The 41,318-nt window shown below is 69.7% G+C and carries 41 protein-coding genes and 1 tRNA gene; 28 read left to right on the top strand and 14 right to left on the bottom strand.

The window, feature by feature from the left end; genetic code table 11:
• Positions 1–265: 265 nt before the first annotated feature.
• The gene (locus AB0E14_RS30940) at positions 266–871 is read left to right on the top strand and encodes a DUF485 domain-containing protein (RefSeq protein ID WP_362425584.1); all 606 of its coding nucleotides are present in this window, start codon (positions 266–268) and stop codon (positions 869–871) included.
• Positions 868–2,487: a cation acetate symporter gene (locus AB0E14_RS30935; protein ID WP_362425581.1), complete on the top strand. Its 1,620-nt coding sequence runs from the start codon at positions 868–870 to the stop codon at positions 2,485–2,487. Before AB0E14_RS30940 ends, AB0E14_RS30935 begins: the two co-directional genes overlap by 4 nt.
• A 91-nt stretch (positions 2,488–2,578) precedes the next feature.
• Here the strand turns inward: AB0E14_RS30935 and AB0E14_RS30930 are convergent, their stop codons facing one another.
• Positions 2,579–3,451: a tyrosine-protein phosphatase gene (locus tag AB0E14_RS30930; protein WP_362425578.1), complete on the bottom strand. Its 873-nt coding sequence runs from the start codon at positions 3,449–3,451 to the stop codon at positions 2,579–2,581.
• A 381-nt stretch (positions 3,452–3,832) separates the two neighbouring features.
• Between AB0E14_RS30930 and AB0E14_RS30925 the strand changes: the two genes are divergently transcribed.
• On the top strand, positions 3,833–4,951 hold the full coding sequence (locus AB0E14_RS30925; RefSeq protein ID WP_362425575.1) for an ADP-ribosylglycohydrolase family protein: 1,119 nt from the start codon (positions 3,833–3,835) through the stop codon (positions 4,949–4,951).
• A gap of 68 nt (positions 4,952–5,019) precedes the next feature.
• On the opposite strand, the gene AB0E14_RS30920 is transcribed toward AB0E14_RS30925, so the two are convergent.
• Together AB0E14_RS30920 and AB0E14_RS30915 are read right to left on the bottom strand one after the other, a co-directional pair.
• Positions 5,020–6,570 carry a sodium:solute symporter family protein gene (locus AB0E14_RS30920; protein ID WP_362425572.1) on the bottom strand — a complete coding sequence of 517 codons (1,551 nt, stop codon included), beginning with the start codon at positions 6,568–6,570 and terminating at the stop codon, positions 5,020–5,022.
• Positions 6,571–6,789: 219 nt separating this feature from the next.
• Positions 6,790–7,572: an SDR family oxidoreductase gene (locus tag AB0E14_RS30915; protein ID WP_362425569.1), complete on the bottom strand. Its 783-nt coding sequence runs from the start codon at positions 7,570–7,572 to the stop codon at positions 6,790–6,792.
• A gap of 82 nt (positions 7,573–7,654) precedes the next feature.
• Here AB0E14_RS30915 and AB0E14_RS30910 point away from each other — a divergent pair, with 82 nt between their 5' ends.
• Positions 7,655–8,500 carry a hypothetical protein gene (locus AB0E14_RS30910; RefSeq protein WP_362425566.1) on the top strand — a complete coding sequence of 282 codons (846 nt, stop codon included), beginning with the start codon at positions 7,655–7,657 and terminating at the stop codon, positions 8,498–8,500.
• Positions 8,501–8,588: 88 nt separating this feature from the next.
• Here AB0E14_RS30910 and AB0E14_RS30905 read toward each other — a convergent pair whose 3' ends face one another.
• The 3 genes from AB0E14_RS30905 to AB0E14_RS30895 form a co-directional block, all read right to left on the bottom strand.
• Positions 8,589–8,789 carry a DUF397 domain-containing protein gene (locus tag AB0E14_RS30905; RefSeq protein WP_362425563.1) on the bottom strand — a complete coding sequence of 67 codons (201 nt, stop codon included), beginning with the start codon at positions 8,787–8,789 and terminating at the stop codon, positions 8,589–8,591.
• 231 nt (positions 8,790–9,020) lie between these two features.
• Positions 9,021–9,881, bottom strand: a complete 861-nt coding sequence (locus AB0E14_RS30900; protein WP_362425560.1) for a helix-turn-helix transcriptional regulator — start codon at positions 9,879–9,881, stop codon at positions 9,021–9,023.
• A 213-nt stretch (positions 9,882–10,094) separates the two neighbouring features.
• Complete coding sequence (locus tag AB0E14_RS30895) at positions 10,095–10,805, bottom strand: GPP34 family phosphoprotein (RefSeq protein WP_362425557.1); 711 nt, start codon at positions 10,803–10,805, stop codon at positions 10,095–10,097.
• A 162-nt stretch (positions 10,806–10,967) separates the two neighbouring features.
• Between AB0E14_RS30895 and AB0E14_RS30890 the strand changes: the two genes are divergently transcribed.
• The 3 genes from AB0E14_RS30890 (at position 10,968) to AB0E14_RS30880 (ending at position 16,577) form a co-directional block, all read left to right on the top strand.
• The gene (locus AB0E14_RS30890; protein ID WP_362425554.1) at positions 10,968–13,373 is read left to right on the top strand and encodes a serine hydrolase; all 2,406 of its coding nucleotides are present in this window, start codon (positions 10,968–10,970) and stop codon (positions 13,371–13,373) included.
• A 264-nt stretch (positions 13,374–13,637) separates the two neighbouring features.
• Complete coding sequence (locus AB0E14_RS30885; protein WP_362425551.1) at positions 13,638–15,326, top strand: MFS transporter; 1,689 nt, start codon at positions 13,638–13,640, stop codon at positions 15,324–15,326.
• Between the two features lie 144 nt (positions 15,327–15,470).
• Positions 15,471–16,577: a kelch repeat-containing protein gene (locus AB0E14_RS30880; RefSeq protein ID WP_362425548.1), complete on the top strand. Its 1,107-nt coding sequence runs from the start codon at positions 15,471–15,473 to the stop codon at positions 16,575–16,577.
• A 166-nt stretch (positions 16,578–16,743) separates the two neighbouring features.
• Here AB0E14_RS30880 and AB0E14_RS30875 read toward each other — a convergent pair whose 3' ends face one another.
• The 3 genes from AB0E14_RS30875 to AB0E14_RS30865 all read right to left on the bottom strand — a co-directional run bounded on the left by AB0E14_RS30875 (position 16,744) and on the right by AB0E14_RS30865 (position 19,266).
• On the bottom strand, positions 16,744–17,499 hold the full coding sequence (locus AB0E14_RS30875; protein WP_362425545.1) for a hypothetical protein: 756 nt from the start codon (positions 17,497–17,499) through the stop codon (positions 16,744–16,746).
• Positions 17,500–18,072: 573 nt separating this feature from the next.
• Positions 18,073–18,333 (bottom strand): hypothetical protein, encoded by a 261-nt coding sequence (locus AB0E14_RS30870; RefSeq protein WP_362425542.1) that lies wholly within the window; start codon positions 18,331–18,333, stop codon positions 18,073–18,075.
• Positions 18,334–18,513: 180 nt separating this feature from the next.
• Positions 18,514–19,266 carry a GntR family transcriptional regulator gene (locus tag AB0E14_RS30865; protein ID WP_362425539.1) on the bottom strand — a complete coding sequence of 251 codons (753 nt, stop codon included), beginning with the start codon at positions 19,264–19,266 and terminating at the stop codon, positions 18,514–18,516.
• 78 nt (positions 19,267–19,344) lie between these two features.
• Here AB0E14_RS30865 and AB0E14_RS30860 point away from each other — a divergent pair, with 78 nt between their 5' ends.
• From AB0E14_RS30860 to AB0E14_RS30830, 7 genes are all read left to right on the top strand, one after another.
• Complete coding sequence (locus AB0E14_RS30860) at positions 19,345–19,623, top strand: hypothetical protein (RefSeq protein ID WP_362425536.1); 279 nt, start codon at positions 19,345–19,347, stop codon at positions 19,621–19,623.
• Positions 19,624–20,059: 436 nt separating this feature from the next.
• A complete protein-coding gene (locus tag AB0E14_RS30855) occupies positions 20,060–20,284 on the top strand; it encodes a hypothetical protein (RefSeq protein WP_362425533.1) in 225 nt (74 codons plus the stop codon).
• A gap of 8 nt (positions 20,285–20,292) precedes the next feature.
• Positions 20,293–20,988 carry a GntR family transcriptional regulator gene (locus AB0E14_RS30850; protein WP_362425529.1) on the top strand — a complete coding sequence of 232 codons (696 nt, stop codon included), beginning with the start codon at positions 20,293–20,295 and terminating at the stop codon, positions 20,986–20,988.
• Positions 20,985–21,329 (top strand): hypothetical protein, encoded by a 345-nt coding sequence (locus AB0E14_RS30845; protein WP_362425526.1) that lies wholly within the window; start codon positions 20,985–20,987, stop codon positions 21,327–21,329. The genes AB0E14_RS30850 and AB0E14_RS30845 overlap by 4 nt, the downstream gene beginning before the upstream one ends.
• 467 nt (positions 21,330–21,796) lie before the next feature.
• On the top strand, positions 21,797–22,264 hold the full coding sequence (locus tag AB0E14_RS30840) for a lamin tail domain-containing protein (RefSeq protein ID WP_362425523.1): 468 nt from the start codon (positions 21,797–21,799) through the stop codon (positions 22,262–22,264).
• Between the two features lie 758 nt (positions 22,265–23,022).
• Positions 23,023–24,174, top strand: coding sequence for an HNH endonuclease (locus tag AB0E14_RS30835; protein ID WP_362425520.1), 1,152 nt, complete (start codon positions 23,023–23,025; stop codon positions 24,172–24,174).
• A complete protein-coding gene (locus AB0E14_RS30830) occupies positions 24,171–25,505 on the top strand; it encodes a cyclic GMP-AMP synthase DncV-like nucleotidyltransferase (protein WP_362425517.1) in 1,335 nt (444 codons plus the stop codon). Before AB0E14_RS30835 ends, AB0E14_RS30830 begins: the two co-directional genes overlap by 4 nt.
• Before the next feature lie 543 nt (positions 25,506–26,048).
• On the opposite strand, the gene AB0E14_RS30825 is transcribed toward AB0E14_RS30830, so the two are convergent.
• Both AB0E14_RS30825 and AB0E14_RS30820 read right to left on the bottom strand, forming a co-directional pair.
• Complete coding sequence (locus AB0E14_RS30825; RefSeq protein WP_362425513.1) at positions 26,049–26,405, bottom strand: hypothetical protein; 357 nt, start codon at positions 26,403–26,405, stop codon at positions 26,049–26,051.
• The gene (locus AB0E14_RS30820; RefSeq protein ID WP_362425510.1) at positions 26,402–26,872 is read right to left on the bottom strand and encodes an NUDIX domain-containing protein; all 471 of its coding nucleotides are present in this window, start codon (positions 26,870–26,872) and stop codon (positions 26,402–26,404) included. Before AB0E14_RS30820 ends, AB0E14_RS30825 begins: the two co-directional genes overlap by 4 nt.
• A gap of 18 nt (positions 26,873–26,890) precedes the next feature.
• On the opposite strand from AB0E14_RS30820, the gene AB0E14_RS30815 reads away from it, so the two are divergent.
• The 10 genes from AB0E14_RS30815 to AB0E14_RS30770 all read left to right on the top strand — a co-directional run bounded on the left by AB0E14_RS30815 (position 26,891) and on the right by AB0E14_RS30770 (position 33,748).
• Positions 26,891–27,670 carry a GntR family transcriptional regulator gene (locus AB0E14_RS30815; RefSeq protein WP_362425507.1) on the top strand — a complete coding sequence of 260 codons (780 nt, stop codon included), beginning with the start codon at positions 26,891–26,893 and terminating at the stop codon, positions 27,668–27,670.
• 138 nt (positions 27,671–27,808) lie between these two features.
• Positions 27,809–28,165 carry a hypothetical protein gene (locus tag AB0E14_RS30810; protein ID WP_362425504.1) on the top strand — a complete coding sequence of 119 codons (357 nt, stop codon included), beginning with the start codon at positions 27,809–27,811 and terminating at the stop codon, positions 28,163–28,165.
• Positions 28,166–28,179: 14 nt separating this feature from the next.
• On the top strand, positions 28,180–29,514 hold the full coding sequence (locus AB0E14_RS30805; protein WP_362425587.1) for an FtsK/SpoIIIE domain-containing protein: 1,335 nt from the start codon (positions 28,180–28,182) through the stop codon (positions 29,512–29,514).
• Between the two features lie 87 nt (positions 29,515–29,601).
• Positions 29,602–30,222, top strand: coding sequence for a DUF2637 domain-containing protein (locus AB0E14_RS30800; RefSeq protein ID WP_362425501.1), 621 nt, complete (start codon positions 29,602–29,604; stop codon positions 30,220–30,222).
• A 17-nt stretch (positions 30,223–30,239) separates the two neighbouring features.
• Positions 30,240–30,434 carry a mobile element transfer protein gene (locus AB0E14_RS30795; protein WP_362425498.1) on the top strand — a complete coding sequence of 65 codons (195 nt, stop codon included), beginning with the start codon at positions 30,240–30,242 and terminating at the stop codon, positions 30,432–30,434.
• A 13-nt stretch (positions 30,435–30,447) separates the two neighbouring features.
• Positions 30,448–30,606: a hypothetical protein gene (locus AB0E14_RS30790; RefSeq protein WP_362425495.1), complete on the top strand. Its 159-nt coding sequence runs from the start codon at positions 30,448–30,450 to the stop codon at positions 30,604–30,606.
• Between the two features lie 27 nt (positions 30,607–30,633).
• Positions 30,634–30,942, top strand: coding sequence for a SpdD-like protein (locus AB0E14_RS30785; RefSeq protein ID WP_362425491.1), 309 nt, complete (start codon positions 30,634–30,636; stop codon positions 30,940–30,942).
• 90 nt (positions 30,943–31,032) lie between these two features.
• Entirely contained in the window at positions 31,033–32,412 is a 1,380-nt protein-coding gene (gene repSA / locus AB0E14_RS30780) for a replication initiator protein RepSA (RefSeq protein WP_362425488.1), read from the top strand.
• On the top strand, positions 32,409–32,597 hold the full coding sequence (locus tag AB0E14_RS30775; protein WP_362425485.1) for a helix-turn-helix domain-containing protein: 189 nt from the start codon (positions 32,409–32,411) through the stop codon (positions 32,595–32,597). Before repSA ends, AB0E14_RS30775 begins: the two co-directional genes overlap by 4 nt.
• Entirely contained in the window at positions 32,597–33,748 is a 1,152-nt protein-coding gene (locus AB0E14_RS30770) for a site-specific integrase (protein ID WP_362425482.1), read from the top strand. Before AB0E14_RS30775 ends, AB0E14_RS30770 begins: the two co-directional genes overlap by 1 nt.
• A gap of 71 nt (positions 33,749–33,819) precedes the next feature.
• Here the strand turns inward: AB0E14_RS30770 and AB0E14_RS30765 are convergent.
• Positions 33,820–33,892 (bottom strand) — tRNA-Arg (locus AB0E14_RS30765).
• Positions 33,893–34,083: 191 nt separating this feature from the next.
• Here AB0E14_RS30765 and AB0E14_RS30760 point away from each other — a divergent pair.
• Complete coding sequence (locus tag AB0E14_RS30760) at positions 34,084–35,796, top strand: class I adenylate-forming enzyme family protein (protein ID WP_362425479.1); 1,713 nt, start codon at positions 34,084–34,086, stop codon at positions 35,794–35,796.
• Here AB0E14_RS30760 and AB0E14_RS30755 read toward each other — a convergent pair.
• Positions 35,783–37,057 carry a M6 family metalloprotease domain-containing protein gene (locus AB0E14_RS30755; protein ID WP_362425476.1) on the bottom strand — a complete coding sequence of 425 codons (1,275 nt, stop codon included), beginning with the start codon at positions 37,055–37,057 and terminating at the stop codon, positions 35,783–35,785. The genes AB0E14_RS30760 and AB0E14_RS30755 overlap by 14 nt on opposite strands.
• Before the next feature lie 300 nt (positions 37,058–37,357).
• On the opposite strand from AB0E14_RS30755, the gene AB0E14_RS30750 reads away from it, so the two are divergent.
• Both AB0E14_RS30750 and AB0E14_RS30745 read left to right on the top strand, forming a co-directional pair.
• Positions 37,358–38,032 carry a TetR/AcrR family transcriptional regulator gene (locus tag AB0E14_RS30750; protein WP_362425474.1) on the top strand — a complete coding sequence of 225 codons (675 nt, stop codon included), beginning with the start codon at positions 37,358–37,360 and terminating at the stop codon, positions 38,030–38,032.
• Positions 38,033–38,154: 122 nt separating this feature from the next.
• Entirely contained in the window at positions 38,155–39,678 is a 1,524-nt protein-coding gene (locus tag AB0E14_RS30745; protein ID WP_362425472.1) for an MFS transporter, read from the top strand.
• 58 nt (positions 39,679–39,736) lie between these two features.
• Here AB0E14_RS30745 and AB0E14_RS30740 read toward each other — a convergent pair whose 3' ends face one another.
• Positions 39,737–40,249, bottom strand: coding sequence for a MarR family transcriptional regulator (locus AB0E14_RS30740; protein WP_362425469.1), 513 nt, complete (start codon positions 40,247–40,249; stop codon positions 39,737–39,739).
• Positions 40,250–40,372: 123 nt separating this feature from the next.
• Here AB0E14_RS30740 and AB0E14_RS30735 point away from each other — a divergent pair, with 123 nt between their 5' ends.
• Positions 40,373–41,161: a class III extradiol ring-cleavage dioxygenase gene (locus AB0E14_RS30735; protein ID WP_362425467.1), complete on the top strand. Its 789-nt coding sequence runs from the start codon at positions 40,373–40,375 to the stop codon at positions 41,159–41,161.
• The last annotated feature ends 157 nt before the right edge of the window (positions 41,162–41,318 follow it).

The raw sequence follows: 41,318 nt of genomic DNA, 5'->3' as shown, positions 1-41,318 counted from the left end.
GCGGCCCGACCGGCCCCGGCGGCCCGGCGGTCGCCCGTGGGCCGAGCGGCCTGCTCCGCCCCGGCGGCCCGGCGGTCGCCCGTGACCTGCGGAAAGATCCACTACTGGGGTTACCGCGGGTTCCTTCGCCACGCGCACAGGATCGTCACCGAACCGACATACCGAGCGGTCGGAAACCTCTTACGCAAGGGCTATACCCATGAGTAACGTACGCGGACCACCAGCGCCACCCGCCCGTTCCCCGGGGCGGCAAGGAGCGAGATCGATGTCGTACCACCAGCCTTTCCCCGGCCCACCGCCCGTGCCCCGGCATCAGAACGCCGGGCGGCACCGCCACGAGGCGGCGTCGCAGTCCTGGGAGGGTGGATCGTCGCCGTCCTGGGACGCCGATCCTCAGGCGGCCTGGAACGCGTCCCCACGAGCGTGGGACTCCTCGCCGCAGGGCTGGGACTCCGCGCAGCACCCCTGGGACGCGTCCCCGCAGCCCCAGCCGCCCGCCCCCGCCGAAGACCGTGCTGATCTGCACCGGCTCGGATCGGCCTACCGCAGGCTGCGCCGCGTCGCCACCTTCACCGCGCTCGGCTACTTCGTCGTCTTCCTCTTCCTGTCCGGCTACGCCCCCTCGATGATGACCGGCAGCATCACCGGCGGTCTCACCACCGGTCTGGTCCTGGGGCTCCTCCAGCTGCCCGTGGCGCTGGCCGCGATCGCGCTGTACGAGCGGATCGCGCGCAACCGCGTCGACCCGCTCGCCGCGGCGATCCGCGCACGCGCCGAGCAGGCGGCCGCGGCCGCCGCGCCCCGGCCGGAACGCCAGAACCGCTCCGGACGTCCCGGGTGGCAGCAGCCCACCGGAGGTGCGCGCGCATGACCAGCTTCAGCTCCGAAGCCCAGACCATGTCGCTGATGGCGTTCATCGCGGTCATCACCGTCACGCTGCTGCTGTGCGTGATGACCGGCCCCGACCGTGACGACCTGGGCGACTTCTACACCGGCTACCGCTCGCTCTCCCCCGTGCAGAGCGGCCTCGCGATCGCCGGCGACTACATCTCCGCCGGTACCGTGCTCGGCACCATCGGCATCATCGCGCTCGTCGGCTACGACGGCATCACGCTCGCCCTGAGCACCGTGCTCTCCCTGGTCCTGATGATGTTCCTGCTCGCCGAACCGCTCCGCAACGCAGGCCGGTTCACGATCGGCGACGTCTTCACCCGGCGTCTTCCCGGCCCGGCCGTGCGGATCACCACGGCCGCGGTCACCCTGACCGCACTGCTGCCGCTGGTGATCTTCCAGCTCGCGGGCGCCGGAGATCTCCTCTCCGTCGTCCTCGGCTTCGACGCCGACGGCTTCAAGACCGGGGCGATCGTGTTCCTGGGCCTGCTGATGATCGCCTACGCGGCGATCGGCGGGATGAAGGGCACCGCCTTCATCCAGATCGTCAAGACCGTCGCCCTGCTCGGCGCGTCCCTCGCGATCGCCACGCTCATCCTCAACCGCTTCGACTTCAGCCTGCCCTCCCTGCTGGACGCCGCCAAGCGCGGCAGCGGGGCGGGAGACGCCTATCTCGCCTCCGGGCTGCAGTTCGGCGGCAACGAACTCGACATGATCAGCACGCAGTTGACGGTCGTGCTCGGCGCCGCGGTGCTGCCGCAGATCACCATGCGCATGTTCACCGCGCGCAGTGCGGCAGCCGTGCGGCGCTCGATGTCCTGGGCCGTGTCGACCGTCGTCGTGACCTGTCTGCTGATCGCCGTCATCGGCTTCGGCGCGGCGGCGATCGTCGGCCACCAGGGGATCGTCGCGGGCGACCCGCAGGGCAAGACGGCGTTCCTCATGGTCAGCCAGGCCGTCATGGGCACGGACCAGACGGCCGTCGAGACACTGCTGTTCACGGCCGTGACGACAGCCATCTTCCTCACCCTGCTGGCCTCGGTCGCCGGGATCACCCTCGCCTGCGCCAATACCCTGGCGCACGACCTCATCACGCACGGGCTGCGCCGCAAGGCGCGACTGAAGGGCTCCACGGAGATGGCCATCGCCCGGACCGCCGCGGCGGGCGTCGGGCTCGTGGCGATCGCGATCGCCGCCGGGGCACGGCATCTGAACCTTCAGGCCCTGGTCACCCTGTCGTTCTGCATCGGCGCGTCCGCGGTCGCACCGGCCCTCATCTACAGCCTCTTCTGGCGCCGCTACTCCCGCACCGGGCTGCTCTGCACCCTCATCGTGGGCAGCGCCTCCGCGTTCCTCCTGATGACCGGCAGCAACCTGGTGTCCGGATCGCCCCAGGCGATCTTCCCGGACCAGGACTTCAACTGGTTCCCGTTCACCACGTCGGGCATCCTCTCGGCCCCGCTGGGCTTCCTCGCGGGCTGGCTCGGCACGGTGCTCCGCGAACGCGACCCGGCCGGCGAGCGCATGCGGTACGAAGCGGTGGAGGAGACGATCCTGGCCGGCACCCCCGCGGCGAACAGCGCCTCCGTGTCCTGACGCGCAGGCCACGACGGTCCGTCGAAAGGGGCGCCGACCCAGGGGCGTATGTCAGGGCGGGGACGGTCGCCCTGACCGTGGCGGGCGTGGGTCAGCCGACCAGCAGCTCCCGCTCGAGCTCCTTCAGCTCACGGGCGTCGATGCCGAGGCCCTGCTTCAGGTACGAGCGGAACGAGCCGTACTCCTCGTTCACCTCGGCGAAGCTCGCGTTGAGGTACTCGGGGCGCACGTCGAGCAGCGGCTTGTAGACCGCGGCCTGCTGCGGGGGAAGGTGGGACAGGATCGCCTCGTTGGCGGCCGCCCGGTAGGTGTTGCTGGCCAGGTAGTCGGCCATCACCGTCTCCTCGGGGACCCCGAGGGCGGTGAGCAGGGCCGCGTTGTTCCAGCCCGTGCGGTCCTTGCCGGCCGTGCAGTGGAAGAGGACGCCGTGCCGGCGCTCGTCCGCGATGCCCTCGAAGACCGTGGTGTACGCGGCCCTGGCCGTGGAGCCGCTCACCATGAAGCGGTTGCCCTCGACCATCATCGCCTCGGCCTCGGCCGGGGTCTTGGGCATGGCGCTGAACGTCGGCGTGCCCGCGAGCACGTCGGCGACGACGTACGTGGCGCCGGCCGGGACGCGGTCGGGGTCCTTGTCGCGCTCGCTCTGCATGCGCAGGTCGAAGACGGTCCTGATGCCCAGGCGCTTCAGCTTGGCGAGGTCGTCCGCGGTGAGCCGGTCGAGGGCGTCGGACCGGTAGATCTCGCCCATCTTGACCCAGTGGCCGTCGACGGTGCGGTAGCCGCCGGCGTCACGGAAGTTGACCGCGCCCTGGAGCTTGATCAGGCGGTCGGCCAGGCGCAGCGAGGTGCCTCGGTCGGGGACCAGGTCGAACCAGCGGCGGTCGACGGGGCGCAGCCCCTTGACCGTGACGGTGCCGGTGGCGCCGCCGCGGGCGACCGTGCGGCCCTCGGTGCGGATCGTCACGCCGTGCGCGGAGCGGGCGGACCAGGAGACGGTGAAGCTGCCGTCGGCGTTCTCGGTGACGGTGGCGGAGGTGAAGGGGACGGAGGACTGCTCCCGGTGGGAGGAGTGCCCGCCGGGCAGGTGTCGCGTGTCGCGGGCGACGGCGGCCGGGGCGGTGACGCCCAGGACGAGCGCGGCGGCGACGACTGCTTAGGTGGAGGTCTTGAAACGTGTCACGCGGCGGATCGTTCAAGTCGCGACGAAACTTCCGGTGAACTGCGGTCGAAGATGGACAGAAAGGCATCCGATCGCAAAACGTTCTGCCTCGCGAAGGTGCGAACCCGGTCCATTACAGTGCTGCGAGACCTGTGCGACCGAGGGCTTTCCGGGGGAGGGCACACCGTGACCACCAGCGCCGCGGCCGTGTGGGGCCGCGCCGAACAGCAGGACTTCCGCGCACGGGTACGGGGCTGTCTCCTCGGCGGGGCGATCGGCGACGCCTTCGGCGCGGGCGTCGCGCCGCTCCCGCTGGACGCGATCAGGGCCGCCCACGGACCGGAGGGGCTGACCGAGCCCGTCCCCGCCCACGGCAGGCGCGGCGCGGTCACCGCCGCCACCCAGATGACCCTGTTCACCGTCGACGGCCTGATCCGCGCCCAGGTCCGCCGCGACACCGGCGCCTGGCATCCGCCCACCGACGTGCACCGCGCCCATCTGCGCTGGGCGGCCACCCAGCGCGACTGGGGCCCGGACGAGCGCCGCAAGGACAACGGCTGGCTCGCCCGCGAGGAGTGGCTCTACGCCCGCCGCGACCCCGCCCGTGCCTGCCTCACCGGCCTCGGCGACGAGCATCTCGGCACCCTGGACAAGCCCAAGAACCCGGGCGCGACCGACTCCGGGGCGCTCGTCCGCTCGGCGCCCTTCGGACTGCTCGTCGGCTGGGAGCCCCAGCTGGTGTGCCAGTTGGCCGTCGAGTGCGCGGCGCAGACCCACGGCGACCCGGTCGCCTACCTCGCGGCGGGCGCGCTCGCCGTCGTCGTGCACGGTCTCGCCCGCGGCGAGAGCGTGGACGGCTCGGTCCAGCGGGCCCTGGCCCAGCTCTCCCCGCGCCCCGGCCACCAGCCCGTCACCGACGCCCTGCAGCGGGCGCTGGGGGCCGTACGCCAGGGGATGCCGAACGCGGGCCGGGTCACCGACCTCGGCGCCGACGAGGACCGGGCGGAGGGCCAGCTCGCCGCGGCCGTCTACTGCGCGCTCGTCGGCGAGGACATCCGCCACGGTCTGCGCCTCGCGGTGAACCACGACGGCCCCTCGGCCGTCACGGGGGCCGTCACCGGCGCCCTCCTCGGCGCCCTGCACGGCGAGACGGCCCTCCCGCCGGCCTGGCTGGCCGAACTGGAGGGCCGCTCCACGGTGCTGGAGATCGCGGACGACTTCGCGATGGAGATGACCCAGGGCGCCGCCCTGCACAGCCCCGCCGACTCGCACCCGGGCTGGCTGGCCCGCTACCCCCGGGGCTGAGGCCGCTACCCGAGGGGCTGAGGCCGCCAACCTCGGGGCTGAGGCCGCTACCCCCGGGGCTGAGGCCGCTACCCGAGGGGCTGGGAGGCGGGCTCGCCCGAGGCCTGCGGTGGTACGGACGCGCCACCGCCGTCCCCGTCGGGGTCCCGGTCGAGCTGATCGAGGATCGCGTCGCGCTCGGGGGTGTCCTCGGGCTTGACGAAGCCGATGAGGATGTAGAGGACGAGCGAGGTCGCGAGCGGCGAGACGATCTGGATCTGGAGCTCGATGCCGTCCAGGCCGTAGTTGGTGAGCCAGAAGGCGAAGAGGCCGGCCGCCCAGGAGACGAGCGCCGCCGTCGGGCCGGACTTCCGGAAGGTCTTGAGCAGACCGAGCATGAACGGGATCGCGATCGGGCCCATCAGACCGGCCACCCACTTGATGACGACGGTGATGATGTCCTTGAAGGTGGGCGAGTTGACCTGGGTGGCGACCGCCATCGACAGCGCGAGGAAGGCGATCGTCGACCAGCGCGCCGCGAGCAGCCCGGCCGCCTGCGTCCAGCGCCGCGCCGCCTTGCTCATCACCGGGGCGATGTCCCGGGTGAAGACGGCCGCGATGGCGTTGGCGTCGGAGGAGCACATGGCCATGGTGTGGGAGAAGAAGCCGACGATGACCAGGCCGAGGAGGCCGTGCGGCAGCAGCTGCTCGGTCATCAGGGCGTAACTGTCGGACGCGTCGGGCTTCTTCGGGTCGACCAGGAGCGGCGCGACCCACATGGGGAAGAACAGGACGAGCGGCCAGACGAACCACAGGACGGCGGAGAGCCGGCCGGAGCGGGTGGCCTCACGGGCGTTGGGCGTGGCCATGTAGCGCTGGGCCTGGTTCCACATGCCGCCGCTGTACTCGAAGGTCTTGATGAAGAGGTAGGCGAGCAGGAAGGTCAGGGTGTACGGGCCCGCGGTCGGCGCCGTGTGGCCCTGCAGCTCGGGCCGGTCCCACACCTCCCACAGCGCGCTGACACCGCCGAGCTTCGCGAGCACGGCGACGAGCATCGCGATGCCGGCGAAGAACTGGATGATGAACTGGCCCAGCTCGGTGAGCGCGTCGGCCCAGAGCCCGCCGACCGTGCAGTAGATGCCGGTGATGACACCGGTGATGAGGATGCCCTGGTTGAGGGAGATCCCGGTGAAGACGGAGAGCAGCGTCGCGATGGCGGCCCACTTGGCGCCCACGTCGACGATCTTCAGGAGCACGCCCGACCAGGCGAGCGCCTGCTGGGTGGGCAGGTTGTAGCGGTTCTTCAGGTACTCCAGCGGGGAGGCCACATGGAGCCGCGAGCGGAGCCGGTTGAGGCGGGGCGCGAAGAGGTGCGCGCCGATCGCGATGCCGATCGCGATCGGGAAGGACCAGGTGACGTACGAGGTGACGCCGTAGGTGTACGCGATGCCCGCGTACCCGGTGAACATCACCGCGCTGTAGCCGGACATGTGGTGGGAGATGCCTGAGAGCCACCAGGGCATCTTGCCGCCGGCGGTGAAGAAGTCGGAGACGTTGTCCACGCGCTTGTGGGACCAGACGCCGATCGCGACCATCACGCCGAAATAGCCGATGAGCACGGCCCAGTCGAGACTGTTCATTGAGCCCCCTCCAGGGGTCCGGTCCGCCTTGTGAACGCCGTTCATGGTGTGGGGAGTTGCGGGCGGACGACAACGCGCGGGAGGGTCAAGAGAAAGCAAAATCGTTCTTCTTGCTGACCTGTGTTCACATCTCTGAATCCAGACGGGGTCAAAAAGGGCCGCACGGTACGCCCTCGCGTACCGTGCGGCCCTCGACCGCCTCCCGGGACCTCGCGCGCGCTACCGCATCAGCTCGCCCGCGTTGACCAGCAGCGACTGGCCCGTGATCGCCCGCGCCCGGTCGGAGGCGAGGAAGGCCGCCGCCTCCGCCACGTCCCCGTCCGTCGCCAGCTCCGGCAGTGCCATCCGCTCGGTGAGCCGCCCGAGCACCTCGTCCTCCGGCACGCCCTCGGTGTGCGCCGTGAACGTCACGTACGCCTGGACCGGCGGGCCCCACATCCAGCCCGGCAGCACGGTGTTGACCCGGATCCGGTGCGGGCCGAGTTCGCGCGCCATCGAGTACATCGCCGAGGTCAGCGCCCCCTTCGAGGCCGCGTACGCCGCCTGCCGGACCTGCGAGGGCGCGGCCACCGCCGACTGCGTGCCGATGAGGACCACCGAGCCCCCGCGCTCCTTCAGGGCCGGCAGGCAGGCCCGGGTCATCCGCAGGGTGCCGAGCAGGTTGACGTCGAGGACGCCCTGCCAGGTGGCGAAGTCGGCGTCCTCGATCCCGCCGAAGTAGCTGTCCCAGGCGGCCACATGGACGACCGCGTCGATCCCGCCGAACCGCTCCACCGCGAGCGCGGCGAGCGCCTCGCACTGCGCCTCGTCGGTGATGTCGGTGGCGCGCAGGGCGGTGTGTTCGCCCTTCGGGTCGATCTCGGCCGCCGACTTGGCGAGGTTGGCCTCGGTGCGGGCGCCGAGGACCGCGTTGCCCCCGTCCCGTACGACGGTCTCGGCGACCCGGTGCCCGAGTCCGGCGCCGACCCCCGACACGATCACGGTCTTCCCCTGGAGCAGCATCCGGGTGCCTCCCGACTCTGGCGATCGATCTGACGACCCGTCAGAGTAGGCACCCCCAGAGGACAAGGGAAGGGGTACGGGCATGGACAGTGAGACGGGCACCGCCGGCGGTGCCGAGACGTACGCGGAGCTGGCGGCGGTCGGGCCGTACGGGATACGCCCCGGCCACGCGCTGATCACGATGGTGGAGCCGCACCCGGGCCACGAGTACGCCTACAACCGCTGGTACGAGGACGACCACTACTACGCCGGCGCGATGGCGATGCCCTGGATGTTCGCGGGCCGCCGCTGGGTCGCCACCCGGGCGCTCCAGGAACTGCGCGGACCGGAGAAGTCCGCGGTCGCCCAGCCCGTCACGGCAGGCTGCTACCTCTCCACGTACTGGGTCACGGAAGGCCGCTACGACGAGCACATGAAGTGGACCGTCGCCATCAACAAACGCCTCAACCGCGACGCCCGGGTCTACCGCGACCGTACCCACGTCTTCACGTCGTTCCAGGACCACGAGGCGACCGTGTACCGCGACGGGGCGGCCGGGCCGCGCGACTTCCACGCCCTCGACCACCCCTACCAGGGCCTGGTCCTCCAGGTCGTCGACACGGACGGGCCCGAGGCGCGGGCGGAGCTGCTCGAACACCTCGTCGCGCGCGAGCTGCCGAGGCGGCTCGCGGGCTCCCCGGCCGCGATGGTCACGGTCTTCCGCCCGACACCGCTGCCGGGGGACCGGATGACCTATGTGAAGCAGGTCGAGGGGGTCGACACCCGGCTGACCCTGCTGTGGTTCCTGGAGCGGGACCCGCGCGCCTGCTGGGCGGAGCACTTCGCCGACCTGGAGACGGTGGGCGGGGGCGCGGGCCGGGTGGAGCTGGTGGCGCCGTTCATCCCGACGGTGCCGGGAACGGACCGGTACGTGGACGAACTCCGCTGAGGACATAGGCCGAGCCCCCTCGGCCAGGACGGCGGACCGGTCGAGAGGGCTCTTTCCTCGGGGGGGTGCGCGGTGTTCATCCCCGGGCTCAGAGAGCCCCGTTGCTCACTTCGCCGACGAAGGCGTTCCACGACGCCGAGCCGAAAGCGATGGACGGACCCTCGGGGGCCTTGGAGTCCCGGACCGCGATCGCCGCGACGAGGGGCGACTTGACTTCGACGCAGGCCCCGTTGCCGCCGGAATAGGAGGACTTCGTCCAGGTGTCCGTAGCGCCCTGAATAATGGCCATGTTCTTCACTCCGGTTCTGCCAGTGGTGTGTCGCGCCAACCTTCGTGCTGGCGTGATCGACGCTACTCGCCGGTCCCGGCGCGTGGGGCCGGCGTTCACCCGACCGGATGGCATATTCCAAGTGAGCTTCCATTGGAGCGAGTCGGCGGTGTACCGTGCCGTCCTCTTCCTCGGGGGGCCCGGCCGAATGGCCGCATTCACCCCCGAATCGGAGAATCGGGATATGCCGGATCAGCCCGCCGCGTAGGACTTGGCGATGTCCGAAATGAACTCCCGGGTCTGCTCGACATTCAGCGCCTGCGCCCGCAGGTGCTCGTACATCACGCTGTACTTGGCGACGTCCTGGGCCTTCTCCAGATACAGGTCGCTCGTGACGCCCTCGATGTAGACGACGCTCGAGTCGGACGTGTCCGGGAATTCCAGAATCGCGTAGTGCCCGCTGATGCCCGGGTGCGCCCCCATGTCGAACGGCAGCACCTGCACGGTGACGTGCGGCAGCTGCGACTGCTCGACCAGGTGCTCCAACTGCTGGATCATCAGCTGCTTGTTGCCGACCACGCGACGGAGCGCGCCCTCGTCGATGACCGCCCAGAGCCGCAGCGGACGCTCCTCGTCCTTGATCCGGTCCTGGCGGCGGGTGCGGACGGTGACCCGCTTGTCGATGTCCGTCGGCGTCGACTCCGGGAGCGCGCCGCTGATCACGGCCTCCGCGTAGCCATGGGTCTGCAGCAGGCCGGGGATGATCTGCGGCTCGTACACCCGCAGGCTCTCCGCGTCCGTCTCCAGACCGATGTAGACGCTGTACGGGATGTCGCCGAAGGCGTGCCACCAGCCCTGCTGGCGCGAGTCCTTGGCCATTTGCATCAGCGACTCGACGACGCGCTCGTCCTCGACCTCGTACACCCCGCAGAGGTCGCGGACATCGCGCTGGCTGATCGACCGGCGGCCGTTCTCCAGGCGGCTGATCTTCGACTGCGACACCAGAAGACGCTCGGCGACCTGCTCGGCCGTCATGTTCTTCTGCTCCCGGAGCCGGCGCAACTCCTGGCCCAAACGGCGTCGCCTGACGGTGGGGTTGACGTTGGACGCCACGGAAACTGCACCTCCGGCTGTCTGCTGCGTAGCTGTGAGTATCTACTGCTTGGCAGACTGCCACCAAAGGTGTGGTGTGCGCTGGGAAATGACCACAACGTGCGCGGGCGCACGTGTGTGTGGGGTGGTGGCGCGTGCGCGTCGGGGCGGTCGCGCGTGTGTGGGGCGGTCGCGACGACCGCCCCACACACGACTTGCGGCTCCCGGAACGGGTCAGTGCACGGCGGCGCGGACCATGCTGCCGCGACGCGGCTGCTGGGGAACGCCACCCGTGCTCGGCGCGCTACGGCGTGGCTGGGCGGCCACACCGTTCTGGACGTCCATCACGGCATGCGCCACGAGGCCGCCCATGGGGTCGTGCCGGATCAGATCGCGCAGCCGGGACCGCGACGACCGTCCTTCGTTCCCCGGGTACAGGTGCTTGCCGAGACCGACCGCGTGGGCCAGCGCGGCGAGCGCCGCGGTCCGCGGGTCCGGCGGTACGCCGGTGCGGATCGCACTGTCCAGCCGGGCCCTGATGTCCCGGCTGATGGCCGTGTCCGTCGCCTGGTAGCGAGTCGTCGGCAGCACCCCGCACATCTGACCCTCCACGGCATGCACCATGCCGCAGCGCTCCAGATGAGCGAGATAGATCTGGCGCAGCCCCAGTCGGGGCCCGCCGATCCAGTGGACGGCCCGAACCGGGCTGCCGCGTCGGCGCAGCAGCTCCAGTGCGGAGTCCAGTGTCGGATCTCCGGTCGGCCGTGGCATCACCACGGCTATACGATCCCCGTCAGGGGCTATCCGTCCTGCCAGAGCCAGCTCCACTAGCTGTGCTCCGGCCAGGCCGAGGTCGAGCGACTGCGGCTGCGCTGTGGTACCCGTGGCCGGGTCCAGAGCGAGCAGCAGAAGCTCCTCCGGAATTGTTCTGCGGCTCCTGCCCATCCATGCCTCCCCGCGTGGATGAGTCACAGGGTGACCCCTCTCACATTCATCTGTCGAGAGCGCCTGGGTGCTTCGTACGGGAACCAGTAGGTATGTCGTTCTCGTCTAGCACGGGGGCCAAGGGGTTCACACAGGACACTGGTACACGGTTCGGACGTACGCATGACGCATGGAGGAGGCACGGTGGCGGGCGAGTCCCCCGACAAGGCGGAGCAGCAGGAGTCCTCGAAGGAGACGACTCCGGGCGGCGGCGGCCGGGATCCCCGGCTGTCGGTACTCCGCGAGCCCGCGCCGTCGCCGGTCCAGGTCGACCAGCCGACGGCCGTCTTCAAGACCCTCGCGCCGAGGACCCCGGAGGACGACGCTCCGGCGGAGGAGCGGGTCGAACCGGTCGAGTCGCGGGTCGAGTCGCCGGTCGAGTCGCGGGTCGAGTCGCCGGTCGAGGAGCGGGTCGGGGAGCGGGTCGAGGAGTCGGAGACGGAGCCGGAGGCGCCGTCCGAGGAGGCGTCCGAGGCGGACGCGTCGGAGGGCGGCGACCGCCTGAAGGCGGCGGTGGCCGCCTGGGTCGCCTCCGGCGACGAGGAGCGGGCCTCCGAGCCCGCCGACGAGCCGTCGGAGCCCTCCGAGCCCGCGGAGGCCGCGGAGCCCGCCGACGTCTCCACGGACGAGCGCGAGGCCGAGGACGAGCCCCAGGCCGCCGAGTCCGCCCCGGTGGCCCCGGAGGCCGTCGAGGCCGTCGAGGCCGTCGAGGAGGCCGAGGAGGCCGAGGAGGCGCCTGTCGACGCCGCTCCCGCCCGGGACTCCGCCGACTCCTGGTTCGCCGCGCGGAAGCCCGCCGCGGCGACGGAGGAGGAGTCGCAGGAGGAGCCCGCGCCGACGTCCGAGCCGGAGGCCGAGGCAGCGGTAGAGGCAGAGGCCGACGAGGCGAAGCCCGCGCCCGCCCCCGAGCCGGTCGACCAGCCGACCACCGTGTTCAAGGCGGTCCGCCCGCCGGTCGTGGACCAGCCGACGACCGCCCTGAAGCTCCCGCCGACCCCGCCGACCCCGAAGACTCCGTCGGCTCCGTCGGCTCCGTCGGCCCCGTCCGGGACCGCCCCCGCGCCGGAGCGCCCGAGCACGTTCGTACCGCTGCGGCCCGACACGCCGATGACCCCTGGGACGCCGGCGAAGGCGTCCCCGGCCCAGGGCCCGGCCCCGGCCGCCGCCTCCGCCGCGCCCGCCCCCGTACCCCCGTCGGCGTCGCTCGCCGAGGCCGAGCGGACCAGACAGCAGCCGATGCCGCCGCTGCCCCCGCTCGACCTGCTCGCCGAGCTCACCAACACCCCGCCCCCGGCGCCGACGCCGATGCGCACGACCCTCCGGCGGGTGCGCATCTGGACGCCCCTCGTCGTCCTTCTGCTGATCGTCTTTGCGGTCGTACAGTTCGTGCGGCCGCTCCCGCCGCCCAAGCTCTCCCTCACCGCCGCGCCCACGTTCACCTTCGAGGGCGGCGAGCTGCAGATGCCGTGGCCCACCGAGGGCCAGGGCGCGGCCGAGGTCGAGGGCGTCGGTTCGCTGGGCACGTACGGTGCTCAGAAGCCCGCCCCGCTCGCGAGCGTCGCGAAGACGATGACGGCGTACGTGATCCTCCGCGACCACCCCATCAAGGGGAAGGAGACCGGCCCCGAGATCACGATCGACAAGAAGGCGGCCGACGAGGCGGGCGCCGAGTTCGAGTCGACGGCGGCGGTCAGGGAAGGCCAGACGTACACGCAGAAGGAGCTGCTCCAGCTCCTCATGATCCCGTCCGCGAACAACGTGGCGCGGCTCCTGGGCCGCTGGGACGCCGGTTCCGAGGCCGCGTTCGTCGAGAAGATGAACGCCGCCGCCAAGGACCTCGGGATGACGCAGTCGACGTACACGGACCCGTCCGGTCTGAACGCGACCACGGTCTCCACCCCGCAGGACCAGCTGAAGCTGGCGAAGGCGGTCATGCAGTACGACGTGTTCCGCGGGATCGTGGACATGCCGAACCTGACCGTCGACGGCATCCCCGGCCGGATCGAGAACAACAACAACATCCTGCTCGAGCCCGGTGTCTCCGGCATCAAGACCGGCTCGTCGACCCCGGCCGGCGGCAACCTGCTCTGGTCCGCGAAGACGATCGTCGACGGCAAGGAGCGCCGGATCCTCGGCATCGTCATGGGGGCCAAGGACGCGGCCGTGCTGCACGAGAAGCTGCAGCTCTCGATCGACTACAGCCTCAAGCTCATCCAGCAGGCCCAGAAGGACGTGACCTCGGCCTCCGTGATCCGTAAGGGCCAGGTCGTCGGCCACATCGACGACGGGCTCGGCGGTCTCACGCCGGTCGTCGCGGACAAGGAGCTCAAGGCCGTCGGCTGGCCGGGCCTGAAGGTCGACCTGGAGCTGACCGACGGCGGCAAGGCCGTCCCGCACACCGGCAAGAAGGGCGACGTCGTCGGCCAGGTGTCGATCGGCACCGGCGCAGGCAAGGTCAGCTCCCCGGTCTCCCTCCAGACGGACCTCGTCGAGCCCGGCATCGACAAGAAGCTGACCCGTCTGGGCTGACCTGTCAGGGCGTCCCGGTTTGCCCGGGGCGCCCGACTGTTAGCGTTCCGGAGTCCGAGACATGTGCGAAAGGCCGTTCGGGAGCAGCACGGGAGAGGGACGCGAGTGACCACCGCCGAGCCGACACGCGCCGAAGAAGGCGCGCCGAAGCCCCTGTCCTCGCCGTCCTCGTCCCCGCCGCGAATAGACCTTCCGACGCCGAGACGGCACACGGAGCAGTCACCGGACCGGCGTCCGCGCCGTCGCCGTCGCCGCTACCCGGTCATGATCGCGACGGGTGTCGCGGCGCTCACCCACGTCCTGTGGTTCTTCGTGTTCGCGAACAGTGGCGGGGACCTGGCGGCACAGGACGCCTGGGCCGAGTTCGTCGGCCGGCACCCGGACTCCGCGTACAACCTCGCCTGGTACGGCGGGATGCACCCGGTCTCGTACAGCGTCGTCTCGCCGTACGTGATGTCGGTGCTCGGCGTCCGTACGACGATGATGATCGCGGGCACGCTGTCGGCGGGTCTGACGGCGCTGATCCTGGTGCGGGTGCGGGCGGTGCGCAATCCGCTGGCGTGCTCGCTGGCGGGGGTCTTCGCGTTCCTGTGCAACGCGCTGTCCGGTCGGGTGACGTTCGGGCTCGGCATGATGTTCGCGCTGGGCGCGGTCGCGGCGGTCTTCTGCTGGCCGCACCGCTGGCGGCGCAAGCGCTGGGCGAAGGCGGCGGTCGCCGCGCCGCTCGCGGGCATCGCGACCGCGTGCAGCCCGGTCGCCGGGCTGTTCCTCGGTGTCGCGGCGGCGGCGCTCTTCCTCAACCGGCGCCGGCCGGGCGCGTACGCCCTGGGTCTCGCCCCGGTCCTGGTGGTGGCGCTCTCCTCCTGGCTGTTCCCGTTCTCCGGTACGCAGCCGATGTCGTGGGCGTCGACGGCGCTGCCGTTCCTCTTCGGGGTGCTCTGCTTCGCGCTCGTACCGCGCGCGTGGCGCACGGTACGGACGGGCGCGGCGGTGTACGCGGCGGGCACGCTGCTGACCTGGCTGATCGACTCGCAGATCGGCTCGAACGTCTCGCGCCTGGTGATGCTCTTCGCGGGCGTGGTCCTGCTGGCCGCCCTCCCCTACACCGTCCCGCGCTCGCGCAAGTGGTACGCGATCGTGCTGGCCTTCGCGGGTCTGAACTTCTGGATCGGTTTCAAGGGCGTCGACGACGTCATCCGTACGGCCCCGGACGCGTCGTGGGCCCGGGAGGTCGCGCCGCTGATCAACCAGCTGCAGGTGCGGGGCGCCGAGCGGGCGCGGGTCGAGGTCGTCCCGGCGTCGAGCCACCGCGAGTCCTCGGCGCTCAGCCCGTACATCAACCTGGCCCGGGGCTGGAACCGCCAGGCGGACATGGAGCGCAACCCGCTCTTCTACGACGACACCCTGAACGCCACGAACTACCAGGACTGGCTGGACCGCTGGGCGGTGCACTACGTGGTGCTGCCGACGGGGGCGCCGGACTCGGGTGCCGAGCTGGAGGCGAAGCTCGTCGGGAACGGCCTGCCGTACTTGAAGCAGGTCTGGTCGGACGCGAACTGGCGCCTGTACGAGGTCGACGACCCGACCCCGCTGGCGGACCCGCCGGCGAAGGTGCGCAGGGCGGGCGCGAACGAGGTCGTGATCGAGGTCGACACCCCGGGCCGGGTCCTGATCCGCGTCCCGTACTCGCCGTGGCTTGCGCTCCTCGACGAGAACGGCGGCAAGATCGAGCCGCCGGAGGAGACGGAGGCGTCGAAGAAGGCCCGGGAGGAGTCACCGGAGGAGCTGGAGAAGGTCTTCCTCAACGAGTCGGGCTGCCTGCTGAGGACGGAGGCGGACGCGGACGGCGACGAGTGGACGGAGCTCGTGGCCCCGAAGGCGGGCGTGTACCGGCTGTCGGCTCCGTACAAGTTCTTCCCGAGGGGCACGGCGTGCCCGGAAGAGCTCCGCTGATTCCTTTCCCGCTCTCCTGGACCGTCCGGGAAGGCCTGTGGGCCACCCGATGGTTTCTCGCGGGTATCCGGCTGCTCGCGCCGTCGGGCCCGGGAACGCTCCAAGGGCATTCCCATGCCCGACGAGCGAACGAGAGGACCCCACGTGCGAGGCATATCCACGGAACCGCCGACCGGCCGGAAGGGCCGAAGCCTGCGGAGCCGCGTCGGACTCACGACGCTGCTGGCGGCCGCAGGGCTGATCGCGGCGGCACTGCCGGCGTCGGCCAACAACGGGACGATCTGGACGACACTGGCCGACATGCCCACGGCCCGCTACGGCGCGGCCTCGGCGACGGCGGCCTGTCCCCCCGCCCAGGGCGGCAATTGCGTCTACACGGTCGGCGGCACGAACGGCGCCAACGCCACCGGTGCGACCGAGTCGTACAACCGCCTCTCCGGATCCTGGTCGACACTGCCGCCCATGCCCACGCCCCGGAGCCAGCTGGGCGCGGCGACCGCGCCCTGCCCGAAGGGCCAGCGGGGGTACTGCGTGTACGCGGTCGGCGGCATCACCGCCGCGAGCGGCCTCACCAGGGTGGAGTCGTACAACCCGGCCACCAACGCCTGGAGCACGGTCGCCTCGCTGAGCGTCCCCCGCTACAACACGGCGGCCACTGCCGCGCCGTGCCCGGTGGGCCAGACCGGCACCTGCGTGTATGCCATGGGCGGCAGCACGAGCGGCGGCAACACGGCCTCGGTCGAGGCGTACAACCCGGTGACCAACGCCTGGAGCCCGGTGGCCTCGCTCCCGCTCGCGCGGGCCGGCCTGGCCGCGGCCGCGTCCACCTGCCCGGGCGGTCAGCGCGGCACGTGCGTCTACGCGGTGGGCGGAACCTCCGGCGGGCCCGTCGGCACGGTGGAGTCGTACAACCCGGCCGCCAATGTCTGGACGCCGGTGGCGTCCCTCCCGACGCCCCGCTACTCGCTGGCCACGGCGGCGGCGCCCTGCCCGCCGGGCCAGACCGGCACCTGCGTCTACGCGGTGGGCGGCCTGACCGGCGGCCTCAGCGGCAAGGTCGAGTCGTACCAGCCGTCGTCCAGAACCTGGACGACGCTGCCCTCGCTGCCCACCCCTCGCGCCTTCCTCGCGGCGGCGGCCACCCACTGCCCGCCGGGCATCACAGGAGCCTGCGTCTACGTCTCGGGCGGCGCCACAGCCACGGCCCCCTCCGCAACCCTGGAAGCCCTGGACCCCCCCACCCTCAAGTGACCTGACCGACGGCCCCCACCCGTCAGGGAGGGGGCCGTCGGGCGTCGAGACCACCCGCCCGAGCCACCGCGCCGGAGCCGGCCCCACAGGCCGGGCGCGACGGCCACTCCGCCCGCGGTGCGGGCTCATGGTGAGGGCGCAGAGGCAACGTCTGTCGGCCTTCGTGTCATGGCGTGGGCCAGGTGCCGAGTGCTCGGGCCAGTCGGTCGTTCTGCTCGCGGGTGATTCCTTGGGCGAGACGGATTCCGCACCGTGGGCTGCTGAGTTCGTCGCAGTGCAGGATGCCGGGGAAGTGCTGCTGGGTGCCGGAGAGCGGGGACGGCGAGGGCAGGGCCCATTCAGCCGGTTCCCACAGGGGGTGGTCCCGCAGGAGTGCGTCTGCCACTACCGGGGCCATGTCCTCGCCGACTCCGACCCGGACGAGCGCGTCGCTGATCAGCGTGGCCGCGTCGTCGGGCAGGTCGCTGTCGCCGAGGGTCGGAAGCAGGAGCAGCAGGCGGACATGTGGCGCGTGGATCCCGGGAGCCTCGGGGTCGGGCGTGCCGGCGATGTGCGTGAGTTCCCGCCAGGACAGCCCGGGGCCGGCTTGGTGGCCGTCGACGGTGGCCAGGTGGCCGTGCCGATCCCACTCGGGGTGGGTGACGACATACTCGGTCCCCTGGTCATCGGTGATGTTGCGGCCCACGATGACCACGCTGTGCCGGTCGGCGAACGGGATGCGGAAGACCGGCCAGCGATCCTCGTCGGTCAGCGCCTCGTACGCCGCGTCCGTGTCGGCCTCGTCAGCACCGAACCACAGCGGAACCGGGTCGTTCTCCTCGGTCTGGCACATCCACAGCAGGTAGGCGGCCCAGAACCCCGGCAGGGCCGGCAGGTCCTCCGCGGCAACGAGGGGTTCATTCTCGTATCCATCGATCAGCACGCGCCCAGAGTGCCACCCGACTCTGACAGGCCGGCCCGCACTGATCGCGCCTGCCCGTGAGGGGCGTTCCCGCTCGCTCACCGGCGTCGGAGCGCGTGACGCGGTCACCGTCAACCGATGCACGAGAACGGCCCGGAGCATGATCGCTCCGGGCCGTTCTCCCATGTGCCCCCGGCAGGATTCGAACCTGCGACACCCGCTTTAGGAGTTCGATCTAGGAGGCGTCCGGTGGACTCCAACCTCACGCGCACAGGCCTTTCGACGGCTGCTGAACGTTGCGGCTGTCCATGCCCGTTGATGTCAGCGTTGGATGTCAGCGAAACAGCTCCGGCGTCGGACAGATTTCCAACGGCTCGTCCGGCCGATCGGCCCAGTGCCACCAGACATGGCGGCCAGCGCACTCCCACAGCAAGCGGCACGTCCGCTTGCCATCGTCCTCCCGCCCACAGAGCACGAATCCGCCGAACGCCATGGGCTTGCTGCACTCGGGACAGGTAGGAGGAGCGTAGGGGTTCCCCGCCTCGCCACCATGGCGGCCATGTCGACGCCGCCCGTCCCTTTGTCGATCAACTGTCATTCGAGCGTGGCGATGGCGAGGCCTGCGAGCGCGATCACGGGCGAGCCGAGAAAGACGATGCCACCGACGAGCCGAAAGAACCAGGCACCGAATCGCGACGGCTCCGTGAGCCCCATATCCAGTGTCCGCGCTGCGGTCACAGCCCTGACGGCGTTGCGCCGCGCGACTGCCTTGTCTGCCGCGCCCCGCACATTGAAGAGGAACATCGCCCCCCACGCCACGCCCGCCAGTCCCAATACGAACAGCGCGATACCCACAACCACAGCCGATCCCCTCCCTTGAGCACCGCCGTGACCAGCGGTCGTCCGAGGATGATGCCAGCCAGCCCGTGGGCGAGTACGGGCGGTCCCTGGTCGGGGCTCCAGACCCCGGGGAAGGCGCACTGCGACACCCAAGTCAGCTCTCGAGTCCAAGGCGCAGGGGCCGTGAGTCCGCGACTACTTGATGGGGACCTCGTAGACGATCTCGCACAGCGCCGCAGGCACGACGATGTCCGCCGTCTCCACGGGCTGCCCCTGGTCGCTGTAGTAGGTCCGTCGGATGTGCGTGACGAGCGCGGCCTTCTGGATCCCGAGGAGCGAAGCCTCCTCGGCAGTCGCCTGCCGCGGCTCCGGCTGTTCCACAGCGTGGCTGACCGTGATTCCGATCTCGGCCATCCGGTTTACGACGCCGGCCCCGGCGCGGGGCCCGCCTTCGGGGAGGACGACGAGGGTCCCGCTGGTGAGGTCGTACGGCTCCCAGCTCGTCGACAGCTGCACGGGCCGCCCGTCGGCGAGGAACTCGTACACGGTCCGGACGCACAGCTCGCCCTCACCGATCCCGAGCCGCGCAGCGATCTCGGCCGGCGCGGGCACCTTGGCATCGGTCCGGCTCTCCCAGCCGCCATTCCTTCCCACGGCCTTCATGTCGGCCCGAAACGGCGACCCGTCGGGCTGCTCGCGCGCAGCGGACCGAACCATCCGCACCCGCTGCCGGGGCTCAGCAACGTAGGTCCCGGACCCAGCCCGCCCCTCCAACACACCCTGCGAGATCAACAACTCCTGGGCCCGGCGAACGACGTTCTCACCTACGCCGCACTCCTTCCCGATCTGGGCCCGAGAGGGCAGCCGGTCTCCAGGAGTCCACTCGTGCTCCGCGATCCGCCGCCGGAGCTCGTCGGCGATGCGGAGGTATGGCGGCTGCTCAGGCATATGGAAAATCTAGTCCACTAGCTCTAACCTAGTTAACTAGCTTCACTCAAAGTGATCGCCGGTGACGGAGGCTGCCCTGTGCCTGCTCCAGAAGTAAGCGCGGAGGCCCTCGCCGCCCAGCTGTCCGCCATCGGACTCACCACCCGCGTGCTGGAACACACCAGACACACGTCGATCGAAGCGGAGGTGCCCGAAACCCTGCCCGCCGAGACATGGCGGCAGGTCCTGGAAGTCGTGGCACAGGCAGACCACTTCGGTCTCCTCGCCACCAGTCTGGGCGGTCGAACCCTATGGGCCGCCGTGAACAAAGCGGTCCCCGCGACGGGCGATGTCCGGGGACCTGGCCATCAGCGATAGGAGCTGATCAGCGTGTTCAACCGTATCCGCCGCGCCATCGCGCGCACCAGGGAGCGGTACTCCCAAAAGCCCCGCCGCCGTGCCCCCTTAACGCCCGAGGGAAGTCCCACTCTTGCCAACCGCCCGACGCCGCCGTTGCCGCAGCCGAGGGACCGCACAGACTTCATCCCCGGTGAGGAGACCGCCCTCGTCCGCCCGTACGTACTGGCAGTCGAGGAGCTCCTCGACTGCACGTGCTTCGCACCGGCGGAGGCCTACTGATGTCGCAGACGAAGGCAGCCCCGTACCGATCGACTTCGTGCCGGATCGGCACCCACCACGAGTGCGCGCACTCTTGCCCGACGGGGGCGCCGGTCGACGTCCCCGTGGTCTACGAGACATGCGCCTGCCCCTGCCACGCGCCGGCCACTTCGACCAGCCCCAAGGGCGCGGCCTCATGAAGACCTGGACCCCCAGCGGTGCGGCTGCCGCACCTGTAGAGATCACCTCGACCAACGTCCAGCGCGGCGACGTCATCCAGATCGGCGGCCAGCCCTGCCGAGTGGCGGACCTCTTCCAACTGCCCCGCGGCGCCAAGCGCCTCCTCTTCGAGTCAGGAGAACTGCTGACCATCCACCCGCGAACCCGGCTCGTCGCACTCCGCGTGCTCAGAAGGTGGTGATCCAACCCGTGCGATCACTCCGCCATACCATCGCCGACGACCTCCGAACCCAGATCACCACGGGCCGCCTCAAGCCCGGGGAACGACTCCCCTCGGAACCCCAGCTCGCCGCGCGCTACCACGTCAGCACGGCGACGCTGCGAAACGCACTCGCGCTCCTCCAGGCGGAGGGCCTGATCGAGAAGATCCACGGCAAGGGCAACTTCGTCCGACGCCTCCGCCGGCGACTCACGTACGAGGGAGGCACTCTCACGCCCATCGCTCCGACCCTTCACGTCACAGTCCGCACCACTGAACTCCAGGCCCAAGGGCCACTGACCACCTTGCTGAAGGTGCCATCACAGGCGCTCCTGACCGAGTATCTCTGCGTCAATCACGTGGGCGAGGCGCCGCACAGCGTGGCCCGCATCTACGTCCCGCGAGACCTGGCGCCGGCGGAGCCGCTATACCGCTGGCCCAAGCCACCAGAAGCCGGTCCCCAATTGGCGGAGATCCGAGAAAAGATCAGCGCCCGCCTCCCCACCCCGGAGGAAGCGTCCACCCTCCGGATCAGCACAGCACTGGCGGTCCTCGCGATCACTCGCGTATCTGCCGACACCGCTGGCCGCGTCATCGAGGCCGCCCTCTTGGTCCTCCCCGGCGACCGCGCCGACGCACGCTTCACCACCCACCACGCGACCAAAGACGGAAGGGCCGGCGGATGACGCCCCACAACGAACTACGTCTCCTCCCATGGACGGGCCCCGACGACAAGCCCTGTTACCTGAGCACTGACGACAGCAGCAGCCATCTGTCTCGCCTGGCGGACGACACCGAAGCGATCCAACTCAACCTGGCGGCAGACCTCGTGGTGCGCGCACAGGAAGTCCTCGGAAACGAGATGGCCGCGCCGGAGGAACTTCAACGCCTCACACAGGACCTGACGGATGCCCTCAAAGACACCCTCCGTGTAGCCACAAGCCGCGGACGTCGCCTGGCAGCTACGGACGTCGCCGCTCACGATGGCGACGAAGGCCCACGACTGCCGGCGGCAGCCTTCGGCTAGCGCTCACGACCACCCGGAGGACAGAGGGGCCCGGACACAACCCGAGCTCCTCGCCTTCGAGGCCGGAGACCATCTTGGCTTGCGTCCGCTGTCGCGCACGAGAGGGCGTCAGGTGTACGAAGAAACGTGCAGTACAGCCGTTACTCGGACGCTTCACCTGATCGGCAGAGTGCGCCGGGTGGTGCGACCGGTAGTGCGCCGGGAGCCCGAAAGGGCTTCCCGTTGACCCTTCAACGGGTGGGTGTAGCAGACAGTGAATGTCAGGGCCGCACCCGAAACGGGTGCGTGACCGATACAGGCGACAGTTACGGAAATGTCCATACCTGGTAACGGACTGCGGTCGCCATTCCGGCACGGTCGGCGGGGCCGCAGAGTTTGGGTCCTCGGCCCGCACTGGACCGGGAACCCGCACAGCTCTCACCAGCAGTTACGGCTGATGAGGCTCTGTTCTTGAGGGGACATCACACATGTCTGCTTCTTCGACCGCCCGCCGGATCGCCGCCACCGCCCTCGCGGCCGGCGCGATCGTCTCCGCCGCCGCCCTGCCGGCCGCCGCCCACGACGGCGACCGCCAGCGCACCCCGAAGGTGGAGATCAGCCGGGTCCAGGCCGACAGCCCCGGACGCGACAACCGCACCAACCGGTCGCTGAACGCCGAGTGGGTCGAGATCACCAACAACACCCGCCACGCGATCAACCTCGATGGCTGGACCCTGAAGGACGAGGACGGCCACCGCTACACGTTCAACGACTACCGCCTCGCCGGCCGCGCCACCGTCCGCATCCACACCGGCGAGGGCCGCGACACCCGCACCGACCTCTACCAGGACCGCCGCAACTACGTCTGGGACAACAACCGCGACAAGGCCACCCTCCGCAACGACCACGGCCGCACCATCGACACCGAGTCCTGGGGCAACCACCGCCGCCACTGACCCACCCGCCGTGACCCTGCCGCCGGCGCCTTGAAGGCGAACAGGCCGGGCCGGCACCCATGAACCGCGTGCGCCGGACAGCCTGACCTGCCCGGCGCACGCAATCCCCCGAGCCCTCAGTCCCGTTGGCGTTCACCGCCAGCGGGGCTCTTCGCGTCACTGGCGCCAATGACAGGTACAACCCGCCCCCGCTCCGCGGACTGCGAAGGAGCGCGCGACACGTGCTGTGCAGGTTCGCCCGGATTGCCCGTGCGCCGCCATCGGCTGGGCATATTCCCCCACCGCTGCCGACCACCTGGGGCCGCCCGCGTCCAACCTCGTTGATGTCAGCCAGCGTCTCGCTAGCCACTAGGGCCGGGAAGGTGCCCACAGGGTACGCCGGGCACACGGCTCCGGAGGTCCTGTGCGTCCGGCGAGTTTCCACAGGTCAACGGCGTGCGAGTGGCATCCCGGGCTTCGCCAGTCCACGAATAGGCCGCACAGCACGGACGATGTTGCTGACATCGGGTGGTGTCGTGGGCCCAGAGGCTGGGCTGTCGGTATCTGCGCGGAGCGCGTCGGCTCCTATGTCCGCTCGCTGATGCAGTTGCAGCCCAGCGCCGCGGAGATGGCGTCTCGTGGGCGGTGGCGACGGCCTTCTCCGAGGAGCAAAAGCGGTGGCCCACACCCCCCCCAAGCTACGCGAAACCGTCCCGACTGTCAGTGGCCCGTGGTTCCCTATGCACAGGTGCATGGGGAGACGTAGGGGAAGGGGCCACATGGCCATTTCTGAGACAGAACGTCTGAAGGCATGGGTCCGCGCCGGCGGTCGTTGCGAGTTCTGCGGCAGGTACCTGCTCGAAGGCAAGCTCACTTATAAGGACTTCACGCTCGGTGAACTAGCCCACATCGTTGGGCGGGACGTCGCTCCCAAGTCCCCGAGGGGTATGGATCCCCTTCCGAAGCCTCAGCGCGACCTCGCGGACAACCTGATGCTCCTCTGTCGCGGTGAGCACAACGAGATCGACCGCAAGGGATCTCTCAACATCATGACAGTCGAGCGCCTTCGAAGTATCAAGCGGGACCGCGAAGAGTGGATCCGGCGGATGACGGCGCTCAGCCCCCAGAACGGAACCGTCGTGATCCGCCTCATCGGACGTGTGCGCGGGGCTGAAGTCGAACTGACCAAGCCCACGGCCGCTGAGGCAGTGATCCGTTCCGAGGCGCGATTCCCTGAGTTTCCGCTCAGCCTCCACGGCGACGGTTTCGAGATCGACCTCCGCAATGTGCTCGGCGAGGAGACCGCTGGCCCGGCCTACTGGGAGCAGTGCCGCCAGCAGATCGATCAGGTAATCGAGCTCCGACTTGCAGATGCACTGCGCGAGGACTCAGTGCAGCACGTCAGCGCCTTTGGCTTCGCGCGGCTGCCGCTCCTGGTCTACTTCGGGTCACGGCTTAACGACACGTTCGCCGTGACCACCTACCAGCGTCACCGGTCGACGGAGGCCTGGAATTGGCCGGATGCTCAGGGACCGGGTCGTCCCTTCGTGACTGAGACGCACGGCAGTGTGTCGAGGGATGCAGAGGAGGGGGTCCTCATTCTGAACGTCTCAGGTTCCATTCAGGCGGAGGAGCTGCCCGACGAGCTTGCGGAGCTTCCACGCTGGGTTATCCGTCCGCAGGGCATTGTCCCGGCTGTTGACGTGATCGATTCGCGCGCCACGCTGGACGAGTTCGTCAACGCAATTCGGCAGCTACTGTCAGACCTCGAAGCCCAGCACAAGGGCATCCAGCGGCTGCACGTACTGGCTGCCGCCCCACTTTCCGCTGCGGTGGAACTAGGGCGAGTGCACGAGTCTCACGTGCACCCCACCTTGGCCATCTACGACCGCACCGATGGACGGTACACGTCTGTGTTGGAGGTCTCGTGAAGCTGCTTGCCTACTTCGATGCCTTCCTCAAAGACACTGTCAACCTGAACCAGACGCGGCTCGGGCAGCTCGATGATCGAGTCCGTGCCATCACGTCCACGTTCAAGAACGACACAAGCATCGGAGACCTGTACGAGGATCACTCGCCCCAGGGCTCCTGGGCACATCGCACAATTATCAAACCCCTCAACAATCACGAGTTTGACGCTGACATCCTCCTACAACTCCGGGAGGTCGAGAATTGGGAGCCGAAGGACTACCTGCGGGAGGTACGAGCTGCGTTCAAGCGCTCGGCTACGTACCGTTCCAAGGTCACCAAGAAGAATCGGTGCTGCCGAATCGTCTACGCAGGAGACTGCCATGTAGACGTAGTCCCCTACATCGTGCTGGGTGACGGCAGCGAATCCATCGTGAACTACGCTGAAAATGAATTCGAGGAGACGAACCCGCAGGGCTTCACTGATTGGATGAAAGAGAAGGATGATCTCGCGAACGGGAATCTTCGGCGCGTAATTCGACTCCTCAAGTACGTCCGTGATTACAAGCAGACGTTCAGCGTTCCTTCGGTAATCCTCACCACCATGCTGGGCGAGCGGGTGCAGGCGTGGGATACGGATTCGCGCTACAGCGACACTCCCACTGCGCTGAAGACGCTCTTGACTGACTTGAGTAACTGGCTTGACCTGCATCCGCTCATGCCACCTCTTCCGGATCCGAGTTGCCCGCAGACAACGTTCAATCACCGTTGGGATCAAGCCCAGTACGAAAACTTCCGAAACAAGGTCAAGATCTACTGTGACTGGGTAGCCGAGGCCTACGATGCGGCAGATAAGGCCGTGAGCCTGAGTGCCTGGCAGCGCGTCTTTGGAACGTCATTCCAGAAGCCGGCCGTCGTTGAAAAGTCTCTGTCCGCCTCCTCTCGACTTCGTCCTGAACGCGAGGCTCGTGCCCCCCAAGAGCAGTACATTGAGGAGCTTGGCTTTACCTGGAAAGGCGGCTACGGCTTGCTTATCAATGCCAGGGTTCTCCCGCGTAACGGTTTCCGTGATGGGCCATTGCGTAGGCTCCGGAATGTGAGAACAGCGCAAGATCTGGAGTTCTCCATCACCACGGATGTGCCTGAGCCGTTCGATCTATATTGGAAAGTGCGGAACCGGGGTAGCGAAGCCGCTGTTCATGGGCAACTCCGCGGAAATATCATCCGAGATGAGAACCGGACGAGGAAGAGGCGTGAGCCGACGCGCTGGAGGGGGTGTCATTATGTCGAAGCGTACATTGTCAAGAACGGATTTGTGCTCGCCACGGATCACCATGATGTTCCCATCATCTGAGCGATCGAATTCGTGAACCGTCAATCATGTCGGAGTTGGAGCGCACGCTGGTGATGTAGATGTTTCAGCGTCAGGCCGATAATCGCAGGGCGTGACGGGCGGTCTCAAACGCCACTTGGCACCTAACTCCCATCCCGTCTGCCGTCGACCCACACACCGTGGAGCAGGCGCGGTGCCGGGCGTCCAGGTGGAGCGCGCCACTGTACGAACGACCTGGACGCCCGGTGCCGTGTCTGCTCGGCTCTGCCTGGGTCGACGGCAGACGGGATGGGAGTTCCACCTCCTCAACATCCCACGGCCAGCACTCGCCCACGGAGCCCCCTCCATCCCGGAGTTTGAAGGCCCCCGCCGGAGGCATCGCCTTGAGCCGCACTCGCGTACCGCCTCGGTCACTTCGTGGTTTGCCACCCATCAACCCGAGCTGTCCAGGCGTGCGGACGGCGGCCGGGCTGGAGCGGGGCGTAGACAGGAGCGCAGGCCCGGGCGACGGGCCGCGCGCGCCGCGCCGTGCGCGGCGGGTGCCTTGATGAAGTAGGGAAAGTCTTACCGCGCCGGCTGTTGGCGCTCGGCTCGGAACTGGTCGAGCAGGCTGAAGAACAGCTCGACGGCTGGAGTGCCGGTGGTCTCGGCTTCATGCTCGATCTGTGCTGGCCAACGCACGGCGCTTCCACGGCCGTTGCGCTCGTTCAACCAGGTATCGAAGGGGGTGTCCCCGCCCGGAGTCCAGAAGGGGAAGTCCTCTTCGGCGTTGTGCACCTCAATGGCTACCCGGTAGCCGAGAAGCATGGAGTCCAGGTGCGCCAGAGAGATATTGGGAACCCACATTCCGGGGCGGAGGCGGACCTGGTCCAGGAAGCCGTAGACGTTCCCGAAGTCCTTCACGTGCTTCGGCGCCGTCATGCGGACCTCTCCAGGAGGTGTCGCCCGTCGTGGCTGCGGACGTGGGGGCCTGCGTTGTCTAGGGCGTCGAGCAGGCGGATCGCGTAGACCTCGGTCATGCGGGCCGTGATCTCTTCCGGGGTGAGCCACTCGACCGCGGTCGACTCCGTGGAAGTGCGCTCCTCGCCGCCCGACGGCTTGCAGCGGAAGACCAGGGCGACGATGCCGCGCGTGGTGTTCTTGTAGACGCCCGTCAGCTCGTCGACCTCGACTCGGATGCCGGTTTCCTCCAAGACCTCGCGGGCCACTCCCTCTTCGGGGGCCTCGGTGAGTTCGAGGACGCCGCCCGGGAGCTCCCAGGTGCCGTTGTCCGCGCGGCGGATCGCCAGGAGTCGGCCGTCCTCGCGTACGACTGCGCCCGCCACCGACACCGAATGCAGTGGCGTTGACTTTGTTCCCGCGCTCCCGTTACTCATGTACAGGAGCATAGGAGAGTGAGAAGGACTATGGGAACGACCGCAGGAGGTGGGCGGGCCGTACCTCGGTACGTCCAGATCGCCGAGGAGATCGTTCAGCAGATCCAGGCTGGCGTTCTGAAGCCTGGTGACCTGGTGCCTAGTGAGTCCGAGCTGGTCGAGCGATATGGGGTCGCCGGCGGGACTATTCGGAAGGCCATGGTCGAAGTGCGGGCGAGTGGGCTCGTCGAGACGCGGCACGGCAAGGGGTCGATCGTGAAGGACCGGCCGCCCGTGCGGCTGCGGTCGTCGGATCGGTTCCGGGCCTCGCATCGTCGGGGCGGGAAGGCCGCTTACCTGGCCGAGTCGGCTCAGTCCGGTGCTACTGCCAAGGTGAGCGTCCTCTACATCGGTCCGATGGAAGCTCCGGAGGACATCGCCGAGCGGCTCGACGTCGAGGCGGGGACTCAGATTCTTACTCGGCGACGGTTGTACTTCCGGAACGGGACGCCTGTCGAGACCGCCACCTCCTATCTGCCGTGGGATGTCGTGAAGGACATCCCCGAGCTCTTCTCGGAGAACCCCGGGCCCGGAGGTATCTACGCCCGCCTGGAGGACGACGGGCACGTCTTCACCGAGTTCGTGGAGACGCTGCAAGCCCGGCCGGCCGCGAAGGCTGAGGCGTCCGAGCTCGCCCTGAGTCCTGGGGCTCCGGTCATCCATCTGCTGCGGAACGCTGTCACGAAGACCGGCCGCGTGGTGGAGGTCTGCGACACCCTCATGGCCGCTGACCAGTTCGTCTTCGAGTACCGGATCCCCGCCGCCGACTGAAGCGCGGTCAACTCTCCTTAGCCCGCTCGGACTTCTTCGTCCGGGCGGGTTGACTCATGTATAGGAGTGATGCACTCTTCTTCATGTTACTCATGTACATGAGTGACGGAGTCCAGCACTTCTAGAGGAGTGATCTCTGTGCGTCAGATCCCTGTCGACACCTCCGCGGCCTCCGTGATGGTCGCCCAGCCCCCGCAGCCGAAGGTGAAGGACCGCCGCACCGGCGAGCGCGCCATGGACGCCGAGACCGGCGCCGCGCTGGCGACCGTGGAGGTGATGTTCGCGGCGAACGGCGAGGTGGAGATTCTGACCGTGACCGTTCCGGAGACCGGCGTCTCCGCCGAGCTGGTCATGGGCACCCCCGTCGCGGTTACGGGCCTGGTTGCCCGGCCGTGGGAGAACGAGTTCAACGGCCAGCGTCGCCACGGCATCGCCTTCCGGGCCGTCGCGGTGACCTCGCTGGTCGGTGGCGCGGCGAACACGAAGGCAGCCTGATCATGCGGTGGTTGATCGCATCCGTCGCGCTGGTCGTCGTCCTCGCGGGTCTCCTGCGGTGGCGGCGGCCCGCCTGGTACTGGCTGAGTTTCGGCGTCACGCTCGCCACCCTCCGGGTCCTGGTCCGGTACAGGTCGGTCATGGACGCCTGCGGGCTGACCGTCCCTCCGCCCCGCTGGCGTCTGACCATCGCCCGGATGGCCAACCGGCCCGCACCCGAACCGCGGGCACCGCGCATCCTGCGGCTCCGGCCCACCCGGACTGGCCTTGTCTTACGGCTGGGGCTCCGTCCTGGCCAGGACGCTTTCGACGTCGCGGCCTCGTGCGACCGGCTCCGGCACTCGTTCGGCATGTACGGAGTCACCTCGAGGGAGATCCGCTCCGGCGTGGTCGAACTGCGGATGACGGGCTATGACGTGCTCAGGCTCGTTCGGTTGCCGGCCAACGCCAAGCGCACGCCTATGCGTGTGCCGGTCGCACTGCGCGAAGACGGAGCTGTCCACTACCGCGACTACCGCACCACTCCGCATGCCCTCACGATCGGCGCGACCAAGTCAGGGAAGTCTGTCTACCAACGGAACCTTGTCGCCGAACTCGCCGCACAGCAGGTTGCCTTGGTGGGCATCGACTGCAAGCAGGGAGTGGAGCTGTTCCCTCTGGCTCGCCGGTTCTCTGCGCTCGCTGACAACCCCGACACTGCCGCCGAGCTGTTGGGCGCGCTGATCGCTCACATGGAAGGCGTGTACCAGCTCATACGGGCAGAGCAGCGCATCACCGCAGACACCCCGGATGCCGAGATCGCTGCCGACATCTGGGACTTGCCTGACCACCTGCGGCCGGTGCCCATCGTCGTCCTCGTGGACGAGGTCGCAGAACTCGCCCTGTTCGCCACGAAGGACGAGGAGAAGCGCCGCGATCGGATCATCATCGCCCTCGCACGGCTCGCCCAGCTCGGCCGCGCTGCCGGCATCTACCTCGAAATCTGCGGCCAGCGCTTCGGCTCCGAACTCGGCAAGGGCATCACGATGCTCCGAGCCCAGCTCACCGCCCGGACCGCCCACCGCGTCAACGACGAGACCAGCGCCAACATGGCCTTCGGAGACATCGCCCCGGACGCCGCTCTCGCCACCGTCCAGATCCCCGTCGAGTATCCCGGCCTCGCGATCACCGGCGACGCCTCCGGCGGCTGGTCCCGTATCCGTACGCCGCACATCTCGCTCCGCACGGCCGTCAACGCCTGCAACAAGTACGCGTACCTGGCCCCGGAACTGCCTGGCCTCGCTGACTTCCGGCCCGACGTCGAGCCGTCGGTGTCCCTCGCCAAGGTCCCGGCCCCGGCTACGGCCTGATCTTCCCTGCCTCACTCGGTCGGCGTGACCTCTTCGCGCCGCGTCCCTACCCCGCCATGCCCAAAACACCTGCAAGGAGGTGATCGCATGACCAGCAAGCTCCGCATCGACGCCGTGCTGGTCCAAGCCCTGATCGCCGGTGCGCTGTCCTTCGCCCACCTGCACGACCTGGCCGCCGCCGCTGGTCAGACCGGATGGAAGGCGTGGGCCTACCCCGTCTCCGTCGACCTGCTCCTGGTCGCCGCCTGGCGCCGGCTCCGCGCGGACGGTTCGTCCCGTCTCGCCTGGTGCTGGTTCCTGGTCTCCCTGTTCGCCTCGCTCGGGGCGAACGTCGCCACCGCCGGATTCCTCGACCTCGCCGATCCGCCCGCCTGGCTCCGCTTCGGCGTCGCCGGGTGGCCGGCGGTCGCCTTCCTCGGTGGCACCCTCCTCGCCCACTCCCCGACACCAACCGTCGAGCCGGACCCGACACCTGAGCCCGCCGAGCCGGATTACGTCTCCGAGCCCGATGTCGTTGCTGCGTCCGCCCAGCCAGTGCCCGAGATCGCGCCCGCTATCCCGGTTCCGGTCGCGCTGGTCGAGCACGCCCGCAAGGTCGCCGCCGACCACCGCGCCCGTACGGGCCACCCCATCGACACCGACACCCTGCGCGCCCGTCTCGGCGTCCCCGCGCCCATGGCTGACGCCATCGCCGCCCAACTCGCCTGATCAGAACGGAGAACACCATGTCCCCTCGCGAGCACTTCCACTCCGTGATGCGCATCGGTCCCGTGCAGATCGGCACCCACCGTGACCGTCACGGCCGCACCAAGTACGCCGCCGTCTGTACCTCCGACCGTTGCGGCTGGTCCTCCGACTACTCCAGCTCCTCGGCCGCGCAGCTCGCGGCCCGTACCCACCGCTGCCGCATCGCCGACTGAACGGATACCGCTCGTGGACGTCCCGCTCTGGCTCGCCCTGATCGTCGTCGGTGTTCTCGGGATCAAGCTGATCCGCCCGCCCTGGTGGCTCGTCGCCGTGATCCTCCTGGGCGGCTTCCTCCTCGCCGACAGCGTGCTGGCCCCTGTCATCGACACCGCGATCACCAAGTGACCACCTGACCCGGAAGGGAGAACCGCCATGCTCCGACCGAAGATCCCGACCATGCCGATGCCTACCGGCCTCGTCACCCCGCCCGCCGTCGTCGAACCGACCGCGATCCAGCCCGCGCAGCAACCCTCGGTGCCGGTCACCCCGGTGTCCCGGCCGACCGTCCAGATCACCCCCGGCACCGCACTCGCCGCCATCGGCGCCGGTACCGCCGTGGTCCTGGTCGTCGGCACGGTCCTGGTCTCGATGCTCCTCGCGGCCGCCGTCACCGCCGTGTCGGTCGCCGTCTGCGCCGTCGTCGTCCGCTCGCTCCTGGCGTCCTCGGCCAAGCACCGCTGACCGGCCCCCGGGCGGCCTCGATACCGCCAAGCATCGGCCGCCCGGGAGCCGTACCCCTCGCCGATCTCTCAACCGGAAGGAACACCCATCATGGAACAGCGCACCGCCGCCACCGCGGCGGGCCTGGACCCGGCCACTCTGCACGACGTCCTTCGCGTGGCCGGAACCCCCGGCTTCGACCGCTGGAAGGACCAGGTGCACCGCACCGGCGGTTGCTCCGATCCCGTCCACCTGACCGGCTGGTCGCTCGCCAAGGACCGCACGTCCGGCGAGACCCTGCGCCGCTACTCCACGGACGCCGAGCCCGGGGGACGCCTCCGCGTCGCCTGCGGGAACCGCCGCGCCTCCCGCTGCCCCTCCTGCGCGCACACGTACGCCGGGGACACCTACCACCTGATCCGCGCGGGCCTGGCCGGCGACGAGGCCAAGAACATCCCCGCGGCCGTCCGCGATCACCCCCGGGTGTTCGCCACCCTCACCGCCCCGTCCTTCGGGCCCGTGCACAACCGGCCCGACCGCGGTACCTGCCGATGCGGCACCCGCCACCCGGAGAACGACCCTGTCCTGGGTACGGCGCTCGACCCCGCTTCGTACGACTACGCGGGAGCTGTTCTCTTCAACAACCACGCCGGACAGCTCTGGCAGCGCTTCACGAACCGCCTGCGCCGCGAGCTCGCCGCCCGCGCCGGACTCACCCAACGCGAACTGAGAGACGTCCTCCGGGTGTCGTACGGGAAGGTAGCCGAGTTCCAGAAGCGAGGTGCCATCCACTTCCATGCCGTGATCCGCCTCGACGGTCCGGACGGCCCCGGCACTGCCCCGCCGTCCTGGGCCAGCGTGCGCTTACTCGACGACGCGATCCGAGCCGCCGCCGTCCATGCGTACACGACGATCACCGTCCCGGCCGCCGGGGACCAGCCGCGCCGGCGCTTCCAGTGGGGGCGACAGCTCGACATTCGCCCGGTCAAGGCGTTCGGCGACGGCTCCGACATCACCGAACAGGCCGTCGCCGCCTACGTCGCCAAGTACGCCACCAAGGCGGCTGAGACCACCGGCAGCCTCGACCGCCGGATCGGCAACCGGGAAGTCCTCGACCTCCTGGACGTGCCCGACCATCCCCGCCGTCTCATCGAGGCCTGCCTCGACCTCGCCCCGCTCTACCCGGACCGCAAGCTCGCCGCCTGGGCCCACATGCTCGGCTTCCGCGGGCACTTCTCCACCAAGTCCCGCCGCTACTCGACCACCCTCGGCGCCCTCCGTCAGGTCCGCGCCGACTACCGCGCCGCGCAGGAAGACAGCACGGACCCGGACACCGTCCTTGTGCTCGCCTCCTGGCAGTACGCCGGTCACGGCCACACCCCCGGCGAGGCTGCCCTCGCCGCCAGCATCGCCCGTGACATCCAGCTCAACCGGGAGACCGCCCGCGAGGCCCTACGCGACCAACTCGCCCTGGAAGGAGCCGCGGCATGATGACCGCCACCGACGAACTGCTGACCGTGCCCGAGGTCATGGCGCGGCTCAAGCTCGGTCGCTCCACCGTGTACGACCTCATCCGGACGCGCCGCCTGACCTCGATCACGGTCGGCCGCGCCCGCCGCGTCCCGGCCGTCGCCGTAAGGGACTTCATCGCCGACGCGATCGGGGAGGCCGCCTGATGGCCACCCAGCGCAAGCGCAACCCGAACGGCGCCGGCACCATCACCCAGCGGAAGGACGGCCGCTATCAGGCCGCCGTCTACGTCCTCCAGCCGGACGGCACCCGAGCCCGCAAGTTCGCCTACGGCAAGACCTGGGCGGAGTGCGACACCAAGCGCCGCGCACTCCTCGACAAGGCCGACAACGGCATCCCCGTCCCGACCCGCTCGGCGAAGCTCTCCGAGTGGCTGCCGTACTGGCTGGACAATGTCATCAAGCCGCGGCGCAAGCTCAGCACGTACGACAAATACGAGGCGCACGTCCGCCTGTACCTCGTCCCGATGGTCGGCTCCAAGCGGCTGGAGTCCCTGAGCGTCGCCGACGTCCGCCGCTTCCTTGTCCAGCTGGAGAAGAAGACCACGGCCGCCACGGCCAAGGAGTCCCACCGTGTCCTGCGGACCGCCCTCACCGCCGCCTGCCGCGAGGAGCTGATCACGCGCAACGTGGCCACCCTCGTCGAGTCGCCCCGAGCCAAGGCGAGGGAGCTGAGCCCCTGGTCCTTGGACGAGACGCTCGACTTCCTCGCTGCCGCCCGACGGGACCCGCTGTACGCGGCCTTCGTGCTCGCCATCGCCATGGGGCTGCGTCGGGGCGAACTCGTCGGACTCCGCTGGGTGGACGTGGATCTCGATCACCGCGTTCTCTACGTCCGGCAGCAGACCCAGCGCCGACGCGGGGTCCTGTACGACGACGATCCCAAGGGGCGCCGTCGGCGGGCCGTGCCCCTGCCCGCCATGTGCATCGCGCCTCTCCGCTGGCACCGGATGCGGCAGGAGCGCCAGCGGATCAAGGCGGGGGAGAGGTGGCAGGAGGGCGGCTACGTTTTCACCACGGGCACCGGTCGGCCCGTCGAGCCGCGGAACGTCTACCGCTCCTTCACCCGCGTCGCCGAGTCCGCCGGCCTCCGCGTCATCCGGCTGCACGATGCCCGCCACGGTTGCGCGACGCTCCTCACCGCGGCCGGGGTCGCTCCTCGCGTCGTCATGGAGATCCTCGGGCACAGCCAGATCAGCATCACGATGGATGTGTACACGCACGTCGTCCAGGACACCCAGCGCGAGGCCATCAGCCACATGGATCGGCTGCTCAAGAGGCGCCCCGGTCGCCCCTGACCGTCGCCGTTGATGTCAGCTGTGGATGTCAAAGGGCACCTAGCAACGTTGCTAGGTGCCCTTTTCCCATGTGCCCCCGGCAGGATTCGAACCTGCGACACCCGCTTTAGGAGAGCGGTGCTCTATCCCCTGAGCTACGAAGGCGTGCACTGGTCGGGCGTTCCCGTTCGGGCCTGGGGCCCTGGAGGTCGGCTGACCGCTGACAGCCTAGCGGATGGGGTTGGGGAGGTCGCCACCATTGTCGTGGGGTGCGGGGGCCGCGGTTGTTTGACGGGCTCGGGAGGGCGGGCATAGCGTCTGGCGGGGACTGAGCGAGTGCTTAGAGAGGGGCGATCGTGGGTCAGCTCGACGAAGGGGACTCCGTCGCCGCCCGGCTGGCCGCGCCCGGGGGGCCCTTCGCCGTCGACGGCGGTGTGTATGCGGAGGGGCCGCGCACGCTGCGGGAGTTCGTCGAGGCCACCTGGGCGTACGGGGACCGGCCGTTCCTGGTCTCCGAGGACGGCGTGCTGAGCTACCGCGCCTTCTTCGACGCCGCCTGCGGGCTCGCCCGGACCCTCGTCGACCAGTACGGGCTGCGCCCCGGCGACCGCGCCGTCGTCGCCATGCGCAACCACCCCGAGTGGCAGATCGCCTTCTGGGCCGCCCAGCTCGCCGGCCTCGTCGCCGTACCCCTCAACGCCTGGTGGACCGAGGAGGAGTGCGCGTACGCCCTCGACGACTGCACGCCCCGCGTCCTCCTCGTCGACGGGGAGCGGTTGGAGCGGGTGCGGGGGTGGGCCCTGCGCAAGCGCGTGCCCGGGATCGTCTTTCACGGGGAGGCCACGGACGGGTTCCAGGCGTACGTGCGCGACACCGACTCGCTGCTCGGGCCGCCGCCCGTCGACGTCCTGCCCGAGCACGACGCCACGCTCATCTACACCTCCGGCACCACCGGCCGCCCCAAGGGCGCCGTCGCCACCCACCTCGCGCAGGCCGGGGCCGCGATGAACCCGCGGTACTTCGCCGCCGCCTCCGCCCTCGGGCGCGGCACCGTGCCCGGGTACGGGCCCGCTCCGGTCTCGCTCACCACGTTCCCGTTCTTCCACGTGGCCGCCTTCACCTCCTTCTACTCCGTCATGGCCGTCGGCGGGACCCTGGTGCTGATGCGGAAGTGGGATGCCGAGGAGGCGCTCGAGCTCATTCGGCGCCATCGCGTCACCCATTACTCCGGGGTTCCGACCACCGCCCTCCAGTTGCTCGACCTCGCCGAGCGGACCGGTGATCCGCTGGAGAGCCTCACGATGTTCAACACCGGTGGCGCCGCCGCGCCGCCGGAGCTCGTCGCCCGGCTGACCGCCGCGTACGGCGAGCGCATCGAGCCCCGCAACGGTTACGGCCTCACCGAGACCTGCGGCGGGGTCTTCGCGACCTTCGGCGCCGAGTACCGCGCCCATCCGCTCGGCCTCGGCCGGCCGAGCCCCGTCACCGAGGTCCGTGTCGACCGGCCCGATGCCGAGGGGGTGGGGGAGCTGCTGCTGCGCGGCCAGTCCCTGGTCCGCGGCTACTGGGGCGACGAGGCCGCCACCCGGGCCGCCTTCACCGAGGACGGCTGGTTCCGCACCGGCGACCTCGTCCGGCTCCACGACGGCCGCTTCACGGTCGTCGACCGGCTCAAGGACATGGTGATCAGGGGCGGCGAGAACGTGTACTGCGTCGAGGTCGAGGCCGTGCTCCACGAACACCCCGACGTCCTCGACGTCGCCGTCCTCGGTGTGCCGCACCCGACGCTCGGGGAGGAGGTCGCCGCCGTCGTGCGCCTCAGGGAGGGCGCGGGGGCCAGTGGTGAGGTGCTCAGGGCGTACGTCGGAGGGCGGCTCGCCGCCTTCAAGGTGCCCGCCCATGTCCACGTACGCCGTACCGAGCTGCCCCGGAACGCCACCGGGAAGGTGCTCAAGCGGGAGTTGAGGGACGAGCTGACGGGCGAGGCGCCGGGGGACGTGGCGGACGATGTGGCGGACGTGCGGACCGGCGAGGTGACGGCTGAGGTCGGCTTCGTCAGCCGCGGGTGATCCGTACCCGGTAGGTGCCGTCCTCGTGCTCGCCGAGCACCGAGATCCGGATGCCGTTCGTCCGGTCGGTGAACGTCTCTCCCGGCCGGTACGGCGCGTCCGACAGCTCCGCGTGGACGTTCGGGCGGCGCGTACAGCCGCCGCTGTCCTTGTCGCTGTCGGAGACCGTCACCGGTCCGTGGCCGGTGTCGACGTCCGACTCGACCCGGTAGATCAGGACGCCCGGCTCGCAGACCGCCTCGTCGTTCCCCTCCCGGGTGCGGACCTCGACCGCGTACCCCGACTTCTCGGAGAGCGGTACGAACGCGAGCTTCGTGCCGCCTGCCGTCGCCAGCGGCGTCAGCGCGTAGTCGTGGGCGCCGGACGCCGACGCGCAGCGGACCTGGCCGTTGTCCAGCCAGCCCAGCTTCCACTTGTGCCAGCCCAGCAGGTCGTTGTTGGCCCCCCAGTCCTCGGACATGATGTCCCAGTGCCCGACGGTGCCCCCGCCGTCCACGGTGTAGAGGTCGGGCAGGCCGAAGACATGGCCGTTCTCGTGCGGCAGCACGCGGTAGCCGGTCTCGTCGTACGTTCCCGAGCCGTCGTCCTGGCGGCTGTAGACGAACGAGGTGTTGGAGAGCGGGACGCCGTCCGCGTACGGCGCCTCGTCGTTCCCGGAGAAGGTGACGGACAGGACCGTGTCCAGGGCCGAGGGCCCGGCGTTCGGTGTGACCAGGATGTTGACCAGGTCGTACGCGCTGAAGTCCACCTTCGGGTCCGCGGTCTTCACGATGTCCTCGACGAGCCCGCGGTAGCCCGGTTCGTACGGTGAGCCGCGCTCTATCCCGTACGAGGAGAACGGCCGCGGCATCCGCAGCCACTCCGGTATCGGGGCCTCCGGGTGGTAGTGCAGGCGCCCGTACGAGCTGGTGCTGAACCACTCGGCGGTCTTCGGGAAGAACTCGTCGTACCGTTCGAGCGCCGTGCCCTCGCCCTCCGCGTCGGGGAAGTCGACCATGAGGTTGAGGGCCCTGACCCGGCCCGTGGAGCGGGCGTAACCGGGGGCCGTGGGCATCCCCTCCGACATCTGCACACCCATCGTCGTCGCGATCCTGCACGGCCCGAGCGCCGTGACGTCCCCGGGCGCGGAGGCCACCGGGCCCGCCGAGGCGGGGGCGGGGCCGGGCAGCGTGGTGCTGGCCGAGGCGAGGGCGGCGAGCGTGAGGGACGCTGCCGCCGCGAGGACGACGGGTCTGCGTATGCGCCGGCGGGTCTGCTGCATGCGGTCGCCTCTCGGGTCGGCGTCTGATCAGCGGTCGGTCTGGTCAGCGCTGCTGTTCGACAGCCTGTGTCGAGAGCTCCGGGGGCGCGCGTCGGGTGGCCCGATCGTGGGTACGCGCGGCAGGGCAGAGTGGTGTGATGCAGGTCACATTCATGGTGGGAAATAACCGGGGACTCCCTCCCCGTTTACGCCTGTGTTCGAAGAAGTGGGGACTCGTTCCCCGGATCGCAACCCGCGGGTCCGAGGATCCGGGAGTCGCCGAGGATCCGAGAGTCCGAGAGTTCTGGAAGGAGACGTGGCATGACCGCCGAAGCCGGTACCGCATCCGCTCGTCGCGTACCCCGCCCCCGGGCGGACGCCCTGCGCAACCGCGAGCGGATCGTCACCGCGGCCCGTGAGATGTTCGTCGAGTTCGGCCCGCAGGTGCCGCTGGACGAGGTCGCGCGCCGCGCGGGCGTCGGCAACGCCACCCTCTACCGGAACTTCCCCGAGCGGAACGACCTCGTCCGTGAGGTCGTCCTCTCCGTCACCGCCCGCACCACCGACCTCGCGCGGGAGGGGGCCGAGGCCGTCGAGGCGGGCGAGGTCGACGCCTTCGAGGCGCTGCGCCGCTTCACCCACGCCGCCGCCGACGAGCGCATCGGGGCCCTGTGCCCGATCCTCGACGGCGCCTTCGACAAGAACCACCCCGAACTGCACGCCGCGCGGGAGCAGTTGGAAGACGCCGTCCAGGACCTCGTCGACCGGGCGCACGGCGCCGGCAGGCTCCGCACCGACGTCGGCGTCGGGGACCTGATGGTGGCCGTCTCCCAGCTGACCCGCCCGCTCCCGGGCACCGCCTGCCTGAACATGGACCGTTTCGTCCACCGCCATCTGCAGCTGTTCCTGGACGGTCTCGAAGCGCCCGCGCGCTCCGTACTGCCCGGCTCGGCCGCCACTCTGGAGGATCTGAGGGGCGACTTCGACCAGTCGTGACCCCGAGCTGACCGTCCTGTGACCGTGGCCTGAAGGCCACAGAGCCGTGTCCGTCACTCCCCTGACGGGCCACCCACTTACATCCCGATTTTTCCTTTACGCACCACGAGGTGGCTACCCCCATGTCCGAAACAGATCCCCGGCGCTGGAAAGCGCTGGTCTTCATCGCCCTCGCCCAGCTGATGGTCGTGCTCGACGCGACGATCGTGAACATCGCGCTGCCCTCCGCCCAGCAGGACCTGGGGATATCGGACGGCAACCGGCAGTGGGTCATCACGGCCTACGCCCTCGCCTTCGGCGGGCTGCTGCTCTTCGGCGGCCGCATCGCCGACCTGTGGGGCCGTAAGCGCACCTTCGTCGTCGGTCTGATCGGCTTCGCCGCCGCCTCCGCCCTCGGCGGTGCAGCGACCGGCGAGGCCATGATGCTCGGTGCCCGCGCGCTCCAGGGCGCCTTCGGCGCGCTGCTCGCGCCCGCCGCGCTCTCCCTGCTCGCGGTGATGTTCACCGACGCCAAGGAGCGTGCCAAGGCCTTCGGCATCTACGGTGCGATCGCCGGTGGCGGTGGCGCGGTGGGCCTGATCCTCGGCGGTTTCCTCACCGAGTACCTGAACTGGCGCTGGACCTTCTACGTCAACATCCCGTTCGCGATCGTCGCCGCCGTCGGCGCGTACTTCGTGATCCGCGAGCCGGCCGGTGGCCGCAACCGCTCGCCGCTCGACATCCCGGGCGTGGTCCTGTCCACCCTCGGCCTGGTCGCGCTCGTCTACGGCTTCACCCGCGCCGAGTCCGAGGGCTGGTCGGACGCCCTGACGATCGGCATGTTCGTCGCCTCGGCCGTGCTGCTCGCCGCCTTCGTCCTCACCGAGGCGAAGGTCAAGTCCCCGCTGCTGCCCCTGCGCGTCCTGACCGAGCGCAACCGCGGCGGCGTGTACCTCTCGCTGGGTCTGGCCATCATCGCGATGTTCGGCCTGTTCCTCTTCCTGACGTACTACCTCCAGGTCGTGAAGGGGTACTCGCCGGTCAAGACGGGCTTCGCGTTCCTCCCGATGATCGCGGGCATGATCGTGGGCTCGACCCAGATCGGTACGCGGCTGATGATGCGGGTTCCCCCGCGCTGGCTGATGGGCCCGGGCTTCCTGACCGCGGGCCTCGGCATGCTGCTGCTCACGCAGCTGGAGATCGGCACGTCCTACGCCGGGCTGATCCTGCCCGCGCAGCTGCTGCTCGGCCTCGGCATGGGTACGGCGTTCATGCCCGCCATGTCGCTCGCCACGCACGGGGTCGACCCGCGGGACGCCGGTGTGGCCTCCGCGATGGTCAACACCTCGCAGCAGGTCGGCGGCGCCATCGGCACGGCTCTGCTGAACACGATCGCCGCCTCGGCGACGACCGCGTACATCGCCGACCACGCGGCCGGTGCCACCACGCAGGGCGCCCAGAAGCTGCTCCAGCTCCAGGGCATGGTCGAGGGTTACGCGGCGGCCATCTGGTGGGCCGTCGGCATCCTGGTCGTCGCGGCCACGATCGCCTTCACCCTCATCAACACCGGGAAGCCGGAGACCGGGCCGGTCGCCGGTTCGGGTTCGGGTTCCGGTTCGGGCGAGGGTGCCGAGGACGAGGTGAAGATCCCCGTCATCGCGCACTGATCCTCGTGCGGTCCTCGTACCGCCCCCGTACGGTCCGATCGTCCTGCCCTGGTTCCGCTCAGCGGAGCCAGGGCAGGTCCGCGTCCGGGCCGGTCGGCTGGAGCCCCTCCGCCATGACCTTCATGATCTCGCCGAGCTGGGCCACCTGCTCCGGGCTGAGCCGGTCGAACATGGCCTGCCGTACGGCGTCGACGTGACCGGGCGCCGTCCGCTTCAGCACCTCGAAGCCCTCGTCCGTGAGGTGCGCGAACTGGCCGCGCTTGTCGGAGGGGCAGTCCTGGCGGACCACCCAGCCGTTCTTCTCCAGGCGGGCGACGGCGTGCGAGAGCCGGGAGCGGGTGATCTTGGCGTCCTTGGCCAGTTCGGTCATCCGCAGCCGCCGCCGGGGCGCCTGGGAGAGCTGGACGAGCAGGCCGTAGTAGATGTGCGGCATCCCGGCGTCGCGCTGCAGCTGGCGGTCGAGATGGTCCTCGAGGAGGGTGGTGGCGTGGCGGTACGCGCGCCAGACGCACTGTTCCTCGTCGCTGAGCCAGCGGGGCGCGTCTTCGGGTGCGGTGGTCATGGGATCCATCGTACGACTCGTTCTTGAAAGTTGAACTATATGGGCTTACCCTCATGGAGAGCCCTACGCTTGAAGTTTCAAGAACTCTCTCTCGTCCCCATCTCTCTTCGCCGTCGGGAGGCGGTCGTCATCATGGACGCCACGCTGGAACGGATGCCCGCCCTCTACCTCTCGCACGGTGCCCCGCCGCTCGCCGACGACCCCGTCTGGCCCGGTGAGCTCGCCGCCTGGTCCGCCGGGCTGCCCAGGCCCAAGGCGATCCTGATGGTCTCCGCCCACTGGGAGGAGGCCCCGCTCGCCCTCGGCGCGACCGAGACCGTGCCGCTCGTGTACGACTTCTGGGGCTTCCCCGAGCACTACTACCGCGTGCGGTACGACGCCCCGGGCGCGCCCGAACTCGCCGCCTCGGTCCGCAAGCTGCTGCACGGGCCGGGCACGCCGGTGCAGGACATCCCCGACCGGGGGCTCGACCACGGCGCGTACGTGCCGCTGGTGGAGATGTTCCCCGACGCCGACCTGCCGGTGCTCCAGATCTCGCTGCCCACGCTCGATCCCCGGAAGCTGATGGAGATCGGCCGGCGGCTCGCGCCGCTGCGCGACGAGGGCGTGCTGATCGTCGGCAGCGGCTTCTTCACCCACAACCTGGCCGCGCTGCGGCACACCGGTGCGGGAGTGCCGGGATGGTCGGCGGAGTTCGACGACTGGGGCCGCCACGCGCTGGAGGCGCAGGACGTCGACGCGCTCCTGGACTTCGAGCACAAGTCCCCGGCCGGGCGCCTGGCACATCCGCGTACGGAGCACTTCGCGCCGCTCTTCGTCACCCTGGGCGCGGCGGACGCGACCGGGGACCTGGACGCCGGCCGGAGCGTGATCGACGGGTTCTGGATGGGCCTGGCGAAGCGGTCGGTCCAGTTCGGCTGAGCGGCCGAAGCGGCTGACGCGGTCGACGCGGCCGAAGCGGCCGAAGCGGCCGAGCGGCTGGGTGGGACCTGTCCCCGAGTGGTGGACACCTCTGAGCCCGGTCCCGGTAGGGGCCGGGTAGGAGGCATCTTTTATGGTGATGAAGGTCTACTCGCCC

The sequence above is a fragment of the Streptomyces sp. NPDC047981 genome, assembly GCF_040653315.1.
Taxonomy (GTDB): domain Bacteria; phylum Actinomycetota; class Actinomycetes; order Streptomycetales; family Streptomycetaceae; genus Streptomyces.
This window is presented reverse-complemented; position numbering and strand designations above follow the sequence as displayed.

Bases quoted from the DNA above. Each gene is read 5' to 3' on its own strand.
- AB0E14_RS30905 (WP_362425563.1), bottom strand. From the start codon at position 8,789: ATGGCCATTATTCAGGGCGCTACGGACACCTGGACGAAGTCCTCCTAT.
- repSA (WP_362425488.1), top strand. From the start codon at position 31,033: ATGGAACAGCGCACCGCCGCCACCGCGGCGGGCCTGGACCCGGCCACT.
- AB0E14_RS30735 (WP_362425467.1), top strand. From the start codon at position 40,373: ATGGACGCCACGCTGGAACGGATGCCCGCCCTCTACCTCTCGCACGGT.
- AB0E14_RS30745 (WP_362425472.1), top strand. From the start codon at position 38,155: ATGTCCGAAACAGATCCCCGGCGCTGGAAAGCGCTGGTCTTCATCGCC.
- AB0E14_RS30845 (WP_362425526.1), top strand. From the start codon at position 20,985: ATGACGCCCCACAACGAACTACGTCTCCTCCCATGGACGGGCCCCGAC.
- AB0E14_RS30795 (WP_362425498.1), top strand. From the start codon at position 30,240: ATGTCCCCTCGCGAGCACTTCCACTCCGTGATGCGCATCGGTCCCGTG.
- AB0E14_RS30825 (WP_362425513.1), bottom strand. From the start codon at position 26,405: ATGACGGCGCCGAAGCACGTGAAGGACTTCGGGAACGTCTACGGCTTC.
- AB0E14_RS30920 (WP_362425572.1), bottom strand. From the start codon at position 6,570: ATGAACAGTCTCGACTGGGCCGTGCTCATCGGCTATTTCGGCGTGATG.
- AB0E14_RS30815 (WP_362425507.1), top strand. From the start codon at position 26,891: ATGGGAACGACCGCAGGAGGTGGGCGGGCCGTACCTCGGTACGTCCAG.
- AB0E14_RS30835 (WP_362425520.1), top strand. From the start codon at position 23,023: ATGGCCATTTCTGAGACAGAACGTCTGAAGGCATGGGTCCGCGCCGGC.
- AB0E14_RS30915 (WP_362425569.1), bottom strand. From the start codon at position 7,572: ATGCTGCTCCAGGGGAAGACCGTGATCGTGTCGGGGGTCGGCGCCGGA.
- AB0E14_RS30820 (WP_362425510.1), bottom strand. From the start codon at position 26,872: ATGCTCCTGTACATGAGTAACGGGAGCGCGGGAACAAAGTCAACGCCA.
- AB0E14_RS30840 (WP_362425523.1), top strand. From the start codon at position 21,797: ATGTCTGCTTCTTCGACCGCCCGCCGGATCGCCGCCACCGCCCTCGCG.
- AB0E14_RS30855 (WP_362425533.1), top strand. From the start codon at position 20,060: ATGAAGACCTGGACCCCCAGCGGTGCGGCTGCCGCACCTGTAGAGATC.
- AB0E14_RS30740 (WP_362425469.1), bottom strand. From the start codon at position 40,249: ATGGATCCCATGACCACCGCACCCGAAGACGCGCCCCGCTGGCTCAGC.
- AB0E14_RS30775 (WP_362425485.1), top strand. From the start codon at position 32,409: ATGATGACCGCCACCGACGAACTGCTGACCGTGCCCGAGGTCATGGCG.
- AB0E14_RS30770 (WP_362425482.1), top strand. From the start codon at position 32,597: ATGGCCACCCAGCGCAAGCGCAACCCGAACGGCGCCGGCACCATCACC.
- AB0E14_RS30895 (WP_362425557.1), bottom strand. From the start codon at position 10,805: ATGGGCAGGAGCCGCAGAACAATTCCGGAGGAGCTTCTGCTGCTCGCT.
- AB0E14_RS30800 (WP_362425501.1), top strand. From the start codon at position 29,602: ATGACCAGCAAGCTCCGCATCGACGCCGTGCTGGTCCAAGCCCTGATC.
- AB0E14_RS30865 (WP_362425539.1), bottom strand. From the start codon at position 19,266: ATGCCTGAGCAGCCGCCATACCTCCGCATCGCCGACGAGCTCCGGCGG.
- AB0E14_RS30750 (WP_362425474.1), top strand. From the start codon at position 37,358: ATGACCGCCGAAGCCGGTACCGCATCCGCTCGTCGCGTACCCCGCCCC.
- AB0E14_RS30910 (WP_362425566.1), top strand. From the start codon at position 7,655: ATGGACAGTGAGACGGGCACCGCCGGCGGTGCCGAGACGTACGCGGAG.
- AB0E14_RS30890 (WP_362425554.1), top strand. From the start codon at position 10,968: ATGACGCATGGAGGAGGCACGGTGGCGGGCGAGTCCCCCGACAAGGCG.
- AB0E14_RS30785 (WP_362425491.1), top strand. From the start codon at position 30,634: ATGCTCCGACCGAAGATCCCGACCATGCCGATGCCTACCGGCCTCGTC.
- AB0E14_RS30940 (WP_362425584.1), top strand. From the start codon at position 266: ATGTCGTACCACCAGCCTTTCCCCGGCCCACCGCCCGTGCCCCGGCAT.
- AB0E14_RS30935 (WP_362425581.1), top strand. From the start codon at position 868: ATGACCAGCTTCAGCTCCGAAGCCCAGACCATGTCGCTGATGGCGTTC.
- AB0E14_RS30755 (WP_362425476.1), bottom strand. From the start codon at position 37,057: ATGCAGCAGACCCGCCGGCGCATACGCAGACCCGTCGTCCTCGCGGCG.
- AB0E14_RS30885 (WP_362425551.1), top strand. From the start codon at position 13,638: ATGATCGCGACGGGTGTCGCGGCGCTCACCCACGTCCTGTGGTTCTTC.